Genomic DNA, 54,802 nt, shown 5'->3' with positions numbered 1-54,802 from the left:
GTGACGGCGGCGGCGGGCAGATCCTCGATGAAGCGCCCGCGATGCATCAGCACGATGCGGTTGCAGTTCTGCACCAGCTCCAGCACGTCGTCGGAGATCATCAGGACGGCGAGGCCGTGATGCTGCGCCAGCTCCCGGATCTTGGCATGGATCTCCGCCTTGGACCCGACATCGACGCCGACCGTCGGGCCGTTGAGGATCAGCACGCGGGCGTCGGTCAGCAGCCAGCGGGCCAGCACCACGCGCTGCTGGTTGCCGCCCGAGAGCTGCATCACCGGCTTCTCGGCGGTGGGGGTGGCGATCTGCATGGCGCGGACCATGCCCTGCGTCATCTCCTCTGCACGCTCGCGGTCGATCACCAGCTTGGGCGCCAGCCGCTCGTAGGAGGTGGCGAGCATGTTGCGCTTGATGCTCTGCGGCAGGAACAGCCCTTCGGTCAGCCGGTCCTCCGGCACATAGGCGATACCGGCGGCGATGGCCTCCTGGGTCGTGCGCAGCCTCACTGGCGCGCCGTCGATCAGGATTTCGCCTTCATAGCGCGGCACCATGCCGAACAGCGCCAGGGCCAGATCGGTACGGCCGGAACCGAGCAGGCCGGACAGCCCGACGATCTCGCCCGGCCGGATGGCGAGGCTCAGATCCTCGCATTTGCCGGGCACGGTCAGGCTGCGGATTTCCAGCCGGGGCGCCGGCGGCGGGCCGGGCGGCGGGGTCCAGACATAGGGTTGGTTGAGGATGTCGCCGCCGGTCATGTGGCGGGTGATCAGCGCCTCGTCGAAGTCGCCGGTCGGCCCCTCCGCCACCTTGCGGCCGTTGCGGATCACGGTGATGCGTTCGCTGATCTCCAGCATCTCCCGCATCTTGTGGCTGACGAACAGGATGGCGATGCCGCGCGCCTGGATGTCGCGGACGATGCGGAACAGCGTCTCGACCTCCTTGCGGGTCAAGGCGGTGGTCGGCTCGTCCATGATGATCAGGCGGGCGTCAGACATCAGCGCGCGGGCGATGGCGACCAGCTGCTTGCCGGCGGTCGGCAGCGACGCGACCTCCGCGTCCAGATCCAGCTCCACGCCCAGCCGGTCGACCGCCTCGCGGGCGATGGCGCGGGTGCGCCGCCAGTTCATCAAGCGCCGCTTCTCGCCGAGATGAACGTTCATCGCCAGATTTTCGGCGACCGTCAAATTCCCGAACAGGGAGAAGTCCTGGTAGATGACCTGGACGCCGTGGGCGATGGCCTCGATCGGCGACATGCCGGGCATCGTCTTGCCGTCGATCAGGATCTCGCCGCCGTCCGGTTGGTAGACGCCGGACATGATCTTGATGACGGTGGATTTGCCCGACCCGTTCTCGCCGGCCAGGCAATGGATCTCGCCAGGCTTGATGACCAGCGACATGGCGTCCAGCGCCACGACGCCGGCAAACACCTTCCGGATGTTCCGGAGTTCGATGAAACCGTCCGACATGTCTTCCGCCCGGCGGTTCGAGGAAAGGGTGAAGATGCGGGCGCCGGCCGTCGTTTCCGGCCGCCGGCGCCCGTGTCCGTGTCATCAGAAGTCGTAGGAGCCCATGTTTTCCTTGGTGACGCCGACCCAGCCCTGGCCGTACAGCAGGTTGGCCTTTGCCCCCTGCGGCGTCGTCAGGGCGGTGTAGCCCGGCAGGCCCAGGTTCAGGCCGGCCTTGATCTGGTCCTTCTTGCCGTCCAGCGCCATCACCGCCAGCATGTTCATGGCATAGCCGGCGACCGCCGGATCCCAGAACTGGATGTACTGGATGTCGCCCTGGGTCAGGTACTGGCCGGCCACCGACACCAGACCCGTGCCGGAGAAGAACAGCTTGTTCTTCAGCCCACGTTCCGCCACCAGACGGCCGGCGCCGGCCGAGGTCGGCATCGGACCGCCGACGATGCCCTTCAGGTCCGGATATGTCGTCAGGACTTCCTTCAGCTTATTGTAGTCGGTGTTGGCGTCGTCATAAGTCTCCAGACGGTTGGTCACCATCTGCATCTTCGGGAAATGTTCCTTCTGATAGGCGACGGCACCGTCGATCCACTCGTTCTGCGACTTCGAGGTCAGGCTGCCGACGGTGCAGACATACTTGCCCTCGCCGCCCATCGCCTTGCCCAGCACTTCCATCAGCTTGGCGCCGTAGGCGAAGTTGTCGAAGGCCTCCAGCACATAGTCGGCGTTCTGGATGTTCGACGCCTCATGCGCGATCACCACGATGCCGCGGTCGCGCGCCTTCTTCAGCACCGGCTCCACGGCCTCGACCGAGAAGGGGACGATGGCGATGGCGTCGACGCCCTGGGCGATCAGGTTCTCGACCAGCTGGACCTGCGCCGCCGCGTCGGCCTGGCTCGGCCCCACCATCCAGGTGTCGTGGCCGGTGTCGCTGGCGAACTGCTTCACGCCGTCGCGCATGCGGTCGAACCAGGCGATGCCGTCGACCTTCACCACGGTGGCGATGGTGTATTTCTTCTTGGTGGCGTCGGACTTCAGCGTCTTGACGGCATCCGGAGTCGGAACCGGATCGGCGGCCATCGCCGGCCCGGCGACCAGCGATGCGGCGACGATGAGCGAGGACAGCAACTTCTTCATGTCGGCGTGACTCCCATGAGAGGCGATTCGCACGGCACGGCGGGGACGGAACTCCGCAACCCGCCGGCAGCACCGGGGTGTTTGCCACCCCCTCCGCGTTCCGTTTTTGATGATGCCGTGCCGGGCGGGACGGACGGAACTCCCGCCCGACCGGCACGCTACGCTACGTGTGCGAAGCTGGCGGCCTCAGCCGCCGATGATCGCCACGCTGGCGCTGGCGCCGATGCGCGAGGCACCGGCCGCGATCATGCGGCGGGCGTCCTCGGTGGTCCGCACGCCGCCCGACGCCTTGACGCCCATGCCGTCGCCGACGGTCCGGCGCATCAGCGCCACATCCTCGGCGGTGGCACCACCCCCGGCGAAGCCGGTGGAGGTCTTGACGAAATCGGCCCCGGCCTCCTGCGACAGGCGGCAGGCCAGGATCTTCTCCTCGTCGGTGAGCAGGCTGGTCTCGATGATGACCTTCAGCAGGGCGTTGCCACAGGCTCGCTTGACCTCGGCGATGTCGTCGCGCACCTCGCTTGTCCGCCCGGCTTTCAGCAGGCCGATGGGGATCACCATGTCGACCTCGCGGGCGCCATGGCGAACCACCCACTCGGCCTCGTCCGCCTTGATCGCCGAAGGATCGGCGCCGAAGGGGAAGCAGATGACGGCGCAGGGCGCCACCGGCGATCCGGCCAGCCGTTCGGTCACCAGTGGGATGAAGACGGGGTTGACGCAGACCGCCTTGAAGGCGTGCGCACGCGCCTCGTCGCACAGCCGCTCGACCTCGGCGGGCTGGGCATCGGGACGCAACAGAGTGTGGTCGATGAACGGAGCCAGACCGGCCGGCTCCGCCGGAACGCTGGGTATCGGCATATTGGTCCTCCCGGGGAGCCCCTTGTCCTTGGGGGCTCTCCTCGATTGTCGCCGGGATGCCGACACCGCTTCAGAGTTCCCCTTTGGGAGCATCCTACGATGTTAACATCCTAACATTTTCTGAAAGGATAGTTTCACGCTGTCGCGCACTGTGTCAAGATCAATGCACGCGATTGTGATCTTGACCACGGCCCTCCTGTTCAAGGTTTGCACCATTGGGATTAACCCGTGTGGATTGTAAGGTGTGGCCGCTGGCGGGAAGGGCGGAAACGGTGCGGAATGCGGACATGTCGATGAGAAAGGCCGAGCGTCTGAACCGGTTGCAGTCCGCCTTGGATGCCGACGGCTATCTTCGGCTGAAGGATGCGGCGCGGCTGCTGGGCGTATCGGAAATGACGGTGCGGCGCGATATCGCGTCCTGCGGCGGACGATTCGCCTATCTTGGCGGCTACATCGCCGGCGGGCTGGAGAGCGCAGGAGGTATGGGTTACATCCTGGATCGCGAGCGGGACGCCCACATTGAAATGAAGCGCACCGCCTGCGAGGCGGCGGCAAGCCTGCTGAAGCCGGGTGAAACGGTCTTCATCGATTGTGGCACCACCACCACCCATCTCGCCAGCCGCATCCCCGCCGACAGCCAGATCACCGTGGTCTGTTACGCGATGAACATTGCGGAGATCGTCTGCAAGAAGCCCGGCGTACGTGTGGTCATGCTGGGCGGCCTTTACCATGCCTCCTCCGCCTCCTTCTCCAGTCCGGAATCGCTGGAGATGCTGCGGGGCATCGGCATCAACACCGCCTTCATCTCGGCCGGCGGCGTGCACGAGTCGCTGGGGATCAGCTGCTCGAACTTCCATGAGGTGGAGATCAAGCAGACGGCCATCGCCAACGCGGTGACCAGGGCGCTGGTCATCGACAGCAGCAAGTTCGATCAGGTCAAACCGGCCTTCTTCGCCAAGCTCGACAGTTTCGATTTCCTGTGTTGCGATGACGGATTGGACGCCGCAAGGTCGGAACGGTTGACCGCCGCCGGGGTGCGCATCGTGCTGGCCTGACGCCAGGACTCAGGTGCCGGGGGCCAGCGCCCGGTGGCCGGCATGGAGGCTGTCGATGATTGCCTGTCCGCGCTCCAGCAGATAGCTGCGCAACTGTGCATGGACCGGTAGCAGCGGCAGGCTGCGGCGGTGGGCGATGTACCATGACCGCATCAGCGGCAGTCCCTCCACCCTCAGCTCGCTCAACATGCCCAGTGCCAGTTCCAGGTTCACGGTGTGGCGGGACAGCAGGGCGACACCGATTCCGGCCATCACCGCCTGCTTGATCGTCTCGTTGCTGCTGGATGTCATGACGATGTGCGGGGAGAAACCCTGGCCCTGGAAATAGGCATCGGTGAGCGCCCGCGTGCCGGCCCCTTCCTCCCGTGCGATGAAGTCGCTGTCGGCCAAGTCGGACAGGCGGAGTGTCGGGGCCTGGGCCAGCGGATGGCTCGGCGCGCAGATGATGATGCTGGGATGGCGGGCGAACGGTTCGGCCAGCAACTCATCCGCATCCAAAGGTCGGCCCATGATGGCAAGATCGACCTCGCCCTTCGCCACCATCGCATTCACTTCGCGCCGGTTGCCATCCTGGAGATGGATCGATACGCCCGGCCGCTCCGCCTGGAAGCGGGACACCATGTGCGGGGCGATGTATTTGGCGGTGCTGACAAGCCCGATGGTGACGTTGCCGCCGGTAACCCCCTTCAGCGCCTGCATTCGCCGGTCGGCATTGTCCAGCGCCTGGAGGATCAGCGTCGCGTGTTCCAGCAGGTCGCGCCCCGCCTCCGTCAGGACGACGCCCCGGCCCACCCGCTCGAACAGCGGGAAGCTACAATGGCCCTCCACCTGCTTGATCTGGAACGAGACCGCGCCGGGCGTCAGGCCGAACTGTTCCGCCACGCGGGCGAAGGACAGGTTGCGGGCGGCGGCGGTGAAGATCTGAAGCTGGCGCAGAGTGGCATGCTGGATGGTCATCGGCTGGCGCCATTCACGAGGAATACCTATCCATACTGTGCTGCGTATTTGAATTTTCCTCAATAGTACGTAGGGCTAACGTTTTCGTCGAACGAACCGAACGTCACCGACGAGGTGAGGACGATGAATTACGTATCGACAGCGCTCCCTCCTGATGAGAAGGCCGGCGACGCGGTCGTCAGCGATCCCAAGGCCCGTTACCGGCCCGGTGTGCTGAAATACCGGCAGATGGGCTATTGGGAGCCGGACTACGAACCGAAGGACACCGACATTCTCGCCGTCTTCCGCATCACGCCGCAGGATGGCGTCGATCCGGAGGAAGCGGCAGCGGCGGTTGCCGGCGAGAGTTCCACCGCCACCTGGACCGTGGTTTGGACCGACCGCTTGACCGACTGTGAGCGCTACCGGGCCAAGGCCTTCCGCGTCGATCCGGTGCCCGGTATGCCCGGACAGTATTTCGCCTACATCGCCTATGAACTCGACCTGTTCGAGGAAGGGTCGATCGCCAACCTGACCGCGTCGATCATCGGCAACGTCTTCGGCTTCAAGCCTCTGAAGGGTCTGCGGCTCGAGGATATGCGAATCCCCATCGCCTATCTCAAAACCTTCCAGGGGCCGGCGACCGGCATCGTGGTGGAGCGCGAGCGGCTGAACAATTTCGGCCGGCCATTGCTGGGCGCCACCATGAAGCCGAAGCTGGGCCTGTCCGGCCGCAACTATGGTCGCGTGGTGTATGAGGCGCTGAAGGGTGGGCTCGATTTCACCAAGGACGACGAGAACATCAACTCGCAGCCCTTCATGCACTGGCGCGACCGCTTCCTCTACTGCATGGAGGGGGTGAACCGTGCCACTGCCGAGACCGGGGAAATCAAGGGCACCTACCTGAATGTCACCGCCGCCACCATGGAGGACATGTACGAGCGCGCCGAGTTCGCCAAGGAACTGGGCAGCGTCATCGTCATGATCGATCTGGTGATCGGCTATACCGCGATCCAGTCGATGGCGAAGTGGGCGCGGCGCAACGACATGATCCTGCATCTGCACCGCGCCGGCCATTCCACCTACACCCGGCAGAAGAGCCACGGCGTGTCGTTCCGCGTCATCGCCAAGTGGATGCGCATGGCCGGCGTCGACCATATTCATGCCGGCACCGTCGTCGGCAAGCTGGAGGGCGATCCCAACGTCATCCGCGGCATCTACGACACCTGCCGCGAAACCCATGTTCCACAGAATCTCCAGCACGGCATTTTCTTCGACCAGCCCTGGGCCGGTCTGAAACGGATGATGCCGGTGGCGTCCGGTGGCATCCATGCCGGGCAGATGCACCAGCTGCTGACCTATCTGGGCGAGGATGTGATCCTGCAGTTCGGCGGCGGAACCATCGGCCATCCCGACGGCATTCAGGCCGGTGCCACCGCCAACCGTGTCGCTCTGGAGACGATGGTCAAGGCCCGCAATGAGGGCCGCGACATCTGGAACGAGGGGCCGGAAATCCTGCGCGAGGCCGCCCGCTGGTGCGCTCCGCTGCGTGCGGCGCTCGACACCTGGAAGGACGTGACCTTCGATTACGCCTCCACCGACAGCGTCGATTACGTCCCCACCCCCACCGCGGCGATGTGAAGGAGCGATTCCCATGCGGCTGACCCAGGGCCAGTTCTCCTTCCTGCCGGATTTGACGGACGAGGAGATCACCAAGCAGGTGCAATACGCCCTCGACCAGGGCTGGGCCGTGGCGGTGGAGTTCACCGACGACCCACACCCGCGCAACAGCTATTGGACGATGTGGGGCAACCCCATGTTCGACCTGCGCGACGCCAAGGGCGTGATGATGGAGATCGACGCCTGCCGCGCCGCCCATCCCGACCAATATGTCAAGGTTCTCGCCTTCGACAGTTCGCACGGCTTCGAGACGGTGCGCATGGCGTTCCTGATCAACCGCCCGGCGGAGGAACCCGGCTTCGAGCTGCTGCGTGCGGAAGGGCCGGGGCGCCGCATCGGCTACACGGTGCGCAGCTATGCCACCGGTCGTCCTCCCGGGGAGCGCTATGGCGGGGAGACCCGTCATGGGACGTGAGCTTGGAGCCGGACATCTCCTCGCCCCTTCGATCCTCTCGGCCGACTTCGCGCGGCTGGGCGAGGAGGTGCAGCGGGTGGTGGAGGCCGGATGCGAGGTCATCCATGTCGACGTGATGGACAATCATTACGTCCCGAACCTGACCATCGGCCCGCTGGTCTGCGCCGCCATCCGCCCGTGCACCCGCGCCATCATCGACGTGCATCTGATGGTGCGTCCGGCCGATGCGCTGGTGGCGCCGTTCGCCAAGGCCGGCGCTGACATCATCAGTTTCCACCCCGAGGCATCGGACCATCCCGACCGGACCCTGGCGCTGATCCGTGAACAGGGCTGCCGCGCCGGTCTGGCGCTGAATCCGGCCACGCCACTGACCCATCTCGACCATGTGATGGACCGGCTGGACCTGATCCTCGTCATGTCGGTCAATCCCGGCTTCGGCGGCCAGTCCTTCATCCCCTCCGCGTTCGAAAAGATTGCCGAAGTCCGCCGCCGGATCGACCGCCACCGCGAGCGTACCGGCCGCGACATCCGGCTGGAGGTGGACGGCGGCATCAAGCCTGACAACATCCGCGCCGTGGCCGATGCCGGCGCCGACATCTTCGTCGCCGGATCCGCCATCTTCGGCGCGGCGGATGCCGACGGTGGCTATCGCGGCGTGGTCGGGCGGATGCGCGCCGCCCTGATGGCCGAACCGGAATGGAGGGCGGCATGAGCGGGACCACCGGCCTTCTCGACCAGGAGACCCGTGACCGGCCGTCCGACACTCCGTCCGTCGATCTCGACGCGCTTTACCGGGAGTCCGGCATCGGCGGAATGCTGGCGGGGATGGATCGCGAACTGGTCGGGCTGAAGCCGGTGAAGACCCGCATCCGCGAGATCGCCGCCCTGCTGCTGGTGGAGCGCGCCCGCCGCAGCATCGGCCTTCGGGCAGAGCCGCCGTCGCTGCACATGTGCTTCACCGGCAATCCCGGCACCGGCAAGACCAGTGTGGCGCGGCGCATGGCCGGGCTTCTCCATGGGCTGGGCTACATCCGCCGCGACCATGTGGTCAGCGTTACCCGTGACGATCTGGTCGGCCAGTATATCGGCCACACGGCACCCAAGACGAAGGAGGTGCTGAAGCGCGCCATGGGCGGCGTGCTGTTCATCGACGAGGCCTATTACCTCTACCGGCCGGAGAACGAGCGCGATTACGGGCAGGAAGCCATCGAAATCCTGCTCCAGGTGATGGAGGACAACCGCGACGACCTCGTGGTGATCCTCGCCGGCTACCGCGACCGCATGGAGGTTTTCTTCCGCTCCAATCCCGGCATGGCGTCGCGCATCGCCCACCATGTCGATTTCCCCGACTACGAGGCGGAAGAGTTGCTGGATATCGCTCGGCTGATGACGGCGGGCATGCAGTACCGCCTAGCGCCGGAGGCCGAACGGGCGATGGCCGATTACATCCTGCGCCGCATGGCCCAGCCGCGCTTCGCCAACGCCCGCTCCATCCGCAACGCGCTGGACCGTGCCCGCCTGCGTCAGGCCAACCGCCTGTTCGAAGCGCGCGGCAACGCCATCGCCGCCGCCGACCTGCTGACCATCGCCGAGGAGGACATCCGCCGGAGCCGCGTCTTCACACAATAGGCCGGCAGCAAGCCGGCCGCACATAACACCGAGAGAGGGGGAACCGATGCCGCACCGTCACACCACCTTCAGCAAATTCATCATCGAGGACCAGCGCCGCCGCGGCGGGGCCGACACCGACCTGACGGCCCTGCTCAACGACGTACAGACCGCGTGCAAGTTCATCGCCAGTGCCGCCGCCCGCGGATCGCTGGCTCCGTCCGCCGGCCAGCCGGCGGTTCCGGCTCCCGAACCCGGCGTCAACGTTCATGGCGAGACGCAGAAGCCGCTCGACCTGATCGCCAACGAGATCATGCTGCGCACCTGCGAGTATGGCGGCAAGCTCTGCGGCATGGCGTCGGAGGAGATGGAGGAGCCCTACCGCATCCCCCGCGAATATCCGCGCGGCCGCTATCTGCTGGCCTTCGATCCGCTGGACGGCTCGTCGAACGTCGACGTCAATCTGACCGTCGGCACCATCTTCTCCATCCTCAAGGCGCCCGATGGCGTGGACGAGCCGGAGGTGGAGCATTTCCTGCAGCCCGGTACGCAACAGGTGGCGGCCGGCTTCGCCCTCTACGGTCCGGCCGACATGATCATCGCCACCTTCGGCGAGGGCGTGCACGGCTTTACCCTGGATCGCGAAATCGGCGCCTACACTCTGACCCACCCGGACATGCGCATCCCCGACCATGTCTGCGAGTTCGCCATCAACAGCTCCAACGCCCGTTTCTGGGAGCCGCCGGTCCGCATGTATGTCGAGGAGTGCATCAAGGGCAGTTCCGGCCCGCGCGAAACGGATTTCAACATGCGCTGGATCGCATCCCTGGTGGCGGAGGTCTACCGGATCCTGATCCGCGGCGGCGTCTTCCTCTATCCGCGCGACGCCAGACCGACTCACAAGCCGGGCAGGCTGCGCCTTCTCTACGAGGCCAACCCCATCGCCATGCTGGTGGAGCAGGCGGGCGGGGCGGCCAGCACCGGGCGGCAGCGCATTCTCGACATCAAGCCGATGGCCCTGCACCAGCGTGTGCCTGTCATTCTAGGATCGAAGGCGGAGGTGGAGCGGCTGGTCGCCTATCACGCCGCCTACGACCGCGGGGAGGAGCTGACCTTCCACGCCCCGCTGTTCGGCAGCCGGTCGCTGTTCCTCGCCTCCGAAACCGCGGCACTCGGCTGAGGGAGATCACACCATGTCGGCCCGTCATCCGATCATCGTCGTCACCGGTTCCTCCGGCGCCGGAACGACCACCGTCACCCGCACCTTCCAGCAGATCTTCCGCAGGGAGAGCATCGCCGCCGCCATCGTCGAGGGCGACAGCTTCCACCGCTACGACCGGCGGGAGATGCGCGCCAAGGTCGCCGAAGCGCAGGAGGAGCCCCATTCGACCTTCAGCCATTTCGGTCCCGACGCCAACCTGTTCGAGGAGTTGGACGATCTGTTCCGCAGCTATGGTGAGACCGGCGGCGGCCGGTTCCGCCGCTATCTGCATGACGCCAAGGAGGCCGAGCCCTACGGCCAGGACCCCGGCACCTTCACGCCGTGGGAGGAGATCGAACCTGGCACCGACCTGCTGTTCTATGAGGGGCTGCACGGCTGCGTGCGCACCGAGCGCGTCGATCTCGCCCGTCATGCCGACCTGAAGATCGGCGTCGTTCCCATCGTGAACCTCGAATGGATTCAGAAGATCCACCGTGACCGCAACATGCGCGGCTATTCGGAGGAGGCCATCGTCGACACCATTCTGCGGCGCATGCCCGATTACGTGAAATACATCTGCCCGCAATTCAGCAGCACCGACGTGAATTTCCAGCGTGTGCCGACGGTGGACACCAGCAATCCCTTCATCGCCCGCGACATTCCGACCTCCGACGAGAGCATGCTGGTCATCCGCTTCACCCGGCCGAAGGGCATCGATTTCCCTTATCTGCTGTCGATGCTGAAGGACAGCTTCATGACCCGGCCCAACACCATCGTCTGTCCGGGCGACAAGATGGCACTGGCGATGCAGCTGATCTTCACGCCGATGATCTGGCAGCTCGCTGACCGCAAGAAGAAGGCGTTCTGAGCGGGGCGCCGAAAAGACACCCATCGGGGAGGATACCAGCGATGAACGCATCGATGACCGCGGCCATTGAGGTCCGCGAACAGGACCGGCTTGCCGTTTCGCCGACTGAGTTGCCCGACAACACTCCCGACCGCGGCTCCGGACGCCGCCTGTTGGCGAACGCATTGCGCATGCTCGCCATCGATGCCGTAGAGGCCGCGAATTGCGGCCATCCCGGCATGCCGATGGGAATGGCCGACATCGCCGAGGCACTGTGGCGTCGCCATCTGCGCCACAATCCGACCGACCCCGGCTGGCCTGACCGCGACCGCTTCGTGCTGTCGAACGGGCACGGCTCCATGCTGCTCTACGCCCTGCTTCACCTGACCGGCTACGACCTGCCGATGGAGGAACTGCGGCGCTTCCGGCAGCTCGGTTCCCGCACGCCGGGACATCCGGAATATGGCGTGACGCCGGGGGTGGAGACAACCACCGGACCGCTGGGGCAGGGCCTCGCCAATGCCATCGGCATGGCACTTGCCGAACGGCTGCTGGGGGCGGAGGTCAACAGGCCGGGGCACCGGATCGTTGATCACCGGACCTTCTGCTTCGTCGGCGACGGTTGCCTGATGGAGGGGATCAGCCACGAGGCCTGCTCTCTGGCCGGTACGCTGGGTTTGGAAAAGCTGGTGGTCTTCTACGATGACAACGGCATTTCCATCGATGGTCCCGTCGCCGGCTGGTTCACCGACGACACAGCGCAACGGTTCGAGGCCTATGGCTGGCGGGTGATCCGGCAGGTCGATGGTCACGACGCCTACGCGCTGGACGCCGCCATCGACGAGGCGCTCACCCCCTGCGGCAAGCCGACGCTCATCTGCTGCAGGACGGTGATCGGCTATGGCTCCCCCAACCGGGCCGGTTCGGCCGAAGCGCATGGCGCACCGCTGGGCTCGGCGGAGGTTGCCGCGACCAGGGCCGCGCTCGGATGGACCGCCCCGCCCTTCGAGATTGCGGAGGAGGTGCGTGCCGGTTGGGACGCCCGGCGGCGCGGTGCGGCGGTACAGGCCGACTGGCAGGCCCGGTTCGACGCCTGTGCCGATGCCCACCCGCAGGCCGCGGCGGAGTTCCTGCGGCGGATGCGCGGCGATCTGCCGGAGGGCTTCGCCAATTCCGCCGACGCTTGGATTGGCGCCGTCGCCGCGCGGGCGGAGGCGATGGCGACGCGCAAGGCGTCACAGCAGGCGATCGGTGCGCTGGCAGGCCTGCTGCCGGAGTTGCTGGGAGGATCGGCGGATCTGACCGGCTCCACCCTCACCGACTGGCGGGGGAGCGGCGGGCGCCACCTTCATTACGGCGTGAGGGAATTCGCGATGGCGGCGGTGATGAACGGTATGGCGCTGCATGGCGGCTTCCTGCCCTTCGGCGGCACCTTCCTGGCCTTTTCCGACTATGCTCGCAACGGCCTGCGCCTGTCGGCGCTGATGGGATTGCGCGTGGTCCACGTCTTCACCCATGACGGCATCGGCCTGGGCGAAGACGGTCCGACCCATCAGCCGGTCGAGCACGCCGCCAGCCTGCGTCTGATTCCGAACCTCGACGTCTGGCGCCCGTGCGATGCCCTGGAGACCGCCATCGCCTGGCGCACGGCGGTGGAGCGGTCGGACGGGCCGACCGCGCTGCTGTTGTCGCGACAGGGCCTGCCAGCCCAAGGAACAGGGCGTGCCGGCACTGATCGCGCCGGTGACGTGGCCCATGGCGGCTATGTGCTGGCCGACGATGGGCGGCCCGATGTGGTGTTTATCGCCACCGGGTCGGAGGTGACCATCGCCATGGAGGCCCGGCTGCTGCTCGCAAACCGGGGCATCGCCGCCCGCGTCGTTTCCATGCCCTGCTGCGAGGTTTTCGACCGGCAGGATCTGTCATGGCGCCGCGCCGTACTGCCCGACGGCATTCCCCGGCTGGCGGTGGAGGCCGGGGCAACCGGGCTGTGGCGTGCCATCGTCGGGCTCGCCGGCGACGTGGTGGGCATTGACCGTTACGGCGAGTCCGCTCCCGCCGCAGACCTCTACCGCCATTTCGGCATCACGGCCGACGCGGTGGCGGACCGCGCTCAACGCCTTTGCGCCCCCCTGTCCTGAACCGGAGACCTCCCCGATGGCCCTGATCTCCCTTCGGCAGCTCCTCGACCATGCGGCCGAGCATGGCTATGGCGTGCCGGCCTTCAACATCAACAACATGGAACAGATCCAGGCGATCATGCAGGCGGCGGACGATTGCGCGAGCCCGGTGATCCTCCAGGCGTCGGCCGGAGCGCGCAAATATGCCGGCGAGCCGTTCCTGCGCCATATGGTGCAGGCGGCGGCGGAGATGTGGCCGCACATTCCCGTCTGTCTGCATCAGGACCATGGCGCCAGCCCGGCGGTCTGCCAGCAGGCCATCCGTTCCGGCTTCACCAGCGTGATGATGGACGGCTCGCTGCTGGACGACATGAAGACTCCGGCCGGTTACGACTACAACATCCGCGTCACCCGGCAGGTGGTGGAGCAGGCGCACGCCGTCGGCGTTTCGGTGGAGGGCGAACTGGGCTGCCTCGGTTCGCTGGAGACCGGCCAAGCGGGAGAGGAGGACGGTTCCGGTGCCGCCGGCACGCTGTCGCGCGACCAGCTCCTGACCGATCCGGAGCAGGCGGCCGATTTCGTGGCACGCACAGGCGTGGACGCGCTCGCCATCGCCATCGGCACCAGCCACGGTGCCTACAAGTTCAGCCGCCGCCCGGATGGCGAGGTGCTGGCCATCGACCGTATCCGCGCTATCCATCAGCGCATCCCCGACACCCATCTGGTGATGCACGGGTCCTCCAGCGTACCGCAGGAGTGGTTGGAGATCATCCGCACCCATGGCGGTCGCATCCGCGAGACCTACGGCGTCCCGGTGGAAGAAATCCGCGAGGGCATCCGCAACGGTGTGCGCAAGGTCAACATCGACACCGACATCCGCCTCGCCATGAGCGGCAGCCTGCGTCGCGCATTGATGACGCGACCGGAGGAATTCGACCCGCGCCGGTTCCTGGCCGAGGCCACCAGGGCCGCCCGTGGCCTCTGCCGCGAACGGTTCGAAGCCTTCGGATCCGCCGGACATGCGGAGCTGATCGTTCCGCTTCCGCTGGAGCGCATGGCCGCCCGCTCCGCGGCATTGGAGTTCGCGGCGATGGAGCGGCGGTCGCCGACGGTGATGGCGTCGCACTGACGGAGTGCGGCGCTGATCGACAGTGCTTCGCGTCTCGGTCACGCCCTCAACCGCCCGCTCGGCGGTTGGGGGCGTCTTGCGTCAGCGACGCCATGCTGCGCTCCCCGATCCACCGTCTTATCGAAATTCCAGACGCGCTTGAGGCCGTTGTCCACGGCAATATGACCTATGCCGACAGCCCATCCGACATTCCCATCGGGGCGAGGCCGTACATGATTTAGAATGCTGACATTCAGCAAAATATCGGTTAACGTGGCATCTGGTATACGAAACGCCAGGAACTTGGGATCGCGACAACCAGAAGCGCGGACCACCCAGCAGAGGCCAGAACCGTCGTGACCGCATTCCCTCCGATCATCAGCGCGACGCCGCCCGGCGGCGTTCCCGCCCGCAGCATCCATCCCGGCTCCGGCCGCCGCAAGACACGCGACCAGCAGAAGGGCCGTCAGGTCGATCCCCTCAGCCTTGACGAGGTGCGGGCGCTTCTCAGCGACCGTTCCCGTCAGCCGGATCTGCTGATCGAGCATCTCCATCTGCTTCAGGACCATTACGGCTGCCTGCATGCCCGCCATCTCGCCGCCTTGGCGAAGGAGATGAAGCTGGCGCTGGTCGAGGTGTTCGAAGTGGCGTCCTTCTATGCCCATTTCGACATCGTGATGGACGGAGAGCCGGCTCCGCCGAAGCTGACGATCCGTGTGTGCGACTCCCTGAGCTGCGCGCTGGCCGGGGCCGAACAGCTGCATGAGGCGCTGAAGGCCGGTGTCGACGAGCGCGAGGTCCGCGTCGTGCGCGCACCTTGCATGGGCGGCTGCAACAATGCCCCTGTCGTGGCGATCGGTCATGCCCCGCACGAGAACGCGACGGTCGAGAGCGTGCTCGACGCCGTGGCCCATGGCCATGTCCATCCGGACATTCCCGACTATCTGGGCTTTGACGACTACATCCGCGGCGGCGGCTACAAGATGCTGGCCGAATGCCTGAACGGCGCACGCGACGTCGATGCCGTGCTGAAGGGGCTGGAGGATTCCAGCATCCGCGGCCTGGGCGGCGCCGGTTTCCCCACCGGCCTGAAATGGCGCTATGTCCGGGCGGAGCCGGGACCGCGCATGATGGCGATCAACGGTGACGAGGGCGAGCCCGGCACCTTCAAGGACCGCTTCCATCTGGAGCGCGACCCGCACCGCTTCCTGGAAGGGATGCTGATCGGCGCCTGGACGGTCGAGGCGACCGACGTCTACATCTACCTGCGCGACGAATATCCGCAATGCCGGGAAATCCTGCTGCGCGAAATCCCGAAGGTCGAGGCCGCCGGCTTCGCCCGCCACACCCGCATCCATCTCCGCCGCGGTGCCGGCGCCTACATTTGCGGCGAGGAGTCGGCGATGCTGGAAAGCATCGAAGGCAAGCGCGGGCTGCCCCGGCACAAGCCGCCCTTCCCATCGGTGGTCGGCCTGTTCGGCCGCCCGACGCTGATCAACAACATCGAGACGGTATTCTGGGTCCGCGAAATCCTGGAGAAGGGCGGAGCGTGGTTCGCCAGCCATGGCCTGAACGGCCGCAAGGGGTTGCGCACCTTCTCGGTTTCCGGTCGGGTCAAGGAGCCGGGGGTCAAGCTGGCCCCGGCCGGCATCACCCTGCAGGAGCTGATCGACCAGTATTGCGGCGGCATGGCCGACGGCCACACGCTGAAGGGCTATCTGCCCGGCGGTCCGTCGGGCGGCATCCTGCCGGCGTCGATGGCGAATATTCCGCTCGATTTCGGCACGCTGGAGGCACACGGCTCCTTCATCGGTTCGGCCGCCGTCGTCGTGCTGTCCGACAAGGACAACATGCGCGACGTGGCGCTCAACCTGCTGAAATTCTTCGAGGATGAAAGCTGCGGTCAATGCACCCCCTGCCGGGTCGGCACCGAGAAGGCCGTGCGCCTGATCGGCGAACCGGAATGGGACGAGGAACTGCTGACCGCCCTCGCCACCGTCATGGGCGATGCCTCGATCTGCGGGTTGGGGCAGGCGGCGATGAACCCGATCAAGCTGGTGATGAAGCATTTCCGCGACGACTTCGTGTCGCGCCAGGGCAGGGTTCAGGGTCCCGCCCAGGGCGCAACCGGATCGCAGGGGTAAGGAGACCGACATGTCCAACGGCATCACGTTCACCCTGGACGGCACCGAGGTCACGGCGCGGAACGGCGAGACGATCTGGCAGGTTGCAACCCGGCTCGGTACCGAGATCCCGCATCTCTGCCACCGGCCGGAACCGGGATACCGCCCGGACGGCAACTGCCGCGCCTGCATGGTCGAGATCGAGGGGGAGCGCGTGCTCGCCGCCTCCTGCATCCGCAAGCCCAAGCCCGGCATGACGGTGCGCACCGCGTCGGAGCGGGCCAAGGCGTCGCGCAAGCTGGTCTTCGAACTGCTGCTGGCCGACCAGCCGGAGCGGGAGAGCGCGCACGATCCCAACTCCACCTTCTGGAACTGGGCCGACAAGGTCGAGATCGCCGGCAGCCGCTTTCCCGCCGTGGACCGGCCGACCAAGACCGACGACATGTCGCATCCGGCGATGGCGGTCCAGCTCGATGCCTGCATCCACTGCAACCTGTGCGTCCGCGCCTGTCGCGAGGTGCAGGTCAACGACGTCATCGGCATGGCGGCGCGCGGGCATCTGGAAAAGATCGTCTTCGATTTCGACGACCCGATGGGCCAATCCACCTGCGTCGCCTGCGGCGAGTGCGTGCAGGCCTGCCCGACCGGTGCGCTGATGCCGGCGACCCTGGTGGACGAGAAGGGCGTCTACGCCAACGCCCCCGACCGTGAAGTCGACTCCGTCTGCCCATACTGCGGTGTCGGCTGTCAGCTGACCTACAAGATCCGCGACAACAAGATCGTCGCCGTCGACGGCAAGGACGGTCCGTCGAACCAGAACCGCCTGTGCGTGAAGGGCCGCTTCGGTTTCGACTACGCCCATCACGGCGACCGTCTGACCATGCCGCTGATCCGCAAGGAGGGCGTGTCGAAGCACGACGTCGACATCGACCCGATGAACCCCTTCACCCATTTCCGCGAAGCGAGCTGGGACGAGGCGCTGTCGGTGGCCGCCGGCGGCCTGCGCAAGATCAGGGACGAGCGCGGTGGCAACGCGCTGGCTGGTTTCGGGTCGGCCAAGGGGTCGAACGAGGAGGCCTATCTGTTCCAGAAGCTGGTCCGCACCGGCTTCGGCACCAACAATGTCGATCACTGCACGCGGCTCTGCCACGCCTCGTCGGTCGCGGCGCTGATCGAGGGCGTCGGGTCGGGGGCGGTGTCGGCCCCATTCATGGCGGCAGAAGATGCCGAGGTCATCGTCATCATCGGCGCCAACCCGACGGAGAACCATCCCGTCGCCGCGACCTTCTTCAAGAACGCGGCGGAGCGCGGGGCGAAGCTGATCGTCATGGATCCGCGCGGTCTCGCCATGGCGCGCCACGCCACGCACATGCTGCAGTTCACGCCGGGCCGCGACGTGTCGATGCTGAACGCCATCCTCCATACCATCATCGCGGAGGGGCTGTACGACCGCCAATATGTCCAGGCCAACACCGAGGATTTCGAGGCGCTGGCCGAGACGGTGAAGGATTACCCGCCGGAGGAGATGGAGAAGGTCTGCGGCATCCCGGCCGCCACTCTGCGTACGGTCGCGCGGCTGTTCGCACGGTCCAAGGCGTCGATCATCTTCTGGGGCATGGGCGTGTCGCAGCACATCCACGGCACCGACAACAGCCGCTGTCTGATCGCGCTGTCGCTGGTCACCGGCCAGATCGGCCGCCCCGGCACCGGCCTGCATCCGCTGCGCGGCCAGAACAACGTCCAGGGCGCGTCCGACGCCGGTCTGATCCCGATGTTCTACCCCGACTACAAGTCGGTCGAGGATCCGGAGGTCCAGTCCTTCTACGAGAACTACTGGGGCACCAAGCTGGACGGCAAGCGCGGCCTGACCGTGGTCGAGATCATGGACGCCATCCATGACGGCCGGATCAACGGCCTCTATATCGAGGGCGAGAATCCGGCGATGTCCGATCCGGATGTGACCCACGCCCGCGAGGCGCTGGCGATGCTCGACCATCTGGTGGTGCAGGACATCTTCCTGACCGAGACGGCCAAATACGCCGACGTCGTGCTGCCGGCCTCGGCCTGGCCGGAGAAGGACGGCACCGTTATCAACACCAACCGTCAGGTCCAGATGGGCCGTGCGGCGGTGCCGTTGCCGGGTGAAGCGCGCCAGGATCTGTGGATCATCCAGGACATGGCGCGCGGGCTGGGCCTGAACTGGAACTATACCCACGTGTCGGAGGTGTTCACCGAGATGGTCGGCGCCATGCCGTCGCTCGCCAACATCAGCTGGGAGCGGGTCGAGTGCGAAGGCTCCGTCACCTATCCGGTCGATGGTCCGGACCAGCCCGGCCACGACATTGTCTTCGGCAACGGCTTCCCGACGAAGACGGGCCGCGGGCGCTTCGTGCCGGCGCGGCCGATCAACCCGGCGGAGACGCCGGACCTCGATTACCCGCTGGTCCTCACCACCGGCCGCCAGTTGGAGCATTGGCACACCGGATCGATGACCCGACGGTCCAGTGTGCTGGATGCGGTGGAGCCGGAGGCGGTTGCCTATGTCTCCCCGCATGACCTCACCCGCGCCGGGATGAGGACCGGCGACTACATGCTGGTGTCGAGCCGTCGCGGCACGATCCGCCTGAAGGCGCGCATCGACGACCGCATGCCGGTGGGGCTGGTCTTCATCCCCTTCGCCTACGCGGAAGCGGCGGCGAATGTATTGACCAATCCGCAGCTCGATCCCTTCGGCAAGATCCCGGAGTTCAAATACTGCGCGATCAAGATCGAGAAGGCGCAGATGGCCGAGGCGGCGGAGTAGCGAGGTTGAAACCGGTCCCGCAGGCGGCGTGCGCGCCGCCGCCTGCGGCCCCACGGCTGGCTTTGCTACCGTTACGACGGCTCCCGTGCGCCGGTCAGCACCACGCCCACCCCGGCGGCCTGCGGGACGATCTCCAGCTTTTCCACCTGCACCCGGGCGAAGACCGCCTGCGGCGGCGACAGGCACAGCGCCAGCAGTTTTTCCGCCAGCATCTCCAGCAGTTGGATGTGCGGGCTTTGCGTGAAGGCTTCGACGCCTTTGATCAGATATTCGTAGGAGACGACGGCGTCGAGATCGTCGACGAAGGGCCGGTTCGGCACCTCCACCGTGACGGTCAGGCTGACCCGCACGCGCTGGGTCCGGGTCTTCTCATGGTCCCAGACGCCGATGCGGAAATCGCCGACATAATCACGCAGTACCAGATCGTAGCGGCGCATCAGGGCCGCTGTGCGTGGTGGCGGCGGTCGCAGGACGTTCATGATGCTGCTGTAGCCGCTTTGAGATTCGTCCGGCATTCCTCGGTCCTCCCCGCCGCCCGCCTACCGCTTTCCCGGCGCGTGTTCCGCCAACCTATGATCGACCAGCCAGCCGACGCCGCGAGACCAAGCGGTCTCTGTGTCGCCGCGGATGTCGCCGCGCGCCGTTGTCACCGCTTGGCCGGTGCCGACATCCTCGACGACCACGCTGATCCACAGGATCAGGCTGCTGACCTTGCGGACGATGCCGAAGACGACCAGATCGGCCCCGGCCGCCCGCGCGATGTCGCGCTCGCAGCCGTTGCAGGACCGGATCGCCGCTCCCGGCGAGACCAGTCCATCGGTGGCCGCATCGCCGATCACGTCATACCCCTTGGCATCGAGGGCATGACGCAACTCCGCGCTGACCCGTTTCAACCGCTCCGCATGCTCCGCAGATGGGGCTTCGCCGCTGCTGTCCTCCAGTTCGAGATCCAACACCAGCGTCCGCGCCGATGCCGGCAAAGCGACCATCGCAACGGCGATGATAGCGGCTGCGGCCCACCTCCCCACATGATCCATCGGGCTTCTCCTTTTGCGCAGCGGTTCCGATTGCGCCGGATCGTTGGTGGGGCCATCATTCCTGCCATGCAACGACATTCCTCCGTCCTCGGACCCGCCTTCGCCGCGGCTCTGGCAATCGTTATGGGCGCCGGATTGCCCACCGCTGGCATGGCGCAGGATCCGAAGAACCCCGACTGGCCCTGCCAGCAAATCCTTGTTCCCAGCTTGTCCCCGGCTTCGGTCTGGGATGGCCCGTCACTCGACGGCCTGATGGACGAGTGGCAACGAGACCCCACGGTCGCCACCCTCGTCCGGCGCGCCGCCGACGACAGTATCGATCCCGCGACGCTGGAACCGCAGGTCGAGGCACTGGCGGGCCCGGTCAAGCAAGGCGGGGAACAGGAGCATGACCGCAGGCTCGCCCTGGTGTTCGCCGGAACCTTCCAGACGCTGGATCGTCAGCGCACCGCCGCCATCGCCTCCATCGAGCGGTACGCTCAGCACCAGCGGGCCTTGCGCGACCGCATCGCCGCCAGCCTGCGCGACCTCGACGCCGCATCGGGCGATGCGGCCCGCGCGAAGGAGATCAAAGACGCCATTGCGTGGGACCGCCGCATCCTCGACGACCGCCGCCGGTCGCAGACCGCGGTGTGCGAGCAGCCGGCACGGATCGAGCAGCGGCTCGGCCAGATCGCCCGGATGCTGACGGCGTTGCTGTCCTGAGCGAAACACTCAGTTCGCAATCTTCGATGCAGGGTTTGAGGATGCGGGGTTCGGCTCCGGTTCGACCGTGACCAGTTCGTGCCCCGCGGCCGTCCAGCCTTGGGTGCCGGCCGGGAACCATTTGACCGCCTGATAGCCCAGGGCCACCGCGCGCTTGGCCGCATTCCAGCTCATCCAGCAGTCGGGCTGGCAGAACACCACCAGCGGACGCTTGCGGTCACCCGCGGTCAGGGCCTCCAAGCCGGTGCGGAAATAGGCCTCCTGTTCGTCCGATGGCGCACCGTAGCCGACATTCGGCAGCCAATGGGCACCGGGAAGACTGCGATGCGGTGGTGGCACCCAACGGCTGTCCGCCGCCAGACCTGCAGGTTTCGGTGGCGTCGGCAGCACGTCGATCAGGACGGCACCGGCCTTCGCCAGCCGCTCCACCTCCGCCGCTCCCACGGTTTCGGCACCACGCAGGCCGGGTGGAGTGGGGGAGCGGTAATCGGCCATGCGATAGCCGTCCGGTTCCGTCACCTCTGCCCGGATGGTTCCGTCGGCATTGACCAGCGGGACATGGTATTCGGTGAGGATGCGGTCGATGTCGCCCTGACGGCGGACGATGAAGTCGTTCAGCCAGTGCCGCCAGTCCGGCTCGTCCGGACGGAGGCCCATGGAGATCATGTACTGAAAGGGCGAAGCCCCCGGCTCGTCCATCAGCGGCACGACCGCCAGCGGCACCTGCTGCCGGGCGGCGAAATAGCCGGCAATCGGCCCCCAGACGATGGCGGCATCGGTGCGTGCCGCCGCCACGTCCTCCACCGCCTGCTGGGCCGGATGGTGGGCGCGCGTGTCGGTGTCGAGCTGGTAGGGCTCCATGTTGATCAACCCATGGCGCAGCATCACCGCCGAAGGCGGCGTGCGGGCGACGACGCCGATGCGTGCACCCTGCAGCGACGGATCCGCCAGCGTCTTCGCCGTGATTCCGGAATCCTTCCGATAAATCAGCGCATAGGTCGACCGGTAATAGGGATTGGTGTTCTGCATCAGCTCTTCGCCGACCGCGGTGCCCATCACCAGATCGCATTGACGGGTGCGCAGCGTGTTGCGGACGAAGCCGATGGTCTGCGGCCACCATGTGAAGGTCAGCGGCACCTTCAGATCGTCGGCGATCAACTGGGCGATCCGGTTCTCGAACCCCTCGCGGCGCTCGTTGGAGAAGGGAAGCAGGCTGGCGTCGGCGCAGACGCGCAGCACCTCGGTGGGGATGCCCTCTGCCGCACTGGCAGGCTGGCCAATGGACGCAGCCGCCGCGCAGAGCGCGACGGCCAGGTGCAGGACACGCCTGGAAAAGAAGAGTCGGCGGGTCATGCCGGACTCACGACGGAGCTTTGAACCGCTCGGGTCGTCCGCGGCCGATCTTGTCGTCCGAACGCGCCTTCAGATAGCGGTAGATATCGGCGAGGTTGAGCATCACGTTGGGATCGGACCCGAAGGTCGGCATCACCTTGTCGCCGGTGGCGCCCATGTTCTTGCGGCCGTTGGTCACCACGTCGGTGAATTGCCAATAGTCCATCCGCTTCAATGAATCGGCCAGCGCCGGCGCGAAGGACGAACCGAGCCCGTCCGGCCCGTGACAGACATGGCAGGACGAGGCATAGCGCCGATAGCCGTTGTAGGTCCCCTGGTCCACCTTGCCGTCCCGCACCGCGTAGAGCGGCACGCCCTGATCGTCCACCAGTTCCTCCGGGTCGGCGACCTTCGCCTCCTGCGCGGCGTTTCCGCCGGATGGCGCCCGGGGGGCTGGAGCCTGGGCGGTTGGACTTTGCGTGGTCGGAGTTTGAGCGGCTTGCGTCTGGTTCGGCGGTGTCGGGCTCTGCTCCGGTTTCTGTGCTGCATCCTGCTGGCCGAATGCGGTGCCGAGGGTCACGGTTGCGGTGAACCCGACGGCGGCGCACAGCCCGATCAGGTATTTGGGCATCTTGCTTTCTCTCCCCACTGCCTTCATGCGTAGGCGCCATCAGCCTGGAAATTGTGCAGGCGCCGGCCCCCAAGCCTTGGGAACCGGCGCCCGCTTGTTCGTTACTGAGTGTCCGGCAAGGCGAAGACGGTCAGCGTGCCGCCCAGCTGGGTGTATTCGCCCAGCGCCTTGTGTGCGCCGACGGCGCCCAACCCTTCCTGTTCGCCGGTCAGACCGGCGGCCAGCCCGATGCCGGCCCAGCCGCCGACACCCGACAGCACAGCAATATACTGCTTGCCCTTGTGCATGTAGGTGTTGACGTTGCCGATGATGCCGGACGAGGTCTTGAAGTTGTACAGGTCCTTGCCGTCCTTCAGGTCGAACGCCTTCAGATAGCCTTCCAGCGTCCCGTAGAAGCCGATGCCGCCCTTGGTCGACAGGGCGCCGCTCCACACCGCGAAGCGCTCGGGCTTCGACCAGACGATCTTGCCGGCGGACGGATCCCAGGCGATGAAGTTGCCCATGCCGCCATGGGAATCGGGCGCCGGATACATGCTGAGCGTCGCGCCGACATAGGGCTGGCCGGCGGAGTACTCCACCTTGAACGGCTCGTAATCCATGCAGATGTGGTTGGTCGGCACATAGATCAGGCCGCTGTCGGGCGAGTAGCTGGCCGGCTGCTGGTCCTTGGAGCCCAGCGCCGCCGGGCAGACGCCGGTGGTGTTGTGATCCTCGCCCTGGGCGAAGGTGCTGTACTTGTCGTTCACCTTCGGCCGGCCGGTCTTCATGTCGATCTCGCTCGCCCAGTTGACGGACGGATCGTATTTCTGAGCGACCAGCAGTTCGCCGTTGGTGCGGTCGATGGTATAGGCGAAGCCGTTGCGGTCGAAATTGATCAGCGCCTTGCGCTTGCCCCCGCCGATGGTGACGTCGGCCAGGATGTTCTCGTTGACGCCGTCATAATCCCATTCGTCGAAGGGCGTCTTCTGGAACACCCATTTCGCCTGTCCGGTGTCGGCATCGCGGGCGAAGATGGTCATTGACCATTTGTTGTCGCTCTTCGCCCGGTCCTTGTCGACCGCGCGCTGCGCCGGGTTCCAGGTGCCCGGGTTGCCGGTGCCGTAATAGATCAGGTTCAGTTCGGGATCGTAGGTGTACCAGCCCCAGGTGGTGCCGCCGCCGATCTTCCACTGGTCGGCCGGCCAGGTCTTGATGCCGAGGTCGGGCTCGCCGATCGGCTTGCCGAGCATCATCGTCTTCTGCGGGTCGATCATCACGTCCTTGTCGGGACCGGTCGAATAGGCCCGCCACACCATCTTGCCGGAGTTGATGTCGTAAGCGGTCAGATGGCCGCGCACGCCGAACTCGCCGCCGCTGATGCCGACATAGACCTTGTCCTTCACCACCAGCGGGGCGGCGGTCAGCGTCTCGCCCTTGCTGGCGTCGCCGTTCTTGGCCGACCACAGCACCTTGCCGGTTTCGGTGTCCAGGGCCACCAGCGTGTTGTCGGCCTGACCCAGGAACAGCTTGTTGCCGGCGACCGCCACACCGCGGGTGACGGTGTCGCAGCACATCACGGGGATGACGGACGAATCCTGTCTCGGCTCATACTTCCACTTGATGCGGCCGTTGTCGTTGAGATCGAGCGCATAGACGTTGTTGGGGAAGGGCGTCGAGATGTACATCGTGTCGCCCACCACGATGGGACCGCCTTCGTGGCCGCGGAGCACGCCGGTGGAGAACTGCCACACCGGTCGCAGGTTCTTCACGTTGTCGCGGGTGATCTGGTCGAGCGTGCTGTAACGCTGGCCGGCATAATTTCCAAGCTGCAATGCCCAGTTGGACGGGTCCTTCTGGTTCTTCAGAATGTCGTCGTTGGCGAAAGCACCAGTGGGAATGGCGGCGGAGGCCGCCTGGATCGCGGCGGTGACGAGCAGACAGCGCACAAAGGGGTTCATGTGTTTCCTCCCGTTTTTTCGGCGGTCGTCCGTGGTCCCAGAAACTCGTGCGGCGGCAGGCGGCGGCTTCCGTGAAGGCGGTCTTCAGAGAGGGCGTTCTCCCTCGACGATGGACGCGTGACGTCGAACTGAGAGACGTCGGGCGGTTCGGTTACCGGCGCTCAGATTTCGAACTGTTTTGGCATCGCAGGCGTGCCGGTCCTAAAAGACGGGACACGACTGTTGGCGGGGTTCTAAACTGCCCCGCACTCTGTTGGCGATACTGACAATCAGTTTGATCAAATAAAGATAGGCTGTGAAGATTATTTTCCGCCACCGTTCGAAAGTTTTCAAAAGAGGCGGAATAACGGGTAGGGAGGGACTGAAGAGTTAATCCGTAAGATCGCGAACGCCGACGCTGACGCACCCGATATCAGGCCTGTTCGGCCGGACCACCCCGCCGCGCCCAGAAACCGCGCCCCGGATCGTAAGCCAGGACCGCCGCACCCAGGAACAGGGCGAGACAGCCGGCCACCCACAGCAGCGCGGCGACATCGACTCGGAGATACAGGCTGAAGCGGATCAGTTCCACCGCCTGGGTGAAAGGGTTCCAGGCGGCGATCTGATAGAGCGCCGGGCTGCCTTCCCTGATCCGCCAGAGCGGATAGAGGGCGGAGGAGGCGAAGAACATCGGAAAGATGACGAAGTTCATCACCCCGGCGAAATTCTCCAGCTGCCGGACGAAGGACGACAACAGCAGGCCGAGCGCTCCCAGCATCAACCCGCTGAGCAGCAGCGCCGGCAGGGCCGCGAGATAACCCAGCGGCGGCGGCTCCACCCCCCACAGCCATGCGATGCCGAGAAACACGTAAACCTGTGCGATCGACACCGTGACACCCGCCAGCAGCTTGGCGACCAGCAGGTACCAGCGCGGCAAAGGACTGACCAGCAGCGTCCGCATGCTGCCCATCTCGCGGTCATAGACCATCGACAGCGAGTTCTGCATGCCGTTGAACAGCTGGATCATCGCGACCAGCCCCGGAACCACATACTCGTCGTAGAGGATGTAGGTTTCGTAAGGCGGGATGATCGACACGCCCAGCACGGCCCGGAAGCCGACGGCGAAGATCGCCAGCCAGACCAGCGGCCGGACCAGGGCGGCGAAGAAGCGCTCGCGCTGGTGCAGGAAACGCAGGCCTTCGCGCACGATGATGCTGCGCAGGCAGTACCAGTAGGTTGCGGCGCTCATGGCCGGCGCTCCCCTGTGGTCAAGGCGGCGAAAGCGGCGGGTAGGACAGCGGTGGCGGTCTCGGCGCAGACCGTCCGCACCGTGCCGGAGGCGCGCAACCGACCCTGGTGCAGCACGACGACGGAATCCTCGTCGGTCGCCTCGTCCATCAAATGGGTGGCCCACAGGACCGCCAGCCCCTGCTCCCGGCACAGCGCGCGGACATGGGTCAGAATGTGGCGGCGCGAGTCCGCATCCAGACCGACCGTCGGCTCGTCCAGCAGCAGCAAGCTCGGCCGGTGCAGCAGCGCACGGGCGATCTCCACCCGCCTTCGCTGACCGCCGGACAGGGCGCGGACCTTGTCGTCGCCGCGGTCGGCAAGGCCGATGCGCGCCAGTTCCTCCCGTGCGCGGGCTTCGCAGTCGGAGGGCGACATTCCATGCAGGCCGCCGTGATAGCGCAGGTTCTGCCGGACGGTGAGATCGAGGTCGAGAGTCGGCTGCTGGAACACCACGCCGATCCGCTCCAATGCGCGGGTCGGCTGGCGCCGCAGGTCGAAGCCGAAGATGCGGATGGCGCCGGTCCGGTTGGAATAGAGCCGGGTGATCAGCGAGAACAGCGTGGTCTTTCCCGCCCCATTCAGGCCCAGCAGCATGGTGAAGCCGCCGGGCGCCACGGCGAAGGACACGCGATCCAGCGCCACGCGCTTGCCGAAATTGTGGCTCAACTCCTCCACCGCCAGGGCGGGAGGGCCATGGATCGCAGGAATCGGCGGAGGCTCTGCAGGGATCGCGGCTTCGTACATCCTGTCTTCCCCAGGACACACCCTGTTCGATGCCGGAGTCAAATCCGGCGGGCGGCGGTCGCCATGCTTCGGAAGGGTCATTGCAAAGAGAGCGTTCGCGCCTGATTGTTGGCATTGCAAGCGATTGTTCAAGATGCTTTTCCGAGGGGGTGGAGCTTGACCCCGACGGCAGTTCCGGAATTCGTCGTGGTTGCGCTGTCGGCACGGGCGCTGGCGGCCAGCGCCTGCCGCGGCGGGCGCAGCGTTGCCGCCATCGATCTGTTCGCCGATGCGGATACGGCTGCCATGGCCGGCCCCTGCCTGAGCCTGCCGTCGCACCGGCTGCGCATTTCCGCCGGCGCATTGCAGCGGGCGCTGGCCTTGCCCGATTTGCGCGGGCTGCCGCTGGTCTATGGCGCCGGGTTCGAGGAGCAACCCGATCTTCTGGCGGCGCTTGCCCGCGTCCGGCCCGTGATCGGCAACCGCGCGGAAGCGGTGGCGCAGGTGAAGGATCCTCTCGCTTTCGCAACCCTGCTCGCTCGTCTCGGCATTCCGCATCCGGAGGTCTCGCTATCGCTGCCGGACCGCGACGGCTGGCTGGTGAAGCGCGCAGGTGCCAGCGGTGGCGGCCACATCCGGCGAGCCTCCAAACAACTGCCGGTCGGCCATTATGCCCAGCGCCGCATGGATGGGCGTCCGGTGTCCCTGCTGTTTCTGGCCGACGGCCGTCGCATCCGGCCGGTGGGCTTCAGCCGGCAATGGGTGGCGCCGACACCCAGGCAGCCCTACCGTTACGGCGGGGCGGTCGGCCCGTTGCCGGCTTGCGGAAAGATGGGCGCGGCGATGATCGATGCGGCGGCGACGATCACCGAAGCGGTGGGGCTGGTCGGGCTGAACAGCGCCGATTTCCTGGTTGGGTCCGCCGGATGGTGCCTGCTGGAGATCAACCCGCGGCCGGGAGCGACGCTCGACCTGTTCGACCGTCCGCCGATGCCCAGCCTGTTCGGCCTGCATCTGGCGGCCTGCGCCGGGCAACTGCCGGCCGCACCGCCACCGCTTGCCGGCTGCCGCGCCGCCATGATCGTCTACGCCACGGCTCCGGTCCATTTGCCGGAGGGACTGCGCTGGCCGGGCTGGACAGCCGACCGGCCGCAAACGCCTGCGCATGTCCCGACCGGAGCGCCGCTTTGCACCGTGCTCGCCGATGCAGACGACCTGCTGGAGGCCCGGCGCCTTGCCGGCCGGTATGCCCGGACGCTGTGCCGGCTCTCCACCACGGTGGAGGCAGCATGAGCGGCGCAGTCGCCTTGTTCACCGACGGAGCCGATTGGCACGCGGCACGCCTGGAGCGGGCATTCGCGCGCCGCGGTGTCGAGTGCCGGCGCGTTTCGTTGAGCGCCTGCGGCTTCGCGGTCGGACGGACGCTGACCGATCTACTGCTGCCGGGCTTTGGCGACAGCCTGCCGTCCGGTGCTTTCGTGAGGGTGATCGGTCAGGGCAGCTTCGAACAGGTGACGCTGCGCTTGGGAGTGCTTCATGCGCTCGACCGGCTGGGCGTCCCCGTCTACAACACCGCCCGGGCCATCGAACGCTGTGTGGACAAGAGCACCACCAGTTTCCTGCTGGCCCGGTCCGGCCTGCCGACGCCTCCCTCCGTCGCCGTTCAATCCGCCGATATGGCACGTGCCGTGGTGGAAAACACGCCGGACTGCGTACTGAAGCCGCTGTTCGGCGCCCAGGGACGCGGCCTGCGCCGCCTGCCCACCCCAGACGACGTGCCGGAGTCCGACGCGGTGGCCGGCGTCTATTACCTTCAATCCTTCGTGCCGCCGCGCCGGGAGGGCGAGTGGCGCGATTGCCGGGTCTTCGTCGTGGGAGGGCATGCGGTGGCCGCCATGATCCGCCATGGCCGCAGCTGGATCACCAATGTGCATCAGGGCGCCCGCTGCGAGCCCATGGCTCCGGACGGCACCGCCGCCGATCTGGCGGTGCGCGCAGCCGCTGCCGTGGGGGCGGATTATGCCGGTGTCGATCTGATTGCCGATTCTTGCGACGGCAATGGCGACGGCGACCGCTGGCTGGTGCTGGAGGTCAATTCGATGCCGGCATGGCAGGGCCTGCAATCGGTCAGCAAGACCGACATTGCCGATGCGCTGGCCGCCGATTTCCTGGGCCGGATCGATGCCGTTGCATCGAGGGGACCGCGATGACTGCCCGCCTGCTGCGCCTCTATCCCGGGGCGCCTGAGGACATCGCACTGTCCGGCGCCTATCTCGCCCACCGCCTTCATGAGCAGGGGAGTGCCGGCGCGCCGTTCGTCTATGCCAGCTTCGTCGCCAGCCTGGACGGGCGCATCGCCTTGCGCGACCCCGCCACCGGGGAAAGCCGTCTGCCGGCCGGGCTGGTCAGCGGCAACGACTTCCGGCTGTTCCTTGAACTTCAGGCGCAGGCGGACTGCTTGGTCACCCATGGCGGTTACCTGCGTGATCTTGCAGCGGGCCGGTTGGATGACGTGCTGCAAATCGGCACACAGGCGGCCACGCGGGATCTGGCGCAGTGGCGGGTGGACAACGGCCTTTCACCCCAGCCTGCCGTGGTCATCGCCAGCGCAGGCCTGGAATTTCCGATGCCCATCTCGCCTGCAAGGCATGGTCAGCGCGTGATCGTCGCCACCGGTGCTGAGGCTCCGCCCAAGCGGATTGCGCACTGGCGGCGCGCCGGCTATGAGGTGCTGGTCGCCGGTGCCGGCGCGTCGGTGGAAGGCGGGGCACTGGTCCGCGAACTCGGCAGCCGGGGGCTGCGCAGCATCTATCTGCTGACGGGGCCGCGGATGCTCGACACCATGCTGCGCGATCGGGTCCTTTCACGGCTTTACCTCACCACCGCGCATCGCATGCTCGGAGGAGAGAGTTTCCACACCATGCTGTCGGGTCCGGAGTTGGGCAATGCCGGCCGGCTGCGGCTCTGCGCGCTGCACTACGATGTGGGCGCGCCGGACGATGCGGGGCAGTTCTTCGTCCATTTCGAGCCGCTGCCGGCCTGAGTTGAAGACGTGCAAGGATGTTCAAGGAATGGATCGCCTTTGCCGGTTACAAACCGGCGCAGGCGTAGGCGTTGATTTCGGTACCGACCGAAATCTCGACAATTGTCGGCTTGCGCCAGGTCTTCATGTCCGCATCCTCCGCTGGAATGGGCGATCAGGCAACATTGCCGCGGGAGCCCACTAGGAAACTGTACCCGTGAGTCCGCAAGTCGACCATCATCCCAATGGATAGTTCTGAGATAATTTAGGCCAGATTTATTGCGCTGCAGCAAGAAATCCGGGGAATTTTCTTGTTAGAATTAGAAAAAATCTATGCGGTACCCGCTGATTTGCCGGAGAATTCAAAATAAATATTTTTTGTTAAAAATATAAATGAAGTTTTCGGCGATGGCCGGCGGTGTCGTTTTCTTCGATTCGCGGGTAAAGAGATGTTTGGCGCATGGACGGTATCTGGTCCTATCGCGCTGGCCCGGATGCGGCCGGTGGCGTACTCCATGACGGTGATCCGGACACCGCCATTCGGCAGGACGCCACCGGACCCGGCGTCAGGCGGCGAAGGGATGCTTGGCCGAATCCTTCTGGTTCAGCAGTTCCTTGAGGCCTGGATAGCCGGACACCGCGCGTTCGATGGCTTCCTTGGTGGCGCGGTAGTTGTAGTCCTGGATCTTGGCATTGTCCTTGGCTTCCCAATGGATAAAGACGCCGACGCAGATGAAGATGTTGTCGATCTCATCCTGCGGGATGGTGCCGGCGGCGACGCAGTCGGCGACCGCCTTGGCGACGCCATGCTGGGCCGGCCCGAACATCTGCACCGCCTGTTCCGCCCCTTTGATCGTCACCTTGTTGAACAGGATGGTGGAGGGCTTGCATTGCAGGTTGGGGGCGATGACCGCCAGAAGGCTGGTGAAGCCGTCCTTGTTGTTGGTCAGCGCGTTGCAGAAGGCGGTTTCCGCCGCACTGCCGCGCGGTCCCATGATCAGGTCGATATGGGCGACCTCGTTGCCGTCGCCGACCAAGGATTCGCCCACCAGCACGCGATTGATTTTCGGGGATGACCCCTGCCACATGCCCATCGCCGCTTTCTCCCATGGATTTTGAAATCATTGGAGGACCGTCGCGGTCATGCGGGCATGTCGATCCAGCATGATTGATGGCCGGATAGCTGCGGCCACGGCGTCGGTCACGGCAGGCATTATGGCATCTTGTTTGTTTTGCCAACAAACTCTCAAAAGAGGTCCGGAGTAACTTGAAATCGCAACCGCCGCCGTCCCGTTGACCGTATAAGGACCGGGATGGCGCGGTCTTTCGGGCAGTCCTACCCCATCTTCGGGAGGGCGGCGGTCGCGGGTCTATCAGGAAGCCGGAAATGGTCCCGGTTACTGGCTGTCCTGCTTGCCGGTCGATTGGCCCGAGCCGCCCTGGGTGACGGGAGAACCGCCGATCACGCCCTGCCTTTCCTGTTGGAGGGAGCCGCCCGGAAGCTGTCCGGTCGGGGCGTTGGTGCTGTCGGTGGAACTGCCGGAGCTGCCCTGCGGAACCGGAGCGCCGCCGATGGCGCCCTGGCGCTTGCCGGGCAGGGAGTCGGGCGGCAATTGTCCGGTGGTACCGGCCGGGGCGTTCTGCGTGCTGGTACTGGTGGAGCCGTTGGTCGGATTGCCGGTGGGGTTGCCACTGGATTGCGCCGAAGCCGGCAGTGCGGTAATCGCAAGGCCGGCGGCCAATGCAAGGCCTGTCAAGGGCAGGGTGGTGAAGCGTTTCATCGTGGGTCTCCGGGGATGGACAATCCTGGCGAGGCGGTTCAGGACCGTCCGGTCCTGCCGCACGCCGCGTCGGGCCATTGTCGGCAGTTTGCCGACGCACCCGGCCATCCCCATCAACCGGACGGGCCGGCAAGGGGTTCCGTCCGCTCACGGCTTTACGACGATGCCCCAGGGCGCGCCGCCGACCGGAATGCTCTTGATCACCTTGTTGCGCTCCAAGTCGATCACCGACAGATCGTTGCTGATGCCGTTGGTGGTGTAGAGCCGTTTCTCGTCGGGGGAGAAGGCGAGGTTCCAGACGCGCTGCCCGACCAGAAAATAGCGCTTCACTTCAAAGCTGCCGGTGTCGATCTCGGCGATACGGTTTGCCGGACCCAGCGCCACGAAGGCGCGCTTGCCGTCCTTCGTCATCTGGATGCCCACGGCCTGGATGGCCTCGCGCCGGACGCCGGTGACCTCGAACCGGATCTTCTTGATCACCTTGTGGGCCGCCGCGTCGATCACGCTGACCGTGCCGCCGATCTCGCTCGACACCCAGACCTGCTTGCCGTCGTCGGTGAAACGGGCGACGCGCGGCCGGCTGTCGACCAGAACATTGCCGACGACAGCGTGCTTCTCCGTGTCGATGAAGTGCGCCATGTTGGTGGTTTCGGAGGTGTTGACCAGAATCTTGCCGTCGGGGCTGATCCCCATCCCTTCCGGCTCGACACCGACCTGGATGTTGCCGATGGCCTTGCGTTCGGCGACGTCGATCACCGTCACCATGTTGTCGTTCTCGTTGGCGACGTAAAGCTTCGTCCCGTCGGGCGACAGCACGAACAGTTCCGGATCGGGGCCGGACGGCAATGTGTGGACGATCTTGCCGCTGGCGATGTCCACCACGTCGATGCGGTTGTCGTCGCCGACGCACACGTAAAGCTGCGTCCCGTCGGCGCTCAGCGTGATGCCGCGCGGACGCCGGCCGACCTTGATCTTGTTTTTGATCTGGAGGCTGTCGCCGTCGACCACGGCGATCTGGTTGTCCTTCTCGTTGGACACGAAAATGGTTTCGGCTAGGAGGGGCTCGGCCATCAGGACCGGGCCGGCGAGAAGCAGCAGGGTGCAGGACAGCAGGAATCGCATGGTGTGGTCCGCCTTGTTGGGTCCGCCCTATCGGTTGAGACGGCATTTGCTTTCCGGCGCATCGTCGCCGAGCGTGTCGAGAGGTGTGACCGGGTGCAGGAATCCTTCCTGCGGCGACACCGAGACCAGCATCCGCGGTCCGGCGATCAGGATGGGCTGGCGCATCTGCCCGTCCCAGGCACGGAAGGACAGCGCTTCCCCTTTGAAGCCCGCCAACTCGAAATCGGGGCTGTGCAGGTAGCCGGTCAGGCCGTCGAAGCCGGTGGCGCCGGTGCGGGCCGCCGCCTCCCCGACGCTGCGCACCGCCAGCCACGCGGCATAGTCGCGAGGGGTCATCCAGCGTCCGGCCAGCTTTTCGAACCGGCTTTGCAACTGGGTGCCGCCCCACTGTTCGTTCACCCGCGACCAAGCGGTGGCGGTCAAACCCTGGGTGCCGGCGACCGGGCGCGGATACCAGGTGCGTCCGTCGAGATAGTCGCCGAAATCACCCGCTTCGTCGGCCACGACCAGCACGTCGTAATCCGGCCCCTGGGTGGCGAGCGGGATGTCCGACTGGATGGTGGTGACGCCAGTGTCGGTGCGCCGGTTCCCGGTGTCGAAGGTCCAGGACTTCTCATCGACGATCCGGCCGCCGAAGCGCTTGGCAGCGCGGCGGACGGCCTCGGCATAGAGCGCATCGCCAGGATCGCGGCCGGCCAGCAGGCTCCACCGCGGCCATTTCTTCCAGGCGAGATATTGTGCCAGCGCATCGGCCAGCATGCGCCGGCTGGGGGCGGTGTGCAGGATGTTGGCGCGGCATTGCTCGTTGCGCAGCGCGTCGTCGCTGGCGCGCGCGTTGAAGAGCACCATGGACTTGGCTTCCGGCCGGTCGGCGGCGGCGAGCAGCGCATCGGCCGGCAGATCGGCGACGACGAAGCGCACCCCCTCGTCGGCCAGTGCCTTTACCCCGGCGGAGATGTCGCCGTCCTGCGGCAGGACCTGCTCCACCAGCCGGTAGCTCTGTTTCAGGAAGACGCCGGTCGTGTTGTTGTCGGCGAGCGCGAGTCGGGCTCCCTGAAGCCCTTCGTCGGTCGCGACCGGCTCCAGGAAGCTGAGCGGGGTGCGCGGATCCTCCTGGCGTGCCAGATAGCCGATCAGCACCACCGTGGCGCCGGGGTCCTGCGAACCGTTCCCCTGCGCGGTCGCCGGTGGCGCAACAAGGGCCAGCAGGCCAAGGAATGGCAGGACGGCGGCAACCAGCCGCCGTGGCTTCGATAAGCGGGTTCGTCGCTCAGGCCATTGCCAGAATCTCACCATGCCCTCCCTCCGCAAGGTCGCCGATGAACCGATGGGCGCGGGTGGTGCCCGCGCGCTCGAACCAGCTTCCGGTTCCCTCCAGGGCGCGCCGCAGCAGGTGCAGGAACAGCCAGTCCCGCGTGCCGCCGTCGGCAAAGCCTCCGGGTGCTTCGTCCTGCGCCCTGCCCATCAGAAGCGTGCCGCGCCGCATGCCGAATCCCGGATGCGGACCGCAGCCGCCACCGGCGGCCAGCGTCCCGGCAACCATGAAGCCGCCGGCATAGGCGCCGACCGGCCCGTCGATGACGATGATGCCGCGGCGCATCCGTTCGGCCGCCCGGTCACCGGCATTGCCGCCGACGCTGATCAGACCGCCGCGCATCCCCAGCGGCAGGCCGGGCAGGGCGCCGCCCAGGGCATCCCCGGCATTGCCGGCGATGCGCAGCAGTCCGCCGCTCATCCCGGCACCGGCGTGGCTTGCGGCGTCGCCCTCCACCAGAATGCGTCCGGACGCCATGCCGGCGCCGACCCGGTGCAGGACGGCCTGTCCCGGCCGGATCAGCAGCCCCTCGGCCGCATCGCCCGCCGACACCTCGAACATCCCGCCGACGGTCGCCACCCCACCGCCACAGGGCAGCGGCAGTCCGGCGACCTCGTCGGCCGTCAGGCCGGCCAGCCGTTCGGGCAGCAGGGCGGACATGTCCACCGCCGTTCCGGCATCGCCGCGGAAGGTCAGGGTCATGCCGCTCATTCCATCACCTTGCCCATCACCTCGCCCATCACCTCATGGAGGTGGAAATGGTGCGGCCCCAACTTGCCGCCGTAATTCCCGGCGGTGATCGCCAGCACGCCGGCCGCCGTCCCACCGGCTGCGGCGGCGGCGATGCCGGCCCGCATCCCGGCGCGGATCGCCGCTTCGTCGATGCCGTCCAGCACCAGTTCCAGCACCGCTTCGACGTTCGGGGCCAGCAGCGTTTCCGGTTCGACCGCCCGCAAGGTCGGGCAGAATCGCGTGTTGGTGGAGGCGATCAGCGCCTTGTATTTGGACCCCACCTTGGACCCCGACCGCACCACCCCGCCGGGGAAGGGCAGGATGACTCCGGGCAAGGGCCGGATCGCCGCGACCGCCGCCTCCGCCGCGGCGAGGCACTGGCGGTGGCTGGCGGCCAGGATCAGGAAATTGCCGCCGCCGATGCCCTTGGCCACGGCGACGCTGTCCTCGCAGACGAACTCACCATCCATCACCGGCAGGCGCCAGAAGCGGCGGTCGCCGAATTTCTTGGAAATCTGGTGCCCGTCGCCGAAATAGCGCAAGCCCCCGCCGAGCGGGATGCGCTTGGTCCCCTGGAGAAGCCCGGCATAGCAGGCCGACCCCGGCGAAGTCATGATGCACTGCCCGACCCGGTTGACCACCAGCTTGGCGAGGTCGCCGGTGGACATGCCGAAGATCATCACCGCGGCACCCGGCCGGCTGTCCGGCGTTTCCTCCGGCGTCAGCCGCCGCTCCACCGCCGCCTCGCAACCGCAGCCGATGACCGAGGTGGCGAAGCCGGTCAGGCTGGAGGTCGCCGCCTCCACCCAGGCGGGCGTGTCGGCGGTGATAACCAGCCGCGTATAGGTCATCGGAAACGCCTCGGCGAACGTGTCCTCGATGCGCACGCCGTTGATCTGCATTTCCGCCATCACGGCACCTCCCGCCGCCGGCAGGGATGGAGCTGCGGACCGGCGCCATGGCGGATCTCCGCGTCCTGGATGCGGAAATGCTTGATCGGCAGGCCGATGCGCTCGTCGAAATGGCGGGCGATGCGGCGCTCGATCAAATCGTCGAAGCCGGGACGGACGACATGGGTGCAGCCCTGCGCCATCGCCACCAGCACGCCGTCGCGCACCACCAGCCGTCCGCTCTTGAAGACCAGATCGGGCCGTTCGAACATCGCGCGGCGGTCCGTAAAATCGCTGTAGACGGTGACGTCGGCCGAAGCACCGGGCGCCAGATGGCCGCGGTCGGCAAGCCCCAGGATGCGGGCCGGTGCCGCGCGGGTCATGATGGCGATCTCGGCCAGCGTGTATTCGCGTGCGATGGAGCCCAGCGTGGTGTGGGCCGGCGCGTCGGGATGGATTTCGGCCAGCTTCGCCAGCCGGTAATCGCGGTCCATCAGCAGCCGGATCAGCTCCGGATAGAAGGTGAAGGGCGCGCCGTTGGGGTGGTCGGTGGTCAGGAACACCCGCCAGGGATCGTCGAGCAGCAGGAAAAGCTCCAGCCCGATCGCCCATTGCAGCGCGTTGACATAGGACTTGTCGCGGTAGCGGAAAGGGACCACGCCGCATCCCGCATCGCATTCGATGTCCATCGCCAGCCATTTGCGGGGGTGGGCGAGGGGGGCGGTGTGACGCTGCGCCATGGTGTCGGCCGATGCCGTCACCGTCTGCCCGAACATCACCTGCCCGATGTCCACCGACAGGGTCGGCGTCCGGTTCACCGCCTCCGCCAGCGCCGCGGCACCGGAAGAGAATTTGCGGTCTCCCGCCGTGTCGTAGCTGTGGAACTGGATGTGCGTCATGTGCATCGGCAGTCCCGATGCCGCCTGGATGGTGTCGAGCGTCGTCGTGACGTTGCCGGGAACCCCCAGATTGCAGCCATGGACATGCAGCGGGTGAGGCAGCCCCAACTCGTAGACCGCACGGGCGAGCACCGTCAGGACACTGCGCGGCGTGACGCCGTAATGCGGCCCGGCCTCGTCCAGGTCGAGCGAGCGGGCATTGAACTTGAAGGCGTTGATGCCGCCGGGGTTGACCACCTTGACGGCAAGGCTCTGGGTCGCCATCAGCATCCAGGCGACATAATCGTTGACCGCCGCCTGCCCGGCGTTGGTGGCGATCAGGTCCAGCAGGAAATCTTCGTTCCCCAGCACCAGATAGCCGCCGGTGTCGATATAAGGGATGTCGCTCATCTCGAGATGCGCATGCCGGGCGTTGGAGCCCAGCATCGCCGGCTCGAAGGCGGCGGTGAATCCCATCTCGATATAGCGGGCGCCGGTGGTGTGGGTGGAGGGCGTGGCGATGCCGCTGCCGCCCCCGATCCTGTCGCAGCCGCAGGCATGGCCGGCGAAGCGGTGTCGTTCATGCTCCTCCCCCATCAGCAGGCGGGCGAGGTTCACCTTGCCGCCGGCAATATGGCTGTGGATGTCGATGGCGCCTGCCATCACCACCTTGCCGGTCACGTCATGCACCGCGTCCGGCGTGGCACCCGGCCCCGGATCGGCGGCGATGCGGTCGTCGCGCAGCCAGAGGTCGGCGACCTCGCCATGCCGCCCGTTGGCAGGATCGAACAGCCGCCCGCCGGCAAGCTTCGTCAGCATCCGGCGGCCTCCCTGGTTTCGGCGTTTTGGCCGATTGCCGCCAGCATCCGGCCGATCACATCGGCGACGCTCGGCAGACCTCTGTCGATCAGGGCGCCGGCATGAAGAGCGACAACGCCGTCGGTGCGGAACACGTCGCCCGGATGGTCGATGCCCGGAGTACCCACCGGAATGAACAGCACCGGCTCCGGCGCAACAATCGTCTCCGGCGGCGCCAGCATGATGACGCTGCCGCCGGTGGTGAGGGGTGGTGTCTCCGGACGGAAGGCGGAAATCCACAGCGTCACGTCGGCATCGCGCAGGCGCGAGTGCCAGTCGAAGCGTTCCGGATCGTGCAGCGGTCCGCCGCCATCGAAACCGGTGCGCAAGGGAAAGCCGGTGCGCCAGCCGCAGGCCTGATTGGCGCCGATCAGATTGTCGGCCCCGGACAAGGGAAGGCCGGCGCAGCGGGTGGTGCCGTCCACCGTACGGATCAGCCGCACCAGCCCCTCGACGATCAGGTCCGGCTGCGGCCCCTCGAACAGTCCCGCCGCCCACACCACCACCGCATAGCGGGCGGAACGCAACCGGGTGGCCAAGGCCGCCATCGGATCGCCCGCCGCCAAACGTCCGGCCAATGCCGTCCTCAGCCGGCCGACCAGCGTCGCCAGATCGGTCTCAGCGCCGGTATCCAGGCCACTTGTTTCGACCCTGGCGCCAAGGCACCGCACGGTTTCCGGCAACGGTTCCCCGCCCAGGAAGACGACGCTCCGGCCATTGCCGCCAGCGAAGGCCGGTTCCGGGACCACCCAGCGCTCCCACAGGCGTGGAAAGGCCGCGGCCGGGTCCGGACCCACGACCAGGACGAGGTCGCAGCGGTTGCGCAGCTCCGCCAGCGTGGTCACCGACCAGCCGAAGCGGCGCAGGACCGCCATATTGCGGAACAGGGCATCCGACCGCTCATGATCCACGGTCGCGCCGATGCGTTCGGCGAGGCTGAGCGCGGCGAGCACGCCCTCCACATCGGCCGTCAGTCCGGCGATCAGCGGTGCGCGGCTGGACCCCAGTAGCCGGACCGCCTCGGCAATGGCGTCGTCCATGGGAATGGCGGCTCCGTCCAGACGGGCATCCGTCGGCACCGCCATGGAGCGTCGGAACAGCCGGTCGGCCTGCGGACAGCCGCTTGGTCGTGGAGCGATGCCGGACTGGTCCCGGTCGATCCTGATGTCGCCGCAGCCGAGCCCGCAGAACGGACAGAGAATGTCGGGGTGGAAGGTCATGGCCCCCCAATCGCCTGAGTGGGATGAATGAAGTCAGACTAAAGAATTCAAGCCGAATTCAAGGACGCTGGCGATCTTCGCCACGTTCCGCCCAAGCATCGGCCCCAACGTTGAGAGTCCGATTCTTGGGCATGGTCGGTCCCCGACAGGCAAAGCATCCGCTTCATGCCCGGTTTCCTCACTGGATATGTCTGGCCCCGTTCGGGCTACCGCGCGTGGATACTCGTTCGCGCTACGGACAATTTTGTTCGTAACGCTAACATTGTGCGGTGACCCGCGCAAAGGGAATGCAGATGAGCCACCAGCGCAATCGGATAGGGGAGGTGTGGGTCCGTGCGCCTGCGCGCCTGCATGCCGGCTTCGTCGATCTGAACGGTGGGCTGGGGCGCCGCTTCGGCAGTCTCGGCATCGCCATCGACCGCCCGGCCATCGCCCTGCGTGTCCGGCCCGCCGACCGGCTGACCGTCAGCGGTCCATCGGCCGAGCGTGTCCGCCGCAGCGTCGAACGGCTTGGGCGCGAAGCTGGATTGCCCAACGCCGTCGCGGTGACGGTGGAGGAGGCGATCCCGTCCCATGTCGGGCTGGGCTCCGGCACCCAGACGGACCTCGCCGTCGCCGCGGCGCTGGTTTGCCTGGAAGGGCGCGGCACGGCTGCCCGCGATCTGGCCCGCGCGCTGGAGCGGGGGGCCCGGTCCGGCATCGGGCTGGCGGCTTTCGAGCAGGGCGGGGTGCTGCTCGACGGTGGCCGGGGCGGGCTCGACGCCGCGCCGCCGGTCATCGCGCGGGCGCCGTTTCCGGAGGAGTGGCGCGTCCTGCTCCTGCTCCATCGTGGCGGCCACGGCCTGCACGGTGCGCCGGAGGCCGAGGCATTCCGCCGGTTGCCGCCCTTTCCGCCCGACGCAGCGGCGCATCTGTGCCGGCTGATGCTGATGGTCGCCCTGCCGGCGCTGGCCGAGGGCGACGTCGACCGGTTCGGACAGGCCATCGGCGAGCTTCAACGCACAGTCGGCGACCATTTCGCGCCCGCCCAGGGCGGCCGCTTCACCAGCCCGCTGGTGGCCGAGGCGCTGGCCTGGCTGGAGGCGCAGGGGATCGCCGGGGTCGGCCAGAGCAGCTGGGGGCCGACCGGCTTCGCCGTCATCGGCGATGCCCGGCAGGCGGAGCGGCTGGCCGGTGAGATGCGCACGCGCTGGACCGGTTCACCGCTGGAGGTGATGGTCTGCCGCGGGCGGAATGTCGGCGCGACGGTGCGGAACCTGTCCGCCGAGGCGGACTTCACGTCCGCGATACGGCGGGCAGCCGGAGAGTGATCCGGAAGATTGACCCGGGAGACTGACCGGAGGGAGACAGGCATGGGCGCCCCTTATGTGCTGCACATGATCACGCCGCTGGCGAATGTCAGCCCGTTCGACGTCAACATGGCCGTGGATGCCGGCATCGACACTGTGGTGCCCTACACCGGTATCGAGACCGCGCAGGTCGAGGCGCTGACGCAGGACGCCATGTTCTCCCGCGATCCGAAGAACGCAGCACGGACCGGCCTGTTCATCGGCGGGCGCGATGCGGCGCTGGCGCTGGACATGCTGGAGGTGGCGCGCAAAGCGATGTTCCCGCCCTTCCGGATCTCGGTCTTCGCCGACCCGTCGGGCGCCTTCACCACCGCCGCGGCCATGGTCGCCGTGGTCGAGCGTGCGCTGCGGCGGCTGGGGGTGGAGGGTCTGACCGGCCTGGATGTCCAGGTTTATGGCGCCACCGGCGTCGTCGGCGGCATCGCCGGACTGATCGCCGCCCAGGCCGGCGGCAACGTCACCCTGGTCAGTCACCGCGGCGTGTCGGCCGTGCAGGGCAAGGCGGAGGAGTTCGGCCGGCGTTATGGCGTCACGCTGTCCTGCGCCGACACATCGACCGGCGGCAAGGCGGCGCTGATGGAGCGGGCGGAGGTCGTTCTGGCCTGCGGCAAGGCGGGGGTGACCGTGCTGATCTCCGACGATTTGCGCGCGGCCAAGTGTCTGCGCGCCGCCGCCGACATCAACGCCGTGCCGCCGGCCGGAGTGGAGGGGGTCGGCGTGCAGGACGACGGCGTTTCCTTGCCTGCCCAACCGAACGCGGTCGGCATCGGCGCTCTCGCCATCGGCAACGTCAAGTTCAAGGTCCAGCACCATCTGCTGGAGCGTATGCAGACCGGTGGCACCGCCGTCGCCTTCGATTTCCAGGATGCGATGGACGCGGCGCGGACCATCGCCGGAAAGGGCAAATGATGACGCAACGTGCGATGATCGGGCGCCCCAGCCTGTCGGCCCTGTCCGCTCCGCTCGCCGCCGCTCTGATCGCCGATGCGGTGCAGTTGCGGCTCGGCATCGACCGCGTGGCCGGCGCCACCATCGTCGATGGCGGGATCGCCCATCCCGGCGGGCTGGAGGCCGGACGCCGCATCGCCGAGCTGTGCATGGGCGGTCTCGGCCGGGTGACGCTCCAGGCGGACACCCGGTCGGACCGCTGGCCCTTCCAGGTCGCGGTGCACAGCACCGATCCGGTGCTGGCTTGCCTCGGCAGCCAATATGCCGGCTGGAGCCTGTCGCACAAGGACGATGGCGGCTCCTTCTTCGCGCTCGGCTCCGGTCCCGGCCGCGCACTCGCCCGAAAGGAGCCGCTGTTCGACGAGCTGGGCTATGCCGACAGCGGTGACCATGCGGTGCTGGTGCTGGAAAGCGGCACCGTCCCGCCGACACCGCTGGTCGAACGGATCGCGGCCGATTGCAGGGTGGCGGCGGAGCGGCTGACGCTGGTGCTGACGCCGACGGCCAGCCTCGCCGGCACGGTGCAGATCGTCGCCCGCGTGCTGGAGGTCGCCCTGCACAAGGTCCATGCGCTGGGCTTCCCATTGGATCATGTCGCCGACGGCATCGGCGTCGCCCCGCTGCCGCCCCCCGGCAAGGGCTTCGTCGAGGCGATGGGGCGGACCAACGACGCCATCCTGTTCGGCGGCACCGTCCAGCTTTTCGTCACCGGACCGGACGATGCCGCCGCCGATCTGGCGCGACGCCTGCCCAGCACGGTGTCCCGTGACTATGGCCGCCCCTTCGCTGAAGTGTTTGCGGCGGTGAACAAGGACTTCTACGCCATCGACCCGCTGCTGTTCGCGCCGGCCCGCACGGTGGTGACAGCGCTCGACAGCGGCCGAAGCTTCCACGGCGGGCATCTTGCCTCAGAGATGCTCGACCGGTCCTTTGCAGGAACAGGTGGATGAGCGCTGCGACTGCGGAGCTGTTCATGGCTGTTTGCCGGGCCGAGGTGATGGCGCTGAAGCCCGGCAACGTCCATGTGCACGCTGCCGGCCATGGCATGACGGTGGAGGATTTCCTTCGGTCGGCGGAGGCCGCAGCGCCGGAGATCGCGCGGTCCGGCGCTGCGGTCGGCGAGCGCATCCTGCGGGCGGTGCAGGCCACCCGCTCGGTGGTTGGCTGCAACACCAACCTGGGCATCCTGCTGCTGTGCGCCCCGCTGGCCCGCGCCGCCGAAATGGCGGAGGCGCGGTCCCTGCGGGACAGGCTGTCCGCCGTGCTGGCGGTGCTGACGGTGGAGGATGCCGCCGCCGCCTTCGAGGCGATCCGCCTCGCCTCGCCCGGCGGCCTGGGCCGCGCGGCGGAGCATGACGTCGCCGGCGCGGCAACGGTGGATTTGCGCACAGCGATGGCGGCGGCCCGGTCGCGCGACCGCATCGCCGCCCAGTATGCCGACGGCTTTCGGGATGTCTTCGACATCGGCGTCGCCCGCGCCCGGTCGATGCCGGACAGCGACGCCGTTACACTCGCAGAAGCCATTTATCTGGAGTTCCTCACCGCCTTTCCCGACAGCCATATCCTGCGCAAGCATGGGGAGGATCGCGCCACGGCCGTGCTGTCCGAAGCCCGCGAGGTGCACCGGCAGATCGCTGCGGCATCCTCGGCGGCCCTCCGGCGGGAGCATCTGTTCGTCTTCGATGCGCGCCTGAAATGGCAGGGCACCAACCCCGGCACCTCCGCCGACCTGACCGTGGCCAGCCTGCTCGCCCATCGGCTGGGGGACCGGGATGTTGACCGTAAAGGCACACGGACATGAGGACCAACGTCGGCCTCAACGTCGGCGGTGCTGCGCTATGCCTCCTCGCAGCCACCCTGCCAGCTTCGGCGGAGCCTCTGCCGGTAACGGAAGTGGCGCCCGGGGTCCTCGTCCATCAGGGGGCCATCGCCGAGCCGGCGCCGGACAACGCCGGAGACACGGCCAACATGGGCTTCATCGTTGGCGACAGCTTCGTCGCGGTCATCGACACCGGCGGCACGCCGGAGTTGGGGGTGCGTCTGCGCGAGGCCATCGCGGCGCGGACCGACAGGAAACCGGTTATCGTCATCAACACCCACATGCACCCCGACCATGTCTTCGGCAACGCCGCCTTCGCCGGCGTGCCCATCGCCGGACATGCCAACCTGCGTGACGCGTTGGCCGCGCGCCAGGAGGTCTATCGTCAACGGCTGGCCGAGGAGCTGGGTGCCGGAGCGGCGGCTGGAATCGCTCCGGTCCGGGTGGACCGGCCGGTGGCGGAAGAGGTGCGGGTCGACCTGGGCAACCGCATCCTTGTGTTGACCGCTTATCCGACCGCGCACACCAACAACGACCTGACCGTGTTCGACCGCAAGACGGGAACGCTGTTCACGGGCGACCTGCTGTTCGTCGACCATGTCCCGGCGGTCGACGGCAATGCCACGGGATGGCTTCGGGTGATCGATCGGCTGGAGCGGGTGCCGGCGGTGCGTGCCGTCCCCGGCCATGGGCCGGCCCGTGTGGCCTGGCCGGGAGCGCTGGATGCCCAGCGGCGCTACCTGACGGTGCTGGTGGAGGGCGTGCGCCGGGTGCTGAAGGCGGGTGGCGGCATCCAGGATGCCGTCGCCCATGTGGCGGAGGAGGAACGGGAGCGCTGGCTGTTGTTCGATGCATACAACCCGCGCAACGTCACGGCGACCTTTGCCGAACTGGAATGGGAATAGGAGCGGGAGCGATGATGCGACATCCGCCGATGGGACTGCTGGCCGGCCTCCTGATCGTCCTGTCCACGCCGGGTCTTGCCGCCACCGATGCGGCGGAGGATGCCGCGCGCTGGGACATTCTGCAGGGCATGTATTTCAAGGACCGTCCGGTCGAGGAGGCAGGCGCCCTCATCCGCATCGACGCTCCGGCCCGTGCCCATGACGCGGCTCTGGTCCCGGTGCGGATCGAGGTGGAGCCGTCGCTTCGCCTGAAGTCGCTGTCCCTGCTGGTCGACAAGAACCCGGTGCCGCTGGCCGCCACCTTCCGCTTCGGCCCGGCCAGTGCCGGCAGCAGCATCGAGACCCGCGTGCGCGTCAACGAATACACGAACCTCCATGCCGTGGGCGAGACGCAGGACGGCCGCTTTCTGATGACGGTGGTCCACGTGAAGGCCGCCGGCGGCTGCTCCGCCCCGGCCGTCAAGGATCCGCAGGAGGCGATGGCGCGTCTCGGCCGCATCAAGGTGAAGCTTCCGGAAACGCTGTCCCCCGGCAGCCCCGCGACCGCTCAGGTCATGGTCAGCCACCCCAACAGCAGCGGGCTCCAGTTCGACCAGGTCAGCCGCACCTACATCCCCGCCCATTATATCCAGTCGATCATCATCCGCGCCGGCGGCCAGACGGTGCTGGAGGCGGACACCGACATTTCCATCAGCGAGGACCCGAACCTGCGCTTCAGCGTCCTGCCCACCGGTGGCGGCAGCCTGGAGGTGGTCGCGCAGGACACCAAGGGCGCCACCTTCACCCACAGCGTTCCTTTGACAACCGGTGCCGCCAAGGGCGATCCGGCGCTGTAGCTTTCCCTCAGAAGCACTGGCGCCCTCAGAAGCACTGGCGGTCTGCGGCGACCTGGGCTTGGCGGAAACGGTCCATCAGGTCCTTGGCCCATCCGGAGCTGCGGAAGATCCCGGCCCGTTCGCCCGGCTGGTCGGCCATCACCTTCACCGTCTCGATGGCGGTGTAATCGTCATAGGTGATGCGGTCGGCGATGGCGTCGATGCTGCAGGCGCATTTCTCCATGACGATGTGCGACTGTCCGTTCGACGCCATGCAGGCGATCACGTAATCGGCCCGCGCCGCCGTGGGGTAGTCGTTGGCCGGGCCGGCGGCTGCCGGAGCAGCCGCCAGCAATGCCGCGGCAAGGATGAACGCGATGCGAACAGGCATGCCCAAACCCCTTCCACCCCTGTCCATGGGGCTGAGTCCATGGACCATCGATGATTGGCATATATAACAATCATGGATGCGGATGGAGTTGGGTGGCTCAAAAGAGGTGGGCCTCTTTCGGAGAAGATGCGATGGTACCACCGTATCCTATGGCGTCAGATCTGGCGCGGTTCGCACTTCCAGCGGCGCACCGTGTATTTCGGGTGCTGCTCCGCCCATTCGGCGGCCCGGAACAGGCCGGTGCGCGAACAGGCCATCACGTTGACGAACGGCTCCTGGAACTGCGGGCGTTCGACGGTGCAGCGGTCCGGACTGGAAACAAGGCAAACCACGAAGATCAACTCGATCATGACAACTCCAGCCGTCATGGAGTGGGGGAGTGACCTCGGTTGGGCGCCTCGATCCGGCGGGCGGCCGTCCAGGTTCATGAGCGGGGTTTATGCTGCACTGCACACAAAATCCGTGCAGGAGTCAAGCATGGCTTATGGAAAACCAATTTTGCCTTAACAAGGCGAGCCGGCCCATCGTCCCGGTGCGGTCCCCCAGCTACCCCTGCATTGCCTTGGCAAGAAACCGGTCGATCGCCAGTGCGACCGCTTCGCTGTCGAGATCGTCCAACCGGCAGCTCCGCACGTCCGTCGTCTTCACCGGCGTCAGGAAGTTTTCCGAAATGGAGGTCGTGCCGTCCTCCCCGACATGGATGGTCATGTAGGCCCGCGGCGCATCCTCGGCGTTGTCGATGGAGGTGAAATGGACGATGGCGCGCGGCATCTCGTGGACGAGACCGATGTCCTCCTGGAACCACACGGTGCCGACGTCGCGGACGATTTGCTGACGGGACAGGACGATGGGCCGGATGATGCGGCTGTGCAGGTCGCGGATGTCCGTCAGCACCGCAAGCTTGCGGCGATTGCGGTCATCCTCGCCGAAATGCCCGGCCGTGTTGCGCCTTGCGGCTTCCAGCATCCGGCGGGTACGGACCACGGCATCGACAAGCCGGCTGGTGGCATCCGAGTGCATGGCGTCTGACTCCTTGTTCCGGCAAGACTGTTCTGCCAAGGCGCTCAGCGGTCGCCCTGCTGGTATTCCCGGCCGGTCGGTGCCGACAGGTCGCCAGCGGGTTCAACCTTGCGGGTCAGATAATCGGTGGCCGACAGAGCGAACAGGACCGCCAGCCAGAACAGCCCGGCCGCCGCTGCGGCCCGGGTCAGCGCCGGGGCGCGGAACAGCTTCATGAACAGCGCCAGCACCAGAAGCGCCTTCACTGCCGAGATGCCCAGCGCCAGCACGAGGTTCAGCGGCCCCGGCATCGGCACATAAGCAAGGGCCATCGTCGCCGCCAGCAGCCCCACCAGTGCCGCCCAGGTGAACAGGTAAGAGCGCGGAAGTCCCGTCGTCCTTGTCGTCATGGGCCGCTCCGTCCGACCAGATAGATCAGCGGGTAGAGGAAGATCCAGACGATGTCCACGAAATGCCAGTACAGGCCCGTCACCTCCACCGGCGTATAATAACGCGCTGAAAAGGCGCCGCGCCGTGCCCGCACCGCCAGCAGTGCGATCAGGACGATGCCGATGGTGACATGGATGCCGTGCAGTCCCGTCAGCAGGAAATAGAGAAAATAGAACAGCTCGATTGTCCGGGCATGCGGACCGTCCTGATGGAAATTAAGCCCCGGAACCAGATGTTCGGTCCACTCGCCATGGTACTCGTAGCCCTTGAGCCCCAGGAACAGCAGCCCCAGCAGCGCCGTGGCCGACAACAGCCGCGTCAGCGCTTTCTGCCGGCCGTGTTCCGCGGCATGGACGGCCCAGGCCATGGTGAAGCTGCTGGTCAGCAACACCAGCGTGTTGACCGATCCGATGACGACCGTGGTATGGCGTCCGGCTTCCGCCACGCCGTCCGGATGGTTGGCGCGCAGCCATGTGTAGGCCAGCAGCATGCCGCCGAAGAACAGGACCTCCGTCGCCAGGAACACCCACATGCCGAAGCTGGCGGCCTCCGCCTGCTGCTCCACCGTCGCGTATTGCGGTTCCGGCTGGGGAGCGCTTTGGGAAGCGGGCGCTGCGTCAGACATCCTGAGGCTCCGGTTCCGGCCGGTACTGGTAGGGCGGTCGGGTGACGGTCGGGGTCCGGTCGAAATTGTGGGTGGGGGGAGGGGAGGGAGTCTGCCACTCCAGCCCGGTTGCCGCCCACGGGTTGGCGCCCGCCCGCTTGCCGCGGAACAGCGACCAGCCGAGATAGAAGAAGGGCAGGGCATAGCCGACCGCCAGCACCGACGCCCCGGCCGACGAGAAGATGTTCCAGGCCTGAAATTCCGGCGGGTAGGAATAGTAACGCCGCTCCATGCCCAGATAGCCCAGAATGAACTGCGGGAAGAAGGTCAAATTGAAGCCGAAGAAGATCAGCAATGCCGCGATGCGCGCCCACCATTCCGGATAGAGCCGCCCGGTTACCTTCGGCCACCAGTAATGCAGCCCGCCGAAATAGGCGCTGACCATCCCACCGACCATGATGTAGTGAAAATGCGCCACGACGAAATAGGTGTCGGTGACATGCACGTCGAAAGCAAGGTTGGCGACGAACAGCCCGGTCAGCCCGCCGATGGTGAACAGCCCGATAAAGCCCAGGGCATACAGCATGGGGGCGTCGAAGCTGATCCAGCCCTTGTGCAGCGTGGCGGTCCAGTTGAACACCTTGATCGCCGACGGCACCGCGATGACGTAGCTGAGCAGCGAGAAGACCAGCCCGGCATAGAGCGAGATGCCGGCGACGAACATGTGGTGCGCCCACACGAAGAAGCCGATGACCGAGATGGCGATGCTCGACCACACCACGAACTTGTAGCCGAACAGCGGCTTGCGGGCGAAGCAGGGCACGATCTCGCTGATCACGCCGAAGCCCGGCAGGATCATGATGTAGACCGCGGGGTGGGAGTAGAACCAGAACAGGTGCTGGAACAGCAGCGGGTCGCCGCCCAGCGCCGGGTCGAAGATGCCCACCTTCAGCAGCCGTTCCGCCGCCACCAGGATCAGCGTGATCGCCAGCACGGGCGTCGCCAGCACCATGATGACGGAGGTGGCGTAGTTCGACCAGACGAACACCGGCAACCGGTACCACGTCATCCCCGGTGCCCGCATGCGGTGGGTGGTGACGATGAAGTTCAGCCCGGTCAGGATCGACGAGAATCCCACCGCGAGCACGGCGGCCAGCGCCAGCACCACATAGCCGTTGGAATAGAGCGAGGAAAACGGCGTGTAGAAGGTCCAGCCGGTATCGACCCCGCCGATCAGGATGGCGAACAGCGCCAGGAAACCGGCACCGACATACAGATACCAGCTGAGCAGGTTCAGGCGCGGAAAGGCCAGATCCTTGGCGCCGATCATCAGCGGGATCAGGAAATTGCCCATGGTGTTGGGGATCGACGGGATCAGGAAGAACCAGACCATGATCACGCCATGCAGCGTGAACAGCCGGTTGTAGATGTCCGGCGTGAAGATGCCCGGCGGCGTCACCAGATTGAGCCGGATCAGCGTCGCCGCCGCCCCGCCGACGAAGAAGAAGAAGGTGATCGACAGGGTGTAGAGGATGGCGATCCGCTTGTGGTCTCTGGTCAGCAGCCAGGAGCGCAGCGTGACGCCGCCCTCCGTCAGGTAGTTCTTTGTCGCGACGACGGGTTCTTCCGGTTTGCCGGTCACGGTTGCGGTCGTCATGGAGCAGGCCTTTCCGCGCTGTCGGCCGTTTTGTCGGCAAGCGATTTGATGTAGGCGACGAGCTTCAAAAGATCGTCCTCGCCGATCTGCCCGGCGAAGGAGGGCATGACCGGGGGATAGCCGGCGGCGATCTCCGCCTTCGGCATCAGGATCGAATCGCGGAGATAGCGGTCGTCGGCGATGACGGTGCGCCCGTCCTCCAGCGGCACCGGGCGGCCGAACAGTCCCTCCAACTTCGGCGCGTGGACGGTGCTGGCGCCGCCATGGCAGCCGCTGCAACCGTAGCTGCTGAACAGCGCCTCGCCCTCCTGCGCCAGGCTGGGTCCGGGATCCTGGCTGTCCAGCCAGCGCTGGAAGTCGGACGGCTCCATCACCACGACGGTGCCGCCCATCCGCGCATGCCAGGTGCCGCAGAACTCGGCGCAGAACAGCCGGTATTCGCCGATCTCCGTCGGGGTGAACCACAGCGTCTCGTAACGGCCGGGGACGGCGTCCTGGCGGATGCGGAAAGCGGGGATGGCGAAGTCGTGGATCACGTCCTGGGAGGTCAGCACCAGCCGCACTGGCCTGCCGACCGGGACATGCAGCGTGTCGATCTCGCGCTGGCCGCCGGGATGCTCGATCTTCCACATCCACTGCTTGCCGACGACATAGATGTCGGTGGCGTCGCTGGGCGGGCTGTGGATGCGGACATAGAGGTTCGCTCCCCAGAAATAGAGGACGAGGAAGGCGGCGAAGGTCAGGCCGGTCCAGGCGACCTCGACCCTCCAGGTGCGGCCCAGCCGGTTGCCGCGCTCCACCTTGCTGCCCTTCCGGTAGCGGATGCAGAACAGGATCATCAGCCCGAAGACCAGCAGCAGGATGAAGGCGCTGACACCCAACAGGGCGGCGAACAGCCAGTCCATGTCCGCGGCATGGGCCGACGCGCTGGGCGGGAGGAGTTGCAGGCTGCCCATCGTCGCCCTCACCCCCGTCCCGGCCGGCGCGCGGCGCGCCAGACCAGCAGCCCGAGTGCCAGCACCGACAGAACCCCGGTCGCCTGGATCAGCCGGCCCACCTCGGCGTTGTAGCGGCCCTGCGCAGCGTCATAGCCGTAGCAGAGCAGCAGCAGATGGTCGGCCACCGATCCGACGGCTCCCCTGGAGGCATCGACCAGTCCCAGCCGCAGATCGGTCGGGTCGTAGCCCACCCCCAGGATGTAGCGGGAAACCGTCCCTCCCGGCGACACCAGCACCACGCCCGCCGGGTGGGCATACTGCCCCGTCGTCTCGTCGAGGCGGTAGTGGAAGCCGGCGGCATCGGCGAGGCGGCGCACCTCGCGCCCCCGATCAGTGGCATCGCTCACCAACGCGTGAATGGCACCGGCCAGCGCCGGATCGCGTTCGAAATGCCTGGCCTTCAGCGCCGCGGCGTCGGCCGGGCTGTCGTCGGGATCGAAGCTGACCGCCATCACCGCATAGTCCTTGCCCGGTGTCAGCGGCACCTGCGCCAGCGCCGCCGCCAGATCGCCCAGCACCACCCCGCACAGCGTCGTGCAGCGGAAATAATCGAAGACCAGGACCAGCGGCTTGCCCCTGTCGAACAGGGAGGCGGTCGTGACCGCATGACCAGCCTCGTCACGCAGCCTGACGTCACGCGGCAGTTGTGCTCCCGGGCGCTGATCGAAAGCGAACTCGGTGAAGCTTCCCGGCAGCAGGGTGGCGGGAGAGGCCTGCGCGCCGGCGGTGGGAATCGACAACAGGAACAGCAGGGCAGCCATTGCGAACCTTGTCATCGCTGCGCCCCCCGCCTTGCATCGGCCGGCCAGTCGGCGATGCCGTGCTCGGCAACACGGCGCATCGCTTCGTTAATAGGGATGTGGGCGATGCCATGCGCGCGGTCGGCCCAGCCATAGCCGGTCAGCCGTTCCATCGCCTGTGCCTTGTAGCGCTTGAGGTCGGCGACGGGATCGGTTTGCAGGCGCGGCTCCGGCATCGGCGTCGTCAGCGCATGGTTCTCGTCCCTGGCTGCGTTGGGGAAAATCAGCAGCAACGACACCACGACCGCCACGATCAGGCCTGCCGCCAACCCGCCCAGCACCGGGAACAGCCAGGGTGGGGTGTCCCGCGCCTCGAACCGCGTGTCCGGGTTGCTGCCTTCCTGCTGCGGCTTATGCTTCGGTCTCCGGGCGCGACCTTGCCGCAGCCATCCGAACAGCAGTGCCGCGGCAGCACCCGCAACGCCGGACCGGCCGATACGCGTGGCCTTATCCATGGCCGACCTCCTCCGCCAGCCGGCCGACGGGCCGCGTGGCCGGCCGGGTGGAGAGCCGCCAAAGAAGCACCGTCATGCACGCCCCGCCCATCGCCAGCGCGGCTGCCGGGGCATACCAGGTGAAGCCGCCGGCCAGCCCCGGCAGGATCAGCCACCAGCATTCCAGCAGATGCGCCGCCAGCAGCAGCAGGCAGACGGCGGCCAACCCGCCCCGGCTGCGCTTCACCGGCCACCAGATCAGGGCTGCGAAGGGCAAAGCCCCTTGCGCCAGCGCACCCAACGCCGCGGCCCAGCCCCAGCCGCCGGACAGGCGGGCGACGTACCACGTGATCTCCTGCGGCAGGTTCTCCTGCCAGACGATCAGGAACTGCATGAAAGACAGGTAGAACCACAGCAGGATGGCGGTGGTCAGCAGGCTGCTCAGGTCGTGGCGCTGCCCGGCATCCGTCCGTCCACCCAGCACGGCGGCCAATGTCGCCAGCGCCAGGGCGCCCAGAAGCTGGCCGCCGACGATCATCATCCCGTAGATGCTGGAGCCCCAATCCGGCTCGATCGACATGAACCAGTCGAAGGATGCGAAGGTGACGGTCAGCCCCAACAGGATCAGCCCGGGCGCCGCCAGCGGATTGCGCGCTCGTTCCTGCCGCAGCAGAATCGCCAGGGCCAGCCCTAGCCAGACCATGGCATAGACCGCCGTCCGTCCGTAGAAGAAGGGAGCGTTCAGGTAGAAGCGGTTCTTCAGATGCGCGGCTTCGGCCGCCCGCGCCCAGGGATACAGCTCCGGCAGCAGGGCCAGCACCGGCACCAGCAGCAGAAGCATCGGCGGCAGGAAAGCCACCATGGCCCGCAGGGCCGGCACGGCTGCTGCTCCCCAGCGTCCGCCGGTCAAATCATGGGCGAACAGCAGCATCATGGCGCCGAGCGGCAGCCCGATCCAGAAGGCGAAGGAAGCCAGCCAGCCGCGCAGCACCGCCTGCGGATCCGTCAGTGCTCCAACGGCGCAGATCGCTCCCCCGATCAATGCCGCGCCGAAGGCGGCGATCAGCGGACGGCGGCTCATCGCAACGTCCCCCGCACCGTCTCCGGCAACTCGGCCGCGGCGGTGTTCTGACTGGTCTGCAAGGCCCGGATATAGGCGGCGATGGCCCAGCGGTCGTCCGACCTGACGCGGTCGGCATAGGAATACATCGCCCCCCAGCCATTGGTGGCGACCTCGTAGAAATGCCGGGTCGGGGCATTGCGCAGCGCCTCGTCGTGGAAGGAGGGCGGCTGCGGAAAGCCGCGCCGGACGATCATGCCGTCTCCGTCGCCGAGATAGCCATGGCAGGGCGTGCAATAGATCTCGTAGCGCTCCTTGCCGCGGGCCAGCAGGGCCGGCGTCAGCGCCGGCGGCGGCTGGGGACGGTCTTCGCGTGCAATGGCGTTCGGTGCCGGCTGCGGCGGCCAGATCTTCCGGTCCGGTTCGGCATTGGCCGAATTGCCATTGGCCGGCGTCCAGGTCTTGTCGCGCGGCTGCTTCGCCATATTGTCGCAGGCCGTCAGCAGCGACACCCCGCACAGCAGGAAGACGAGAGGAGACAGCCATCTCATGCCGGCACCTCGTCGATCCGCACACCCTCGCCCTCGGGTAGCAGCCGTTGCAAAAGCTCGCCGTCGTCCCGCCCCTCCCGTTCGGCGATCCAGATAAGGAACCGGTCCTGCGAGGCCAGTTCGAACCCCGGCGCATCGAAGATCGGATCGTAGAGGCGCGGCAGCCGGCAGAATTTGCAGAAGGCCAGGAAGCCCGCCAGCAGGATGGCCAGCGCCGCCAGTTCGAAGGTGCTGGGGCCGAAGGCCGGCCAGCTGTTCAGCGGCCGTCCGCCGATGTTCAGCGGATAGCTCAGCACCATTCCCCAATATTGCAGGAAGAACCCGCCGACGGCCCCCAGCAGCCCGGCTGCCACGACGATCAGCGGCAGCGCCCGCGGCCTGCGGTCCAGCAACTCGTCCACCCCCTCCACCGCATAGGGGCTGTAGACCTCCAGCCGAGAGAACCCTGCCCGCCGCAGACGGCGCAGGGCGTCCAGCATCGCGTCCGGGTCGTCGAAGGCGGCCATCCTGCCGCGCAGGCTGTGGCCGGTGCCGCGCTGCACGCTCATCGCCCGCCCTCCGTCTGCTTCTTGCGAAGGAGTTCGCGCAGCTCGAACATCGACACCATCGGGATGAAGCGCAGCGCCAGGAAGAAGCCGGTCAGGAACAGCCCCACAGAGCCGGCCAGCGTCGCCCAGTCCCAGACCGTCGGTATGAAGACGAACCAGCTCGATTCCGAGTGATTCCGGTGCAGGCTGCCGACGACGATGACGTAGCGCTCGATCCACATGCCGATCACCACACCCAGCGCCACGAGGAACAGCAGCGGCCGGTTCAACCGCACCGACCGGACCCACAGGATCTGCGGGACGATGCTGTTCAGGACGATCTTCGCCCAATACCAGGGGGCGTAATATCCGCCGAGCAGCGACATCGCCACGGTGATCTCGCGCTCCTCCCCCCGGTAGAAGGGCATAAAGATCTCGATCAGGTAGCAGTAGGACAGCAGCAGGCTGGCGGTCAGCATCAGCCGCGCCAGCACGTCGATGTGGCGCTGTGTGATGACCCCGGTCAGTTCCAGCGCCCGGCGCAGCGGAATGACCAGCATCAGCACCACGGCAAAGCCGGACAATGCCGCGCCGAAGACGAAATAGGGCGGAAACTGCGTTTCGTGCCAGCCCGGCGTCAGGCCGCCGGCGAAATCCAGCCCGACGATGCTGTGGATGGAGCAGACCAGCGGCGCCATCAATGCTGCGAACAGCCCGTACAGCATCCTGAACTGGCGCCAGTGCTGCGACGACCCCTGCCAGCCCAGCGCCAGCAACCCGTACAGCACCCGTTGCCAGCGCCGCCGCGCGCGGTCGCGCAGGGTGGCGAAATCGGGGAGCAATCCGACATACCAGAACAGCAGCGACCCGGCGACATAGACCAGGATGGCGACGAAATCCCAATGCAGCGGGCTGCGGAACTGCGGCCACAGAACCATCGTGTTGGGATAGGGGAACAGCCAGTAGAAATACCACCAGCGCCCGAGATGGATGACCGGCATGATCCCGGCGCAGGCGACGCAGAACACCGTCATGGTTTCGGCGATGCGGCTGGTGGCGCTGCGCCACTCCGACCGGGTCAGGAAGAACAGGGCGGAGATCAGCGTCCCGCCGCTCGCCATGCCGACCCACCAGACATAATTGCCGATGGCGAAGCCCCAGGCGATCGGCCAGTCGATGCCCCAGATGCCGATACCGCGGATGAACAGCCAGCCGACCGCAACCAGGAACAGGACGAACAGCCCGAACGACAGCCCGAAGCCGACCCACCACCACAGCGGCGTGCGGCGTTCCAGCACGAGGTCGCTGACATGCGCGGTCACAGCCGGGGCGGTCACCCCCGGTTCCACCACCCGTGTCAGGTTCCGTTCGGTCTCGGGCATTGCGCTCACCGGTTCACACCTCCCCAATCTCGGGATTAGGGTTGCGCAGCCGCGCTTCGTAGGTCGTCCGTGGCCGGGTGTTCAGTTCGCTCAGAACGCCATAGTCGAGCGGGCTCGCCTTGCGCCGGCTGACCGCACTGTCCGGGTCGTTCAGATCGCCGAAGACGATGGCCTCGGCCGGGCAGGCCTGCTGGCAGGCGGTCTTCACCTCTCCGTCGCGGATCGGCCGGTTCTCGCGGTCTGCGATGATGCGGGCGTTGCGGATGCGCTGGATGCAGTAGGTGCATTTCTCCATGACACCGCGGGCCCGGAC

The 54,802-nt window shown here is 66.8% G+C and carries 55 protein-coding genes (2 of these 55 cut by a window edge); 21 read left to right on the top strand and 34 right to left on the bottom strand.

All coding sequences use genetic code 11. From position 1 onward, the window contains the following. The 3 genes from GBZ48_RS02940 to deoC all read right to left on the bottom strand — a co-directional run. On the bottom strand, positions 1-1,463 hold the 5' portion of the coding sequence (locus GBZ48_RS02940) for a sugar ABC transporter ATP-binding protein (RefSeq protein ID WP_174469633.1). Its footprint begins 40 nt before the window's first position; only the first 1,463 of its 1,503 coding nucleotides appear in the window; it begins with the start codon at positions 1,461-1,463; its stop codon lies beyond the left edge, outside the window. A gap of 84 nt (positions 1,464-1,547) precedes the next feature. Next, positions 1,548-2,594, bottom strand: a complete 1,047-nt coding sequence (locus GBZ48_RS02935) for an autoinducer 2 ABC transporter substrate-binding protein (RefSeq protein WP_109047330.1) — start codon at positions 2,592-2,594, stop codon at positions 1,548-1,550. 186 nt (positions 2,595-2,780) lie between these two features. Then, the gene (gene deoC, locus GBZ48_RS02930; protein WP_174469632.1) at positions 2,781-3,452 is read right to left on the bottom strand and encodes a deoxyribose-phosphate aldolase; all 672 of its coding nucleotides are present in this window, start codon (positions 3,450-3,452) and stop codon (positions 2,781-2,783) included. 287 nt (positions 3,453-3,739) lie between these two features. Here deoC and GBZ48_RS02925 point away from each other — a divergent pair, with 287 nt between their 5' ends. After that, positions 3,740-4,507 (top strand): DeoR/GlpR family DNA-binding transcription regulator, encoded by a 768-nt coding sequence (locus GBZ48_RS02925; protein WP_174469631.1) that lies wholly within the window; start codon positions 3,740-3,742, stop codon positions 4,505-4,507. 9 nt (positions 4,508-4,516) lie between these two features. On the opposite strand, the gene GBZ48_RS02920 is transcribed toward GBZ48_RS02925, so the two are convergent. Then, entirely contained in the window at positions 4,517-5,464 is a 948-nt protein-coding gene (locus tag GBZ48_RS02920) for a LysR family transcriptional regulator (protein WP_174469630.1), read from the bottom strand. Positions 5,465-5,587: 123 nt separating this feature from the next. Here GBZ48_RS02920 and GBZ48_RS02915 point away from each other — a divergent pair, with 123 nt between their 5' ends. The 10 genes from GBZ48_RS02915 (at position 5,588) to fdhF (ending at position 19,348) form a co-directional block, all read left to right on the top strand. Further along, a complete protein-coding gene (locus GBZ48_RS02915; RefSeq protein WP_174469629.1) occupies positions 5,588-7,084 on the top strand; it encodes a form I ribulose bisphosphate carboxylase large subunit in 1,497 nt (498 codons plus the stop codon). Between the two features lie 13 nt (positions 7,085-7,097). Continuing rightward, complete coding sequence (locus GBZ48_RS02910; RefSeq protein ID WP_174469628.1) at positions 7,098-7,538, top strand: ribulose bisphosphate carboxylase small subunit; 441 nt, start codon at positions 7,098-7,100, stop codon at positions 7,536-7,538. After that, positions 7,528-8,250, top strand: a complete 723-nt coding sequence (rpe, locus tag GBZ48_RS02905; protein ID WP_174469627.1) for a ribulose-phosphate 3-epimerase — start codon at positions 7,528-7,530, stop codon at positions 8,248-8,250. The genes GBZ48_RS02910 and rpe overlap by 11 nt, the downstream gene beginning before the upstream one ends. Then, positions 8,247-9,167, top strand: coding sequence for a CbbX protein (gene cbbX, locus GBZ48_RS02900; RefSeq protein ID WP_246306945.1), 921 nt, complete (start codon positions 8,247-8,249; stop codon positions 9,165-9,167). Before rpe ends, cbbX begins: the two co-directional genes overlap by 4 nt. Before the next feature lie 46 nt (positions 9,168-9,213). Next, positions 9,214-10,326 carry a class 1 fructose-bisphosphatase gene (locus GBZ48_RS02895; protein ID WP_174469625.1) on the top strand — a complete coding sequence of 371 codons (1,113 nt, stop codon included), beginning with the start codon at positions 9,214-9,216 and terminating at the stop codon, positions 10,324-10,326. 13 nt (positions 10,327-10,339) lie between these two features. Beyond that, positions 10,340-11,215 carry a phosphoribulokinase gene (locus GBZ48_RS02890; protein WP_174469624.1) on the top strand — a complete coding sequence of 292 codons (876 nt, stop codon included), beginning with the start codon at positions 10,340-10,342 and terminating at the stop codon, positions 11,213-11,215. A 41-nt stretch (positions 11,216-11,256) separates the two neighbouring features. Then, positions 11,257-13,335, top strand: a complete 2,079-nt coding sequence (gene tkt, locus GBZ48_RS02885; RefSeq protein WP_174469623.1) for a transketolase — start codon at positions 11,257-11,259, stop codon at positions 13,333-13,335. A gap of 16 nt (positions 13,336-13,351) precedes the next feature. Beyond that, positions 13,352-14,443, top strand: a complete 1,092-nt coding sequence (gene fba / locus GBZ48_RS02880; protein ID WP_174469622.1) for a class II fructose-bisphosphate aldolase — start codon at positions 13,352-13,354, stop codon at positions 14,441-14,443. 335 nt (positions 14,444-14,778) lie between these two features. Next, positions 14,779-16,566 (top strand): NAD(P)H-dependent oxidoreductase subunit E, encoded by a 1,788-nt coding sequence (locus GBZ48_RS02875; RefSeq protein ID WP_343049157.1) that lies wholly within the window; start codon positions 14,779-14,781, stop codon positions 16,564-16,566. A 10-nt stretch (positions 16,567-16,576) separates the two neighbouring features. Further along, a complete protein-coding gene (gene fdhF, locus GBZ48_RS02870; protein ID WP_174469621.1) occupies positions 16,577-19,348 on the top strand; it encodes a formate dehydrogenase subunit alpha in 2,772 nt (923 codons plus the stop codon). Positions 19,349-19,419: 71 nt separating this feature from the next. Here fdhF and GBZ48_RS02865 read toward each other — a convergent pair whose 3' ends face one another. Together GBZ48_RS02865 and GBZ48_RS02860 are read right to left on the bottom strand one after the other, a co-directional pair. Continuing rightward, on the bottom strand, positions 19,420-19,863 hold the full coding sequence (locus GBZ48_RS02865; protein WP_174469620.1) for a dihydroneopterin aldolase: 444 nt from the start codon (positions 19,861-19,863) through the stop codon (positions 19,420-19,422). 24 nt (positions 19,864-19,887) lie between these two features. Further along, a complete protein-coding gene (locus GBZ48_RS02860) occupies positions 19,888-20,385 on the bottom strand; it encodes a DUF3280 domain-containing protein (protein WP_246306944.1) in 498 nt (165 codons plus the stop codon). A 150-nt stretch (positions 20,386-20,535) separates the two neighbouring features. On the opposite strand from GBZ48_RS02860, the gene GBZ48_RS02855 reads away from it, so the two are divergent. Then, on the top strand, positions 20,536-21,090 hold the full coding sequence (locus GBZ48_RS02855) for a hypothetical protein (RefSeq protein ID WP_174469619.1): 555 nt from the start codon (positions 20,536-20,538) through the stop codon (positions 21,088-21,090). Between the two features lie 9 nt (positions 21,091-21,099). Here the strand turns inward: GBZ48_RS02855 and GBZ48_RS02850 are convergent, their stop codons facing one another. From GBZ48_RS02850 to GBZ48_RS02830, 5 genes are all read right to left on the bottom strand, one after another. Then, positions 21,100-22,443, bottom strand: coding sequence for a quinoprotein dehydrogenase-associated putative ABC transporter substrate-binding protein (locus GBZ48_RS02850; RefSeq protein WP_174469618.1), 1,344 nt, complete (start codon positions 22,441-22,443; stop codon positions 21,100-21,102). 7 nt (positions 22,444-22,450) lie between these two features. After that, a complete protein-coding gene (locus tag GBZ48_RS02845) occupies positions 22,451-23,053 on the bottom strand; it encodes a c-type cytochrome (protein ID WP_246306943.1) in 603 nt (200 codons plus the stop codon). A 101-nt stretch (positions 23,054-23,154) separates the two neighbouring features. Then, positions 23,155-24,990 carry a methanol/ethanol family PQQ-dependent dehydrogenase gene (locus tag GBZ48_RS02840; protein ID WP_209798247.1) on the bottom strand — a complete coding sequence of 612 codons (1,836 nt, stop codon included), beginning with the start codon at positions 24,988-24,990 and terminating at the stop codon, positions 23,155-23,157. Between the two features lie 412 nt (positions 24,991-25,402). After that, positions 25,403-26,218, bottom strand: coding sequence for an ABC transporter permease (locus GBZ48_RS02835; protein WP_174469617.1), 816 nt, complete (start codon positions 26,216-26,218; stop codon positions 25,403-25,405). After that, positions 26,215-27,003, bottom strand: a complete 789-nt coding sequence (locus GBZ48_RS02830) for an ABC transporter ATP-binding protein (RefSeq protein ID WP_174469616.1) — start codon at positions 27,001-27,003, stop codon at positions 26,215-26,217. The genes GBZ48_RS02835 and GBZ48_RS02830 overlap by 4 nt, the downstream gene beginning before the upstream one ends. A gap of 156 nt (positions 27,004-27,159) precedes the next feature. Between GBZ48_RS02830 and GBZ48_RS02825 the strand changes: the two genes are divergently transcribed. Genes GBZ48_RS02825 through GBZ48_RS02815 form a run of 3 tightly spaced genes read left to right on the top strand, consistent with a single transcriptional unit; the run spans position 27,160 to position 30,025 of the window. Further along, complete coding sequence (locus GBZ48_RS02825) at positions 27,160-28,275, top strand: ATP-grasp domain-containing protein (protein WP_246306942.1); 1,116 nt, start codon at positions 27,160-27,162, stop codon at positions 28,273-28,275. Then, the gene (locus tag GBZ48_RS02820) at positions 28,272-29,192 is read left to right on the top strand and encodes a RimK family alpha-L-glutamate ligase (RefSeq protein WP_174469615.1); all 921 of its coding nucleotides are present in this window, start codon (positions 28,272-28,274) and stop codon (positions 29,190-29,192) included. The genes GBZ48_RS02825 and GBZ48_RS02820 overlap by 4 nt, the downstream gene beginning before the upstream one ends. Next, positions 29,189-30,025 (top strand): RibD family protein, encoded by an 837-nt coding sequence (locus GBZ48_RS02815; protein ID WP_174469614.1) that lies wholly within the window; start codon positions 29,189-29,191, stop codon positions 30,023-30,025. The genes GBZ48_RS02820 and GBZ48_RS02815 overlap by 4 nt, the downstream gene beginning before the upstream one ends. 46 nt (positions 30,026-30,071) lie before the next feature. On the opposite strand, the gene pqqA is transcribed toward GBZ48_RS02815, so the two are convergent. From pqqA to GBZ48_RS02770, 9 genes are all read right to left on the bottom strand, one after another. Next, complete coding sequence (gene pqqA / locus GBZ48_RS02810; RefSeq protein WP_085083035.1) at positions 30,072-30,152, bottom strand: pyrroloquinoline quinone precursor peptide PqqA; 81 nt, start codon at positions 30,150-30,152, stop codon at positions 30,072-30,074. A 418-nt stretch (positions 30,153-30,570) separates the two neighbouring features. After that, positions 30,571-31,098: a formaldehyde-activating enzyme gene (gene fae / locus GBZ48_RS02805; protein ID WP_174469613.1), complete on the bottom strand. Its 528-nt coding sequence runs from the start codon at positions 31,096-31,098 to the stop codon at positions 30,571-30,573. 303 nt (positions 31,099-31,401) lie between these two features. Then, on the bottom strand, positions 31,402-31,785 hold the full coding sequence (locus GBZ48_RS02800) for a hypothetical protein (RefSeq protein WP_174469612.1): 384 nt from the start codon (positions 31,783-31,785) through the stop codon (positions 31,402-31,404). Positions 31,786-31,932: 147 nt separating this feature from the next. Further along, complete coding sequence (locus GBZ48_RS02795) at positions 31,933-32,907, bottom strand: PQQ-dependent catabolism-associated beta-propeller protein (RefSeq protein WP_174469611.1); 975 nt, start codon at positions 32,905-32,907, stop codon at positions 31,933-31,935. Positions 32,908-32,934: 27 nt separating this feature from the next. Next, positions 32,935-34,203 (bottom strand): ABC transporter substrate-binding protein, encoded by a 1,269-nt coding sequence (locus tag GBZ48_RS02790; protein ID WP_174469610.1) that lies wholly within the window; start codon positions 34,201-34,203, stop codon positions 32,935-32,937. Further along, a complete protein-coding gene (locus GBZ48_RS02785) occupies positions 34,178-34,933 on the bottom strand; it encodes a formylmethanofuran dehydrogenase subunit C (RefSeq protein WP_174469609.1) in 756 nt (251 codons plus the stop codon). Before GBZ48_RS02785 ends, GBZ48_RS02790 begins: the two co-directional genes overlap by 26 nt. Further along, entirely contained in the window at positions 34,930-35,865 is a 936-nt protein-coding gene (gene fhcD / locus GBZ48_RS02780) for a formylmethanofuran--tetrahydromethanopterin N-formyltransferase (protein WP_174469608.1), read from the bottom strand. Before fhcD ends, GBZ48_RS02785 begins: the two co-directional genes overlap by 4 nt. Continuing rightward, positions 35,865-37,541, bottom strand: a complete 1,677-nt coding sequence (locus GBZ48_RS02775; protein ID WP_174469607.1) for a formylmethanofuran dehydrogenase subunit A — start codon at positions 37,539-37,541, stop codon at positions 35,865-35,867. Before GBZ48_RS02775 ends, fhcD begins: the two co-directional genes overlap by 1 nt. Next, positions 37,535-38,800, bottom strand: coding sequence for a molybdopterin-binding domain-containing protein (locus GBZ48_RS02770; protein ID WP_174469606.1), 1,266 nt, complete (start codon positions 38,798-38,800; stop codon positions 37,535-37,537). The genes GBZ48_RS02775 and GBZ48_RS02770 overlap by 7 nt, the downstream gene beginning before the upstream one ends. Before the next feature lie 293 nt (positions 38,801-39,093). Here GBZ48_RS02770 and GBZ48_RS02765 point away from each other — a divergent pair, with 293 nt between their 5' ends. From GBZ48_RS02765 to GBZ48_RS02740, 6 genes are read left to right on the top strand one after another with little or no spacing between them, the layout of a single operon-like run. Next, the gene (locus tag GBZ48_RS02765) at positions 39,094-40,110 is read left to right on the top strand and encodes a beta-ribofuranosylaminobenzene 5'-phosphate synthase family protein (protein ID WP_174469605.1); all 1,017 of its coding nucleotides are present in this window, start codon (positions 39,094-39,096) and stop codon (positions 40,108-40,110) included. Between the two features lie 42 nt (positions 40,111-40,152). Further along, complete coding sequence (locus tag GBZ48_RS02760) at positions 40,153-41,058, top strand: NAD(P)-dependent methylenetetrahydromethanopterin dehydrogenase (protein ID WP_174469604.1); 906 nt, start codon at positions 40,153-40,155, stop codon at positions 41,056-41,058. Next, positions 41,055-42,047 (top strand): methenyltetrahydromethanopterin cyclohydrolase, encoded by a 993-nt coding sequence (gene mch, locus GBZ48_RS02755; RefSeq protein ID WP_246306941.1) that lies wholly within the window; start codon positions 41,055-41,057, stop codon positions 42,045-42,047. Before GBZ48_RS02760 ends, mch begins: the two co-directional genes overlap by 4 nt. Continuing rightward, the gene (locus GBZ48_RS02750) at positions 42,044-42,898 is read left to right on the top strand and encodes a triphosphoribosyl-dephospho-CoA synthase (protein ID WP_174469603.1); all 855 of its coding nucleotides are present in this window, start codon (positions 42,044-42,046) and stop codon (positions 42,896-42,898) included. The genes mch and GBZ48_RS02750 overlap by 4 nt, the downstream gene beginning before the upstream one ends. Then, positions 42,895-43,821 (top strand): quinoprotein relay system zinc metallohydrolase 2, encoded by a 927-nt coding sequence (locus GBZ48_RS02745; RefSeq protein ID WP_174469602.1) that lies wholly within the window; start codon positions 42,895-42,897, stop codon positions 43,819-43,821. The genes GBZ48_RS02750 and GBZ48_RS02745 overlap by 4 nt, the downstream gene beginning before the upstream one ends. Before the next feature lie 11 nt (positions 43,822-43,832). Continuing rightward, a complete protein-coding gene (locus GBZ48_RS02740) occupies positions 43,833-44,657 on the top strand; it encodes a quinoprotein dehydrogenase-associated SoxYZ-like carrier (RefSeq protein ID WP_174469601.1) in 825 nt (274 codons plus the stop codon). A 25-nt stretch (positions 44,658-44,682) separates the two neighbouring features. Here the strand turns inward: GBZ48_RS02740 and GBZ48_RS02735 are convergent, their stop codons facing one another. The 14 genes from GBZ48_RS02735 to GBZ48_RS02670 all read right to left on the bottom strand — a co-directional run. Next, positions 44,683-45,027 (bottom strand): hypothetical protein, encoded by a 345-nt coding sequence (locus GBZ48_RS02735; RefSeq protein WP_174469600.1) that lies wholly within the window; start codon positions 45,025-45,027, stop codon positions 44,683-44,685. A gap of 155 nt (positions 45,028-45,182) precedes the next feature. Then, positions 45,183-45,377, bottom strand: a complete 195-nt coding sequence (locus GBZ48_RS02730) for a hypothetical protein (protein ID WP_049976161.1) — start codon at positions 45,375-45,377, stop codon at positions 45,183-45,185. 196 nt (positions 45,378-45,573) lie between these two features. Continuing rightward, the gene (locus GBZ48_RS02725; RefSeq protein WP_174469599.1) at positions 45,574-46,047 is read right to left on the bottom strand and encodes a hypothetical protein; all 474 of its coding nucleotides are present in this window, start codon (positions 46,045-46,047) and stop codon (positions 45,574-45,576) included. A 44-nt stretch (positions 46,048-46,091) separates the two neighbouring features. Continuing rightward, on the bottom strand, positions 46,092-46,436 hold the full coding sequence (locus tag GBZ48_RS02720) for a cytochrome C oxidase subunit IV family protein (RefSeq protein ID WP_174469598.1): 345 nt from the start codon (positions 46,434-46,436) through the stop codon (positions 46,092-46,094). Continuing rightward, on the bottom strand, positions 46,433-47,101 hold the full coding sequence (locus tag GBZ48_RS02715; RefSeq protein ID WP_174469597.1) for a cytochrome c oxidase subunit 3 family protein: 669 nt from the start codon (positions 47,099-47,101) through the stop codon (positions 46,433-46,435). The genes GBZ48_RS02720 and GBZ48_RS02715 overlap by 4 nt, the downstream gene beginning before the upstream one ends. Next, entirely contained in the window at positions 47,094-48,737 is a 1,644-nt protein-coding gene (gene ctaD / locus GBZ48_RS02710; RefSeq protein WP_174469596.1) for a cytochrome c oxidase subunit I, read from the bottom strand. Before ctaD ends, GBZ48_RS02715 begins: the two co-directional genes overlap by 8 nt. Then, entirely contained in the window at positions 48,734-49,693 is a 960-nt protein-coding gene (coxB, locus tag GBZ48_RS02705; RefSeq protein WP_174469595.1) for a cytochrome c oxidase subunit II, read from the bottom strand. Before coxB ends, ctaD begins: the two co-directional genes overlap by 4 nt. A gap of 8 nt (positions 49,694-49,701) precedes the next feature. After that, positions 49,702-50,511: an SCO family protein gene (locus tag GBZ48_RS02700; RefSeq protein WP_174469594.1), complete on the bottom strand. Its 810-nt coding sequence runs from the start codon at positions 50,509-50,511 to the stop codon at positions 49,702-49,704. Further along, on the bottom strand, positions 50,508-50,990 hold the full coding sequence (locus tag GBZ48_RS02695; protein ID WP_174469593.1) for a hypothetical protein: 483 nt from the start codon (positions 50,988-50,990) through the stop codon (positions 50,508-50,510). Before GBZ48_RS02695 ends, GBZ48_RS02700 begins: the two co-directional genes overlap by 4 nt. Further along, positions 50,983-52,050: a hypothetical protein gene (locus GBZ48_RS02690; protein ID WP_174469592.1), complete on the bottom strand. Its 1,068-nt coding sequence runs from the start codon at positions 52,048-52,050 to the stop codon at positions 50,983-50,985. Before GBZ48_RS02690 ends, GBZ48_RS02695 begins: the two co-directional genes overlap by 8 nt. Beyond that, a complete protein-coding gene (locus tag GBZ48_RS02685) occupies positions 52,047-52,580 on the bottom strand; it encodes a c-type cytochrome (RefSeq protein ID WP_174469591.1) in 534 nt (177 codons plus the stop codon). Before GBZ48_RS02685 ends, GBZ48_RS02690 begins: the two co-directional genes overlap by 4 nt. Then, entirely contained in the window at positions 52,577-53,128 is a 552-nt protein-coding gene (locus tag GBZ48_RS02680; protein ID WP_174469590.1) for a DUF3341 domain-containing protein, read from the bottom strand. The genes GBZ48_RS02685 and GBZ48_RS02680 overlap by 4 nt, the downstream gene beginning before the upstream one ends. Continuing rightward, positions 53,125-54,489, bottom strand: a complete 1,365-nt coding sequence (nrfD, locus tag GBZ48_RS02675) for an NrfD/PsrC family molybdoenzyme membrane anchor subunit (protein ID WP_174469696.1) — start codon at positions 54,487-54,489, stop codon at positions 53,125-53,127. Before nrfD ends, GBZ48_RS02680 begins: the two co-directional genes overlap by 4 nt. A 13-nt stretch (positions 54,490-54,502) precedes the next feature. Beyond that, positions 54,503-54,802, bottom strand: partial view of a TAT-variant-translocated molybdopterin oxidoreductase gene (locus GBZ48_RS02670; protein ID WP_174469589.1) — the 3' portion only. 2,685 nt of this gene lie beyond the right edge of the window; only the last 300 of its 2,985 coding nucleotides appear in the window; its start codon lies beyond the right edge, outside the window; it ends in the stop codon at positions 54,503-54,505.

This window comes from Azospirillum melinis (assembly GCF_013340935.1).
Lineage (GTDB): Bacteria > Pseudomonadota > Alphaproteobacteria > Azospirillales > Azospirillaceae > Azospirillum > Azospirillum melinis.
Note: the sequence above shows the minus strand (reverse complement) of the source record. Positions and strands in the feature narration are given on the sequence as shown.

What these genes read in the sequence shown, in the direction of transcription:
- GBZ48_RS02700 (WP_174469594.1), bottom strand. Translation starts at nt 50,511, where the DNA reads ATGACAAGGTTCGCAATGGCTGCCCTGCTGTTCCTGTTGTCGATTCCC.
- ctaD (WP_174469596.1), bottom strand. Translation starts at nt 48,737, where the DNA reads ATGACGACCGCAACCGTGACCGGCAAACCGGAAGAACCCGTCGTCGCG.
- GBZ48_RS02845 (WP_246306943.1), bottom strand. Translation starts at nt 23,053, where the DNA reads ATGCCCAAATACCTGATCGGGCTGTGCGCCGCCGTCGGGTTCACCGCA.
- GBZ48_RS02785 (WP_174469609.1), bottom strand. Translation starts at nt 34,933, where the DNA reads ATGAGCGGCATGACCCTGACCTTCCGCGGCGATGCCGGAACGGCGGTG.
- GBZ48_RS02790 (WP_174469610.1), bottom strand. Translation starts at nt 34,203, where the DNA reads ATGGTGAGATTCTGGCAATGGCCTGAGCGACGAACCCGCTTATCGAAG.
- GBZ48_RS02910 (WP_174469628.1), top strand. Translation starts at nt 7,098, where the DNA reads ATGCGGCTGACCCAGGGCCAGTTCTCCTTCCTGCCGGATTTGACGGAC.
- GBZ48_RS02820 (WP_174469615.1), top strand. Translation starts at nt 28,272, where the DNA reads ATGAGCGGCGCAGTCGCCTTGTTCACCGACGGAGCCGATTGGCACGCG.
- GBZ48_RS02765 (WP_174469605.1), top strand. Translation starts at nt 39,094, where the DNA reads ATGAGCCACCAGCGCAATCGGATAGGGGAGGTGTGGGTCCGTGCGCCT.
- GBZ48_RS02920 (WP_174469630.1), bottom strand. Translation starts at nt 5,464, where the DNA reads ATGACCATCCAGCATGCCACTCTGCGCCAGCTTCAGATCTTCACCGCC.
- GBZ48_RS02760 (WP_174469604.1), top strand. Translation starts at nt 40,153, where the DNA reads ATGGGCGCCCCTTATGTGCTGCACATGATCACGCCGCTGGCGAATGTC.
- fba (WP_174469622.1), top strand. Translation starts at nt 13,352, where the DNA reads ATGGCCCTGATCTCCCTTCGGCAGCTCCTCGACCATGCGGCCGAGCAT.
- pqqA (WP_085083035.1), bottom strand. Translation starts at nt 30,152, where the DNA reads ATGAAGACCTGGCGCAAGCCGACAATTGTCGAGATTTCGGTCGGTACC.
- GBZ48_RS02720 (WP_174469598.1), bottom strand. Translation starts at nt 46,436, where the DNA reads ATGACGACAAGGACGACGGGACTTCCGCGCTCTTACCTGTTCACCTGG.
- GBZ48_RS02770 (WP_174469606.1), bottom strand. Translation starts at nt 38,800, where the DNA reads ATGACCTTCCACCCCGACATTCTCTGTCCGTTCTGCGGGCTCGGCTGC.
- GBZ48_RS02830 (WP_174469616.1), bottom strand. Translation starts at nt 27,003, where the DNA reads ATGTACGAAGCCGCGATCCCTGCAGAGCCTCCGCCGATTCCTGCGATC.
- GBZ48_RS02725 (WP_174469599.1), bottom strand. Translation starts at nt 46,047, where the DNA reads ATGCACTCGGATGCCACCAGCCGGCTTGTCGATGCCGTGGTCCGTACC.
- nrfD (WP_174469696.1), bottom strand. Translation starts at nt 54,489, where the DNA reads ATGCCCGAGACCGAACGGAACCTGACACGGGTGGTGGAACCGGGGGTG.
- rpe (WP_174469627.1), top strand. Translation starts at nt 7,528, where the DNA reads ATGGGACGTGAGCTTGGAGCCGGACATCTCCTCGCCCCTTCGATCCTC.
- GBZ48_RS02815 (WP_174469614.1), top strand. Translation starts at nt 29,189, where the DNA reads ATGACTGCCCGCCTGCTGCGCCTCTATCCCGGGGCGCCTGAGGACATC.
- GBZ48_RS02915 (WP_174469629.1), top strand. Translation starts at nt 5,588, where the DNA reads ATGAATTACGTATCGACAGCGCTCCCTCCTGATGAGAAGGCCGGCGAC.
- GBZ48_RS02800 (WP_174469612.1), bottom strand. Translation starts at nt 31,785, where the DNA reads ATGAAACGCTTCACCACCCTGCCCTTGACAGGCCTTGCATTGGCCGCC.
- GBZ48_RS02850 (WP_174469618.1), bottom strand. Translation starts at nt 22,443, where the DNA reads ATGACCCGCCGACTCTTCTTTTCCAGGCGTGTCCTGCACCTGGCCGTC.
- GBZ48_RS02695 (WP_174469593.1), bottom strand. Translation starts at nt 50,990, where the DNA reads ATGGATAAGGCCACGCGTATCGGCCGGTCCGGCGTTGCGGGTGCTGCC.
- fdhF (WP_174469621.1), top strand. Translation starts at nt 16,577, where the DNA reads ATGTCCAACGGCATCACGTTCACCCTGGACGGCACCGAGGTCACGGCG.
- GBZ48_RS02715 (WP_174469597.1), bottom strand. Translation starts at nt 47,101, where the DNA reads ATGTCTGACGCAGCGCCCGCTTCCCAAAGCGCTCCCCAGCCGGAACCG.
- GBZ48_RS02895 (WP_174469625.1), top strand. Translation starts at nt 9,214, where the DNA reads ATGCCGCACCGTCACACCACCTTCAGCAAATTCATCATCGAGGACCAG.
- GBZ48_RS02735 (WP_174469600.1), bottom strand. Translation starts at nt 45,027, where the DNA reads ATGCCTGTTCGCATCGCGTTCATCCTTGCCGCGGCATTGCTGGCGGCT.
- GBZ48_RS02935 (WP_109047330.1), bottom strand. Translation starts at nt 2,594, where the DNA reads ATGAAGAAGTTGCTGTCCTCGCTCATCGTCGCCGCATCGCTGGTCGCC.
- coxB (WP_174469595.1), bottom strand. Translation starts at nt 49,693, where the DNA reads ATGGGCAGCCTGCAACTCCTCCCGCCCAGCGCGTCGGCCCATGCCGCG.
- deoC (WP_174469632.1), bottom strand. Translation starts at nt 3,452, where the DNA reads ATGCCGATACCCAGCGTTCCGGCGGAGCCGGCCGGTCTGGCTCCGTTC.
- GBZ48_RS02750 (WP_174469603.1), top strand. Translation starts at nt 42,044, where the DNA reads ATGAGCGCTGCGACTGCGGAGCTGTTCATGGCTGTTTGCCGGGCCGAG.
- GBZ48_RS02855 (WP_174469619.1), top strand. Translation starts at nt 20,536, where the DNA reads ATGGCGCAGGATCCGAAGAACCCCGACTGGCCCTGCCAGCAAATCCTT.
- fae (WP_174469613.1), bottom strand. Translation starts at nt 31,098, where the DNA reads ATGGGCATGTGGCAGGGGTCATCCCCGAAAATCAATCGCGTGCTGGTG.
- GBZ48_RS02795 (WP_174469611.1), bottom strand. Translation starts at nt 32,907, where the DNA reads ATGCGATTCCTGCTGTCCTGCACCCTGCTGCTTCTCGCCGGCCCGGTC.
- fhcD (WP_174469608.1), bottom strand. Translation starts at nt 35,865, where the DNA reads ATGGCGGAAATGCAGATCAACGGCGTGCGCATCGAGGACACGTTCGCC.
- GBZ48_RS02740 (WP_174469601.1), top strand. Translation starts at nt 43,833, where the DNA reads ATGATGCGACATCCGCCGATGGGACTGCTGGCCGGCCTCCTGATCGTC.
- GBZ48_RS02685 (WP_174469591.1), bottom strand. Translation starts at nt 52,580, where the DNA reads ATGAGATGGCTGTCTCCTCTCGTCTTCCTGCTGTGCGGGGTGTCGCTG.
- GBZ48_RS02860 (WP_246306944.1), bottom strand. Translation starts at nt 20,385, where the DNA reads ATGGATCATGTGGGGAGGTGGGCCGCAGCCGCTATCATCGCCGTTGCG.
- tkt (WP_174469623.1), top strand. Translation starts at nt 11,257, where the DNA reads ATGAACGCATCGATGACCGCGGCCATTGAGGTCCGCGAACAGGACCGG.
- cbbX (WP_246306945.1), top strand. Translation starts at nt 8,247, where the DNA reads ATGAGCGGGACCACCGGCCTTCTCGACCAGGAGACCCGTGACCGGCCG.
- GBZ48_RS02745 (WP_174469602.1), top strand. Translation starts at nt 42,895, where the DNA reads ATGAGGACCAACGTCGGCCTCAACGTCGGCGGTGCTGCGCTATGCCTC.
- GBZ48_RS02730 (WP_049976161.1), bottom strand. Translation starts at nt 45,377, where the DNA reads ATGATCGAGTTGATCTTCGTGGTTTGCCTTGTTTCCAGTCCGGACCGC.
- GBZ48_RS02835 (WP_174469617.1), bottom strand. Translation starts at nt 26,218, where the DNA reads ATGAGCGCCGCAACCTACTGGTACTGCCTGCGCAGCATCATCGTGCGC.
- GBZ48_RS02865 (WP_174469620.1), bottom strand. Translation starts at nt 19,863, where the DNA reads ATGCCGGACGAATCTCAAAGCGGCTACAGCAGCATCATGAACGTCCTG.
- GBZ48_RS02690 (WP_174469592.1), bottom strand. Translation starts at nt 52,050, where the DNA reads ATGAGCCGCCGTCCGCTGATCGCCGCCTTCGGCGCGGCATTGATCGGG.
- GBZ48_RS02775 (WP_174469607.1), bottom strand. Translation starts at nt 37,541, where the DNA reads ATGCTGACGAAGCTTGCCGGCGGGCGGCTGTTCGATCCTGCCAACGGG.
- GBZ48_RS02840 (WP_209798247.1), bottom strand. Translation starts at nt 24,990, where the DNA reads ATGAACCCCTTTGTGCGCTGTCTGCTCGTCACCGCCGCGATCCAGGCG.
- GBZ48_RS02925 (WP_174469631.1), top strand. Translation starts at nt 3,740, where the DNA reads ATGTCGATGAGAAAGGCCGAGCGTCTGAACCGGTTGCAGTCCGCCTTG.
- GBZ48_RS02890 (WP_174469624.1), top strand. Translation starts at nt 10,340, where the DNA reads ATGTCGGCCCGTCATCCGATCATCGTCGTCACCGGTTCCTCCGGCGCC.
- mch (WP_246306941.1), top strand. Translation starts at nt 41,055, where the DNA reads ATGATGACGCAACGTGCGATGATCGGGCGCCCCAGCCTGTCGGCCCTG.
- GBZ48_RS02680 (WP_174469590.1), bottom strand. Translation starts at nt 53,128, where the DNA reads ATGAGCGTGCAGCGCGGCACCGGCCACAGCCTGCGCGGCAGGATGGCC.